Source organism: Streptomyces phaeolivaceus, assembly GCF_009184865.1.
In the GTDB taxonomy this organism is placed as follows: Bacteria; Actinomycetota; Actinomycetes; order Streptomycetales; family Streptomycetaceae; genus Streptomyces; species Streptomyces phaeolivaceus.
The window spans coordinates 3,725,883-3,782,772 of the sequence record NZ_CP045096.1 but is presented as its reverse complement, the minus strand read 5'-3'; the positions used below and the strand labels follow the sequence as shown (position 1 = coordinate 3,782,772).

Genomic DNA, 56,890 nt, shown 5'->3' with positions numbered 1-56,890 from the left:
CCGGCATGTCCCTCCTTCGCGCCCTCTGCCGCCGCCCCGGCTGGGTCGTCCCCCGCTCCGACCTCCTCAAGGCCCTCCCCGGCGCCGGCCGCGACGAACACGCCGTCGAAACGGCGATGGCCCGCCTCCGCACGTCCCTGGGCACCCCGAAACTGATCCAGACCGTCGTAAAACGCGGCTACCGCCTGGCCCTTGACCCGGCGGCGGACGCGAAGTACGACGCGTAAAGGTGACGCGGCGAGTCGTCCGCCCGCGGCCCCGTGGGGGCTGGTCGCGCAGTTCCCCGCGCCCCTTGAGGGCCTACGGCCCTCAAGGGCCATCGCCGCCTTCGAGCCGAAAAGCACGGGGCGCAGCCCCTGCTTTTCCAGGGGCGCGGGGCTGTGACATATGCGGCTCCGCCGCGTGGGCGCGACCAGCCCCCACCGGACGCGCGCATACCCACCCACCCCGCGCGGAGCGCGAAGGGGGTCGAAGGGGCGCAGCCCCTTGAGGACGGGACGGGTAGGGGCGGCGGGGGCGAACAATTCCGGCCGGACCCCACCGAGTTCCACCCCCGGGTGCGGCCAGGCCCCCCAAGGGGTACGTACCCCAGAGACGTACCCCGCCCCGGTCGTCCCCCCAAGGCGGTGACAGGCACATGGCACACCCGCAACCCCCTCGCTTCGACTGCGGCCACCTCTGCCTGGACTTCCTCACCACCACCCACCCCGAGGAACAACTCGACTCCCCGGACGCCCTGCGCCGCTGGATCACCGCCGCCGCCCTGGTCCCCGACGGCACCCCCCTCGACCACATCACCCCGCACTGGCTGACCGGCTTCAGAGAACTCCGCGGTCACATAGCCGAGTTGGTCAGCATCGGCGCCCCCGACCCCCGCCCCTTCGACCTCTCCCTGGCGAGAGTCAACGAACTGGCGCGCGCGGCGACCCCGGCCCCCCGGGCCGTCCGCACGGACGACGGCACCCTCACCCGTGCCCTGGACCACACCCCCGACTGCGCGGCTCTGCTCGCCCTGCTCGCCCGCGACACCGTCGAGTTGCTCACCGACCCGGCCGCCTGCGCGGGCCTGCGCCGCTGCGCCGGCGACAACTGCCCCGTCGTCTACGTCGACACCTCACGGGGCCGACGCCGCCGCTGGTGCTCCAGCGAAATCTGCGGCAACCGCGAACGCGTGGCCCGCCACCGCCGCCGAGCGGCCCTGTCCCGCGTGTAGTTGGGGCGGAATTGCGCACCGGCCTTACCCTGCCCGGCAGTTGGGCAAACCCCCGGTAGCCGTAAAGAAGCAGCAGTGCTGTTTTTCACACCGCTACTCGGAGATCTTCACAACTCCCGTCCATGGGTGCCGGTTTAAGCACGGATATGGACGCACTTGTCCCTCACCTGCCCCCGCTTTCCCAAGTTGAATCGAGAAAGTTGTGGCTCAACTCTGAACACACAACTGATTACCTACGTATCCCGATGTGAGCGACCGACTGGGGGAACCCCCGGACACCGGAGGTAGCCGTGCGCAAGGATTCCGCTGTGGCCGATGAACGCCCGCACAGGGCCCGACATCGTGCGTCACAGCCCTCTGAGCCTGACGAGGAGCTGATGCGCGCGCTGTACCGCGAGCACGCTGGACCCTTGCTCGCGTACGTGCTGCGTCTGGTCGCGGGCGACCGCCAGCGTGCCGAGGACGTTGTGCAGGAAACTCTCATCAGGGCCTGGAAGAACGCCGGTCAGCTCAATCGGGCGACCGGATCGGTACGCCCCTGGCTGGTGACGGTCGCACGCCGCATCGTCATCGACGGCCACCGCAGCCGGCAGGCCCGGCCGCAGGAGGTCGACCCGTCGCCGCTGGAGGTCATCCCCGCGGAGGACGAGATCGACAAGGCGTTGTGGCTGATGACACTGTCGGACGCGCTGGACGACCTGACCCCTGCCCACAGGGAGGTCCTGGTCGAGACCTATTTCAAAGGGCGTACGGTCAATGAGGCGGCCGAGACGCTTGGCATCCCCAGTGGCACCGTCCGCTCCCGGGTGTTCTACGCCCTGCGGTCGATGAAGCTGGCTCTAGAGGAGCGCGGGGTGACGGCATGAGCAACATCTACGGGGGGTATGGACCGGGAATGCCCGGGTCTGTGCAAGGAGCCCAAGGTTCCGGTGACAACATCCATGAAACCGTCGGCGCGTACGCCCTCGGGATACTGGACGACACCGAGGCCACACAGTTCGAGATGCACCTCGCCACGTGCGAGTGGTGCGGCCAGCAGTTGGACGAGCTGGCCGGTATGGAACCGATGCTGGCCGCGCTCGCGGACCTGCCCGCCGCTCAGGGCACACCCGCGATCGGCGAGTCCCTGTCCGCGAAACCGACCACCGGCCTCGCGGACCGCCTGGTCGGCGAGGTCGTCCAGCACCGCGCGAAGAAGACCCGACGCAACTTCTTCATGCTGGCCGCCGGTGTCGCCCTGATCGTCGGCGGCCCGACGGCGGTGTTCGCGACGACGGGCGGCGGGGACGACACCCCCACGGCGAGCAACACCCTGTCCACCAGCCCGGCCAAGGACGCCTTCGACAACATGCCCGCCTCGGACAAGGTCTCGGGCACCGACGCCTCCACCGCGGTCTCCGCCACGGTCGGCATGGAGTCCAAGGCCTGGGGCACGCACGCGGTCCTGGAGCTGAAGAACGTCAAGGGCCCGGAGAAGTGCTCGCTCATCGCCGTCGGCAAGAACGGCGAGCGCGAGACCGTCACCTCCTGGTCCGTCCCGGAGTGGGGCTACGGCATCAAGAACGCCAAGACGGAGCAGGCCAGGAACCCGCTCTACGTCCACGGCGGCGCCGCCTTCACCCCGGACGAGATCGACCACTTCGAGATCCTGACCTTCAGCGGGAAGAAGCTCGTCTCGGTCAAGGCGTGACGCGAGATGTGACGAGATGTGACGAGATGTGACACAAGGTGAGACATTTCGTGCCGCGCGGCGGACGGACCCCGGTCGGGCACATAGCCTGACGGGGTCCTTTTCGCGTACGGTGGACGGCTGCCCAGCACGTCAGAAGGGGGCCCGGGTGGCCGCTCAGGTTCAGCAGGAAACGCTCGACTCCGCTCACGACTCGGTGCGTGAGAAGGAGATCGGCGTAGAACAGGAACATCTGGACCGGGTGTACCGGCGTCTTGAGGAGAAGATCCACGAGGCCGAGTTCCTGATGAACGACGCGGCCAAGCGCGGTCAGGTCGGCACCCCCGGCGCGCTCGCCGAGCGGGACGCCCAGGTCTTCCGGGCGGGCATCCATCTCAACCGGCTGAACAACGAGTTCGAGGACTTCCTCTTCGGCCGGATCGACCTGCTGCTCGGCAAGGACGGCAAGAAGGGCCCGGACGGCGCGTACACCGCCGTCGAACCCGCCGAGGGCGCGGTCCGCCCCGACAACACCGCCGACATCGCCGAGACCCTGCACATCGGCCGGATCGGCGTCCTGGACTCGGAGTACGCCCCGCTGGTCATCGACTGGCGGGCCCCGGCCGCCGCCCCCTTCTACCGCTCGACCCCGGTCGAGCCCGGCCGGGTCGTACGCCGCCGGGTGATCCGCTCCAAGGGCCGCAAGGTGCTCGGTGTCGAGGACGACCTGATGCGCCCCGAGCTGACGGCCCTCCTCGACGGCGACACACTGCCCGTCATCGGCGACGGAGCCCTGATGGCCGCCCTCGGCCAGGCCCGCAGCCACACCATGCGCGACATCGTCGCCTCCATCCAGGCCGAACAGGACCTGGTGATCCGCGCCCCCGCCGCCTCCGTGACGTACGTCGAGGGCGGCCCCGGCACCGGCAAGACCGCCGTCGCCCTGCACCGCGCCGCGTACCTCCTCTACCAGGACCGCCGCCGGTACGCGGGCGGCATCCTGATCGTCTCGCCCACGCCCCTGCTGGTCGCCTACACCGAGGGCGTCCTGCCCTCCCTCGGCGAGGAGGGACAGGTCGCCATCCGCGCGATCGGCTCCCTGGTCGACGGCGCCGAGGCCACGCTGTACGACTCCCCGGCCGTGGCCCGCGCCAAGGGCTCGTACCGCATGCTCAAGGTGCTGCGGAAGGCCGCCCGGGGCGCGCTGGAGTCGACCGAGGCACCCACCCGCCTCCGGGTCGTCGCCTTCGGCCGCCGCCTGGAACTGGAGGCCGCCGACCTGGACCGCGTCCGCCACAACGCGCTCGGCGGCACGGCCCCCGTCAACCTCCTGCGCCCCCGCGCCCGCAAGCTGCTCCTGGACGCCCTGTGGTCCCGGTCCGGCGCGGCCGGCCGTCACACCGACCCCGAGCTGGCCGCCGAACTGCGCTCCTCCTTCGACGAGGACATCAGCACCGAGGACGACTTCATCGCCTTCCTCGACGCCTGGTGGCCCGAACTGACCCCGCGTGGCGTGCTCACCGCGATGGCCGACGAGCGTCGCCTCGGCCGTTGGGCCCGGCGCATCCTCAATCCGGGTGAGATCCGCCGCGTCGCCCGCGCCCTGAAGCGGGACGGCCTCTCGGTCCACGACGTCGCCATGCTGGACGAACTCCAGGCGATCGTCGGCTCCCCGTCCCGCCCCCGGAAGAAACGCGAGTACGACCCCCTGGACCAGCTCACGGGCCTGGAGGAGCTGATGCCCGTACGCGAGGAGACCCAGCGGGAGCGGGCCGAGCGGCTGGCGCAGGAGCGCACCGAGTACGCGCACGTCATCGTCGACGAGGCACAGGATCTGACGCCGATGCAGTGGCGGATGGTGGGCCGCCGGGGCCGCCACGCCACCTGGACGGTCGTGGGCGACCCCGCCCAGTCCTCCTGGTCCGACCCGGACGAGGCCGCCGAGGCCCGTGACGAGGCCCTGGGCAGCCGCCCGCGCCGCCGCTTCACCCTCACCGTCAACTACCGCAACCCGGCCGAGATCGCCGAACTGGCGGCCAAGGTGCTGGCCCTCGCCATGCCCGGCTCGGAATCCCCCTCGGCGGTCCGCTCCACCGGCGTCGAACCGCGCTTCGTCACCGCCGCGCGCGACACGCTCGCCCGCACGGTCCGCGCGGAGGCCGCCCGCCTCCTCGACCTCGTCGACGGCACGGTCGGCGTGGTCGTCGCCATGAACCGCCGCGACGAGGCCAGCCGTTGGCTGGCCGGTTTGGGCGAGCGTGTGGTGGCCCTCGGCAGTCTGGAGGCGAAGGGACTGGAGTACGACGCGACTGTGGTCGTCTCCCCGGCCGAGATCGCGGACGAGTCCCCGGCGGGGCTGAGGGTCCTGTACGTGGCCCTGACGCGTGCGACGCAGCAACTGACCCTGGTGTCGGGGGAGCGGGACGACCCTGACGAGGACGGCGTCCCCGACCTGCTGCGCGACTGAAAGGCAGAGGGGCGCAGCCCCGTGCCTTTCAGGGGCGCGGGGAACTGCGCGAGCAACCACGACCCACCCGCACCCGCCGACGCATCAACAACTCCCCGAACTCCTAGGCGCCTGTTAGCCTGGTGGACGGCACCGGCTCGATCCAAGCCCCCGGGCCCAACCTTCGTCGCTACGAGCGACCACTTGCCGCGAGGCGAGCATGGCGGGTCGGTGCCACTGAACGCGTGAGGAACGAGAAGAGGTCCACGTCACCTGTGACGTGGACCTCTTCTCGTTGAGAACAAAACGTTCATAACCTCCGGCGGCTAACGCCTACCCGGCGGTAGGTGCGACGATCGGACGGCAAAACGCAGCAAACGCAGTAGCAGAAGTACGCGAAAGCAGAGGAAGTCGGCCATGGCAACGGCGCCCAGCGTCTCCTACTCGATGACGGTCCGGCTGGAGGTGCCCGCGAGCGGAACCGCGGTCTCCCAGCTCACCGGAGCCGTCGAGTCCCACGGAGGCTCGGTGACCGGCCTCGACGTGACCGCCTCCGGCCACGAGAAGCTCCGCATCGACGTCACCATCGCCGCCACCTCCACCGCGCACGCCGACGAGATCGTCGAACAGCTGCGCCACATCGAGGGCGTCACGCTCGGCAAGGTCTCCGACCGTACGTTCCTGATGCATCTCGGCGGCAAGATCGAGATGGCGTCGAAGCACCCCATCCGCAACCGTGACGACCTCTCGATGATCTACACCCCGGGCGTGGCCCGTGTCTGCATGGCGATCGCCGAGAACCCCGAGGACGCCCGCCGCCTCACCATCAAGCGCAACACCGTTGCGGTCGTGACGGACGGCTCCGCGGTCCTCGGCCTCGGCAACATCGGCCCGATGGCCGCCATGCCGGTCATGGAGGGCAAGGCGGCCCTCTTCAAGCGCTTCGCCGACATCGACGCCTGGCCGATCTGCCTGGACACCCAGGACACCGACGAGATCGTCACGATCGTCAAGGCGATCGCCCCGGGCTTCGCCGGCATCAACCTGGAGGACATCTCCGCGCCCCGCTGCTTCGAGATCGAGGCCCGGCTGCGCGAGGCGCTCGACATCCCCGTCTTCCACGACGACCAGCACGGCACCGCGATCGTCGTCCTCGCGGCCCTCACGAACGCGCTTCGCGTCGCGAGCAAGGCGATCGGGGACATCCGCGTCGTCATGTCGGGCGCCGGCGCGGCCGGTACCGCCATCCTCAAGCTGCTGATCGCCGCCGGGGTGAAGAACGCCGTCGTCGCCGACATCCACGGTGTCGTGCACTGCGACCGCGCCGACCTGGTGGACGCCGCCGCCGACTCGCCGCTGCGCTGGATCGCCGACAACACCAACCCCGAGGGCCTCACGGGCACCCTCAAGGAGGCCGTGCGCGGCGCCGACGTCTTCATCGGCGTCTCGGCCCCGAACGTGATCGACGGCGACGACGTGGCCGGCATGGCGGACGACGCGATTGTGTTCGCGCTCGCGAACCCCGACCCCGAGGTCGACCCCGCTGTCGCCCGGCAGACGGCGGCCGTGGTGGCCACCGGCCGCTCCGACTTCCCGAACCAGATCAACAATGTGCTGGTCTTCCCGGGTGTCTTCCGCGGTCTCCTCGACGCCCAGTCCCGGACCGTCAACACGGAGATGATGCTCGCCGCGGCGACCGCGCTCGCGAACGTCGTCACCGAGGACGAGCTGAACCCGAACTACATCATCCCGAGCGTCTTCAACGACAAGGTCGCGGGCGCGGTCGCCGGGGCGGTGCGCGAGGCCGCGAAGGCGGCGACGTCCGCCTGAGCCCCGCTGTGACGGTGGCCACGGCCCGCCCCATCGGCGCGTCGCGGGGCCGGAGGGCTTGTGCCGCCGTTTAGTGTGGCGGCCAAGCTCAGGCCTGCCACGACTCCCAGGGGTGTTCATATGACTCCCAGGGGTGTTCGTGTGACTCCCAGGGGTGCTGGATTGGCTTTCGCGCCGCAGGTGAGTGCAGGATGCGTTTCTGGGCGCGAGGGTCTGACGACGGACCCGGGTCCGCCTCAACGGCAAGAAGAACACGGGAGTAACAACATGAACCGCAGTGAGCTGGTGGCCGCGCTGGCCGACCGCGCCGAGGTGACCCGCAAGGACGCCGACGCCGTGCTGGCCGCGTTCGCTGAGACTGTCGGCGACATCGTCTCCAAGGGCGACGAGAAGGTCACCATCCCCGGCTTCCTGACCTTCGAGCGCACCCACCGTGCCGCTCGCACCGCTCGTAACCCGCAGACCGGCGACCCGATCCAGATCCCGGCCGGCTACAGCGTGAAGGTCTCCGCGGGCAGCAAGCTCAAGGAAGCGGCCAAGGGCAAGTAACCTTGCCGGCCGTCTCTCACGGGATGGTGCACGGCGCGTAGAACGCCTGATGGGGGCGGCACCTGGTCTTCCAGGTGCCGCCCCCATCGTCGTGCGGGGCGTGCCGTACCGCTAGCCGAGCGCCTTGCCCGGCAGTTCCACCTTCGCGCCCAGCTCCATGAGCTTCTCCATGAAGTTCTCGTAGCCGCGGTTGATCAGCTCGATGCCGTGCACCCGGGAGGTGCCCTGGGCGGCGAGCGCGGCGATCAGATAGGAGAAGCCGCCGCGGAGGTCGGGGATGACCAGGTCGGCGCCCTGGAGGCGGGTGGGGCCGGAGACGACCGCCGAGTGCAGGAAGTTGCGCTGGCCGAAGCGGCAGTTCGAGCCGCCGAGGCACTCGCGGTAGAGCTGGATGTGCGCGCCCATCTGGTTCAGCGCGGACGTGAAGCCGAGGCGGGACTCGTAGACCGTCTCATGGATGATCGACAGGCCGGTGGCCTGCGTCAGGGCCACGACCAGGGGCTGCTGCCAGTCGGTCTGGAAACCGGGGTGGACGTCCGTCTCCAGCGCGATCGACTTCAGCTGGCCGCCCGGGTGCCAGAAGCGGATGCCCTCGTCGTCGATCTCGAAGGCACCGCCCACCTTCCGGTAGGTGTTCAGGAACGTCATCATCGAGCGCTGCTGGGCGCCCCGGACGTAGATGTCGCCCTCGGTCGCCAGCGCGGCGGACGCCCAGGAGGCGGCCTCCAGACGGTCCGGGAGCGCCTTGTGGTTGTAGCCGCCGAGCGAGTCCACACCGGTGATGCGGATCGTGCGGTCGGTGTCCATCGCGATGATGGCGCCCATTTTCTGCAGGACGCAGATCAGGTCCTCGATCTCCGGCTCGATCGCCGCGTTCGCGAGTTCCGTCACCCCTTCCGCGAGGACGGCGGTGAGCAGCACCTGCTCGGTCGCGCCCACCGACGGGTACGGCAGCTGGATCTTCGTACCGCGCAGCCGCCGGGGCGCCTCCAGGTACTGGCCGTCGTCCCGCTTCTCGATCTTCGCGCCGAACTGCCGCAGCACCTCGAAGTGGAAGTCGATCGGCCGGCCGCCGATGTCGCAGCCGCCGAGACCGGGGATGAAGGCATGGCCGAGCCGGTGCAGCAGCGGGCCGCAGAACAGGATCGGGATGCGCGACGAACCCGCGTGGGCGTCGATGTCGGCGACGTTCGCGCTCTCCACGTTCGTCGGGTCCATCACCAGCTCGCCCGGCTCGTCACCCGGGCGGACCGTTACGCCATGCAGCTGCAGCAGTCCGCGCACCACCCGTACGTCGCGGATGTCCGGCACGTTGCGCAGCCGGCTCGGACCGCTGCCGAGCAGCGCGGCGACCATGGCCTTGGGTACGAGGTTCTTCGCACCGCGGACACGGATCTCGCCACTGAGCGGGGTGCCGCCGTGTACAAGCAGTACGTCGTCAGAGCCGTTGACGGTCATGGATCTCGCGTTCCGTGGAGTTGGGCAGAGGCGTTACGGCGTGGGCGGACGGCCGACGGACCCGTTGTGCGGGGGTCGGCGCGGCGCGAGCCGGAGAGCTAGCGTAATCGCCGCCCACCCCCCTTCCGTAAGCCCAAGTACTTCTCAGCCACGTCATGGGTTTGCCACAACACGAACCGTTCACCACCGGCCACGGGGGGTCACCGCCACGGCCGTGCGCCCCATCCGCTCCCCCTCGCCGTGAGCTGCGCGCACACCGCTCGGGGGATTGGCTCCCCGCGCGCGGGCAGGATGCGGGATCATGTCTGGCATGACCGAGGTGTCCTCGCTCACAGGGCGGCTGCTCGTGGCCACTCCCGCCCTGGCGGACCCGAACTTCGACCGCGCGGTCGTGCTGCTCCTCGACCACGACGAGAAGGGCTCGCTCGGCGTGGTCCTCAACCGGCCGACCCCGGTGGGCGTCGGCGACATCCTGGAGGGCTGGGCGGACCTCGCCGGCGAACCGGGGGTCGTCTTCCAGGGCGGCCCGGTGCAACTGGACTCGGCGCTGGGCGTCGCGGTGATCCCCGGCGGCGGCTCCGTGGACCGGGCCCCGCTCGGCTGGAAGCGCGTCCACGGCGCGATCGGCCTCGTCGACCTGGAGGCCCCGCCGGAGCTGCTGGCCTCCGCGCTCGGCTCGCTGCGCATCTTCGCCGGGTACGCGGGCTGGGGGCCCGGCCAGTTGGAGGACGAACTGGTGGAGGGCGCCTGGTACGTCGTCGAGTCCGAACCCGGCGACGTCTCCTGCCCCTGCCCGGAGCGGCTCTGGCGCGAGGTGCTGCGCCGCCAGCGCGGCGAACTCGCGATGGTGGCCACCTACCCGGACGACCCTTCGCTCAACTGATGCCTGTGAGCTTCAGTACCCTTGGCGTCATGAGCACTCTTGAGCCCGAGCGCGGTACTGGTACGGGGACCCTCGTCGAGCCGACGCCGCAGACGTCGCACGGCGATGGCGACCACGAGCGCTTCGCCCACTACGTCCAGAAGGACAAGATCATGGCGAGCGCCCTCGACGGCACGCCCGTCGTGGCGTTGTGCGGCAAGGTGTGGGTCCCGGGCCGTGACCCGAAGAAGTACCCCGTGTGCCCCATGTGCAAGGAGATCTTCGAATCCCTCGGCGCGGGCGGCGACGAGGGCGACGGCAAGAAGTAACCCGGGGCGCGATCGGCTCGGGGGTACGCGTTTCGTCGGCGGGTGCGGGTGGATCGTGGTTGCTCGCGCGGTTCCCCGCGCCCCTTGGAAGCAAGGGGTCGCGCCCGGTGCTTTTAAGGGGCGCGGGGAACCGCGCGACCAGCCCCCACTCAGTGGCACCCGCCGACGAAACGCGTACCCCCGAGCTCTGTCGCGCCCTCGCCGTTGCACAGAGCGCTTCCCCGGATCACAAGGTGGTTGAGACCTCTTGTGGTCATGTCCATGTACTCCCTAGCCTCCGGTGTGTTGTACAGAGCAGAACGCCCGTTGCAGAGAATGCAACACTCCGCTCCCCCCTCCGGAGGAACAACTTCATGAAGCTCGCCGCCAGACTCCTCGCCCCCGTCGCGGCCCTGACCCTCGCGGGGCTGACCGCCTGCGCCCCGCAGACTTCGGACAACTCCTCCTCCGGGGAGGACGAGAAGACCGGCACCCTCCGGGTCTGGCTCTTCCAGGAAGTGAGCAACGAGCCGAAGCAGAAGGTCGTCGACAAGGTGGTCTCCGCCTTCGAGAAGGCGCACGACGGCGCGAAGGTCAAGATCGAGTACATCCCCGTCGAGACCCGCGCCCAGCGCATCAAGGCCGCCTTCAACGACCCGAAGAGCGCCCCGGACCTCATCGAGTACGGCAACACCGACACGGCCGGGTACGTCAAGGACGGCGGACTCGCCGACGTCACCGCCGATTTCAACGGCTGGTCCGAGTCCAAGGACACCGACCCCACCGCCAAGACCTCCGTGACCGTCGAGGGCAAGATCTACGGGGCGCCCTTCTTCGTCGGCGTACGCGCGCTGTACTACCGCACCGACGTCTTCGAGGAGCTGGGCCTCGAACCCCCGAAGACCCTGGACGAGTTGACCGCCACCGCCAAGCGGATCCGCGCCGCCGAGCCGGACCTGTACGGCCTCGCGGTCGGCGGCGCCTACACCTACGGCGCCATGCCGTTCGTCTGGGCCAACGGCGGCGAGATAGCCGAGGGCAAGGGCGGCTCGTACGCCTCCACCATCGACAGCGCCGCCGCCCAGAAGGGCATCGAGGCCTACACCTCGTTCTTCGGCGACGACAACTGCCCCGCCGCCAAGTGCGCCGGCATGGGCGGCAACGACACGGTCACCGCGTTCGCGGCCGGCAAGGCGGGCATGGCGATCGGCGGCGACTTCAGCCACGCGGCCGTGGAGGCCGGCAAGGTCAAGGGCAAGTACGCGGTCGTACCGCTGCCGGGCGTGAAGTCCGGCTCGGTCGCCCCGGCGTTCGCGGGCGGCAACAACGTCGGCGTCCTGAAGAGCACCACGCACCGCACCCTCGCCGTCGACCTGATGAAGCGGCTGGCGTCCAAGGAGACGCAGGGCGAACTCTTCGACGCGATGGGCTTCCTGCCGACGTACACCGACGTACGGGCCGAGGCGGCCAAGGAGGAGCCGTTCATCGGGCCCTTCGTGAAGACGCTGTCCTCCGGGACGAAGTTCGTGCCCGCCTCGCCGGCCTGGGCGCAGATCGACGCCTCGCTGGTGCTGCCGACGATGTTCCAGGAGGTCGTCAGCGGCAAGAAGGACGTGGCCGAGGCCTCGAAGGACGCGGCGGCGCGGATGAACGACGCGTTCAGCTCCGTCGGCTGAACCGATGGCGGCGCACGGGACTGTCGAGAAGGCCGCCGGGCGGGTCGCGCGCGCCACAGCCGCGACCCGCCCGCCCCGCACGCGCGAATGGACCCCCTGGATCTATCTCGCGCCCGCGCTCGTCGTCCTCGGCGGGCTGCTCCTCTATCCCATCTACCAGCTCGGCCTGATATCGCTGTTCGAATACACCCAGGTGCAGGTCAGCGGTGGCGAACCGGCCACCTTCCAGGGGGTCGGGAACTACTCGGAGCTGTTCGGGGACCGCGAGTTCTGGCGGGTGCTGCTGGCCACGGTCGTCTTCGCGGCGGCCTGTGTGGTGTCCACGCTCGCCGTGGGGTGCGCGCTCGCCGTGCTGCTGACACGGGTACGGGCCCTGCCGCGCCTCGCGCTGATGCTGGCGGCGCTCGGCGCGTGGGCGACCCCGGCGATCACCGGCTCCACGGTGTGGCTGCTGCTGTTCGACCCGGACTTCGGCCCGGTCAACCGCGTCCTGGGACTGGGCGACCACTCGTGGACGTACGGGCGTCACAGCGCCTTCTTCCTCGTCCTGCTCGAAGTGGTCTGGTGCTCCTTCCCGTTCGTGATGGTGACCGTCTACGCGGGCATCCGTTCCATACCCTCCGAGGTCCTGGAGGCCGCGTCCCTGGACGGTGCCTCGCAGTGGCGGATCTGGCGGTCGGTCCTCGCGCCGATGCTCCGGCCGATCCTCGTCGTCGTCACCATTCAGTCGATCATCTGGGACTTCAAGGTCTTCACCCAGATCTATGTGATGACGGGCGGCGGCGGTATCGCGGGCCAGAACCTCGTACTGAACGTGTACGCCTACCAGAAGGCCTTCGCGTCCTCGCAGTACAGCCTCGGTTCGGCGATCGGTGTGGTGATGCTGGTGATTCTGCTGGCGGTCACCCTGGTGTATTTGCGACTGCTGCGCGGGCAAGGGGAGGAGCTGTGAATTCGTGGGGTTTCGTACGGCGGCCCTGGCGGCTCGCGGCGGAGGCATCGGCCCTGGTCATCGCGGTCGTGGTGGCGTTTCCGCTTTACTGGATGGTGCTCAGCGCGTTCAAGCCGGCGGGGGAGATCGAGTCGACCGAGCCCCGGCCCTGGACGCTCGCGCCGACGCTGGATTCCTTCCGCCGGGTCTTCGGGCAGCAGGAATTCGGCCGCTACTTCCTCAACAGCCTTGTCGTCGCCTGCACGGTGGTGGTCGTCTCCGCGCTGATCGCGTTTCTCGCGGCGACGGCGGTCACCCGATTCCGCTTCCGATTCCGGACCACCCTGCTGATCATGTTCCTGGTCGCGCAGATGGTGCCCGTGGAGGCGCTCACCATCCCGCTCTTCTTCCAGATGCGGGACTTCGGCCAACTCAACACCCTGGGCGCGCTGATCCTGCCGCACATCGCCTTCTCGCTGCCGTTCGCGATCTGGATGCTGCGGGGCTTTGTGAAGGCCGTACCGGAGGCGCTGGAGGAGGCGGCCTACCTGGACGGGGCGAGCCGTTCCCGATTCCTCTGGCAGATCCTTTTCCCGCTGGTCTTCCCGGGGTTGGTGGCCACCAGTGTCTTCTCCTTCATCTCGGCCTGGAACGACTTCCTGTTCGCCAAGTCGTTCATCATCAGCGACACCTCCCAGTCGACCCTGCCGATGGCTCTCCTGGTGTTCTACAAGCCGGAGGATCCGGACTGGGGCGGTGTGATGGCGGCGTCCACGGTGATGACCGTTCCGGTGCTCGTCTTCTTCGTACTCGTACAGCGGCGCCTGGTCTCCGGACTGGGCGGCGCGGTGAAGGACTGACCCGATGAATGCGGACCCGATGAATGCGGACCCGATGGATACGGACCCGATGGATACGGACCTGATTCCGGCGCCCGTCTCCGTCGAGGGGCCCGTGCGCTGCGGTGTGTCGCTCGACGAGAACACCACTCTGTGGGGGGCACCGGGCACGGAGGGCACCCAGCGGTGGCTGCGCTCGACCCTCGGCGCGGCCCTCGGGCTGTCGCTGCCGCCCGGCCCCGAGAACGCGCGCGGCGCGGTGCTGCTGCGCCTGGACGAGGGCCTGGAACCGGAGGCGTACAAGCTCCGTGTCGTCGCCGACCAAGGCGTCGAGATCCGGGGCGGCGGCCCCGCGGGCGTGTTCTGGGGCACCCAGACACTGCGTCAGCTCCTCGGCCCCGACGCGTTCCGGCGCGCCCCCGTCCGTCCGGAGATCACCTACGGCGTCGCGCACCAGACCGTCGAGGACGCCCCCCGCTTCGCCTGGCGCGGCCTCATGCTCGATGTCGCCCGGCACTTCCTCCCCAAGGACCAGGTCCTGCGCTACCTGGACCTGATGGCGGCGCACAAACTCAACGTCCTGCACTTCCACTTGACGGACGACCAGGGCTGGCGGATCGAGATCAAGAGGTATCCCCGGCTGACCGAGATCGGTTCATGGCGGGCGCGCACCAAATTCGGCCACCGGGCGTCACCTCTGTGGGAGGAGAAACCGCACGGGGGGTTCTACACGCAGGACGACATCCGCGAGATCGTCGCCTACGCGGCCGAGCGGCATATCGCCGTGGTCCCCGAGATCGACGTACCGGGACACAGCCAGGCCGCCATCGCCGCGTATCCGGAACTCGGCAACACCGATGTCATCGACACGACCTCCCTCACCGTCTGGGACACCTGGGGCATCAACAAGAACGTACTCGCCCCCACTGACAACACCCTGCGCTTCTACGAGGGGGTGTTCGAGGAAGTCCTGGAGTTGTTCCCGCCGGACGCCACCGGGTCCTCGGGGTTCTCGGCCTTCGTGCACATCGGCGGCGACGAGTGCCCCAAGGACCAGTGGCGGGAGTCGGCCGGCGCGCAGGCGCGGATCCGGGAGCTGGGGCTCGCGGACGAGGACGAGTTGCAGTCGTGGTTCGTCCGGCACTTCGACAACTGGCTGACCGCGCGCGGGCGTCGCCTGATCGGATGGGACGAGATCCTTCAGGGCGGCCTCGCGCCGGGGGCGGCCGTGTCGTCCTGGCGGGGCTACGCCGGCGGCATCACGGCGGCCCGCGCGGGCCACGACGTGGTCATGTGCCCCGAGCAGCAGGTGTATCTGGACCACCGTCAGGACGGCGGCCCCGACGAGCCGGTGCCCATCGGCTTCGCGCGCACCCTGGAGGACGTCTTCCGGTTCGAGCCGGTTCCCCCGGAGTTGACGCCCGACGAGGCACGGCATGTGCTGGGCACCCAGGCCAATGTGTGGACCGAGGTGATGGAGGACCCCGCGCGCGTGGACTATCAGACGTTCCCGCGGCTGGCGGCCTTCGCCGAGGTGGCCTGGAGCGGGCTGCCGGCACCCGCCGAGCGGGACTTCGCCGACTTCGCGCGCCGGATGACGGCCCACTATGCGCGACTTGACGCCCTGGGGGTCGGTTATCGGCCGCCTTCGGGGCCGCGTCCGTGGCAGCGGCGACCCGGGGTGCTCGGACGTCCGATCGAGGGGGCGCCCCCGAACGTGTGAGGCGGCGGCGAACCCGTAGGACCGAAAGCGCGTGCCCTGCGACGGTGACCCTCGCAGGAACAAGAGGTGCAAGGGGCAACGCAAGTGGCAATTTGCGCCTATTGGTGATGACGTGCCAAAACGGACCATCTCTCGGGTGAGGTGGGCGAATGCCTCCTAGCGGACCCCCGCGTTCGGGCCTCGCGAGAATGTGCCAGAGTTGCCACGTCCGCCCTGTCAGCACGTACCGTACGGCAACACAGGCGGACCAGGTGGGGCAGCGGGAAGGGGCAGCCGGTTTGACCACGCACGCACCGCAGGCGGCGCAGGCCGTGACCCTGCCCGGCTCGCTGGACGAGGCCGTGGCGGCCCTCGCCGCCATGCCCTGGGCGGTTCCGGTGGCGGGCGGCACGGACCTCATGGCCGCGGTCAACTCCGGGCAGCTCAGGCCCGCCGCGCTGGTCGGGCTCGGCCGGATCAGCGAGATCAGGGGCTGGCAGTACCAGGACGGACACGCCCTCCTGGGGGCCGGACTGACGCACGCCCGGATGGGGCGCCCGGACTTCGCGGCGCTCATTCCGGCGCTCGCCGCGGCGGCGCGCGCCGCCGGACCGCCCCAGATCCGTAACGCCGGCACCCTCGGCGGCAACATCGCGACGGCCGCCCCCACCGGGGACGCGCTGCCGGTGCTGGCCGCCCTGGAGGCCACGCTGATCATCGCGGGTCCGGGCGGGGCCCGCCGCGAGATGCCCGTTTCGCACCTCCTGGCCGGCATGGAAATGTTGCGACCCGGTGAACTCATCGGCTTCGTGCGCGTGCCGCTGCTGCACGCGCCCCAGGTCTTCCTGAAGGCCACCGGACGCACCGGCCCCGGCCGCGCGGTCGCCTCCGTCGCCCTCGTCCTCGACCCCGCCCGGCGCGGGGTGCGGTGCGCCGTCGGGGCCATAGCGCCGATGCCGCTGCGCCCCCTGGACGCCGAGACCTGGGTCGGTCAGCTGATCGACTGGGACGGCGAGCGGACCCTCGTCCCGGAGGCGCTCCAGGCCTTCGGCGAGTACGTCGCCGCCGCCTGCATCCCGGACCCGGCCCCCGAGGTCGACGGCTCCGTACCACCGCTTCCGCCCGCCGTACTGCACCTGCGGCGCACCGTCGCCGCGCTGGCCCGACGAGCACTGGGGAGGGCACTGTCGTGACCGACGACCAGCACGGAGAGGGCACCCCGCAGCAGGGGGGCCAGGGCGGCTGGGAGCGGCTGCCGCAGGGCGACTACGACGACGGCGCCACCACGTTCGTACAGCTCCCCGAGGGGGGCATCGACGCGCTGCTCGCCGCGGACAGTCCGCTGGCCGCGCCCGGCCACGGCTATGTGCCGCCGCAGATAGCTGCGAACACCCCGCACGTCGGCGACACGGCCCACACCGCCGGAACGGATCCGTCCGTCCCCGGTGCCTGGGCGATGCCGGCCGGGGGCACGCACTGGCACGACCCGAACGCCGGGCAGCCGGGGCCTCCGACGCAGGACGGGTTCGCGTACCACCCCGGCTCGACCGGGCAGTGGACGTTCGAGGAGCCGGCCGCACGGGAAGGCGCCGCGCCCGGTCACGATGTGACCGGCGAGTGGTCGATTCCGGTCGCCGGTGGTGATCTTCCGGACGAATCCGGCGAGTTCAGTACTTCGGCTCTCGTCGAGCAGTGGGGCGGCAACCCGCCCGCGACCCTCCCCGGCGGCGCCCCCGCGCCCTGGGCGACCGAGCAGATCGGCACGGCCTGGACGGCGCCGCCGCCCACCCGCCCCGAGGAACACCGCGACGAGACGCACCACGACGAGACGCGTACGGCCGAGGGCCGTACGCCGGAGGGGCGCGCGTCGGGCGTGGCCCCGGATGCCCCTGGGGGGCCCTCCGCGACCCCTGGGGACGCGTACGCCGAGGCTGCCACGGAGGCCCCGGAAGCCGCCCAGGAGCCCGCTGGGCCGGTCGACGGACCCGGCGGGGGGACACCGGGTCCCGAGCGGCCCGAGGAGCCGGAGACGGCCGCCGACGCCCCCGACGCCCCCGGCGCCGCCGAGGCCTCCGGCCCGGACGCCGCCGACGAGCCCGCCCCGGCCCCGCCCCCGCACGACGACCACCCCCTCGCCTCGTACGTCCTGCGCGTCAACGGCACCGAGCGGCCCGTCAGCGACGCCTGGATCGGCGAGTCGCTGCTCTACGTGCTGCGCGAGCGGCTCGGTCTCGCGGGCGCCAAGGACGGCTGCTCGCAGGGCGAGTGCGGCGCCTGCAACGTGCAGGTCGACGGCCGGCTCGTGGCGTCCTGCCTGGTGCCCGCCGTCACCGCCGCCGGCAGCGAGGTGCGCACCGTCGAGGGCCTCGCCGCCGACGGACAGCCCTCGGACGTACAGCGGGCCCTCGCCAAGTGCGGTGCCGTGCAGTGCGGTTTCTGCGTGCCCGGCATGGCGATGACCGTGCACGACCTGCTGGAGGGCAACCCCGCCCCCACCGACCTGGAGACCCGCCAGGCGCTCTGCGGCAACCTCTGCCGCTGCTCCGGCTACCGGGGCGTCCTGGCGGCCGTCCGTGACGTCGTCGCCGAACGCGAGGCGCACACCGCCGCCGAGAACGAGGCCGCCGCGGACGCCGAGGAGGCCCGTATCCCGCACCAGGCGGGCCCCGGCGCGGGCGGCGTCAACACGGCGGCGTACGACTCCCGGAGCGCACCCCCACCGGCACCGCACGACCCCGACCGGTCCTACGGCGGCCAGGGGCTGTCGTTCACCGGCCCGGACGACTCGTACGGCGGTCAGGGCCAGTCGTTCGCCGGTCAGAACGACACCTACGGCGGTCAAGGCCAGTCCTTCGGCAATCAGGGCGACACCTACGGCGGTCAGGGTCAGTCGTTCGCCGGTCAGAACGACACCTACGGCGGCCAGGGCCAGTCCTTCGGCGGCCCGGACGACTCGTACGGCGGTCAGGGCCGGTCGTTCGGCCAGGACGGAGGCCAGGCGTGAGCAACGAAACCGTCATCGCGACGCCCGTGGGCCCCGGCGAGGCCGCGCCCGCCCCCGAGCAACTCCCGCACGGCCTGGGCGCGAACCTGCCGTCCGCCGACTCCCGGGCCAAGTCCGAGGGCACCTTCCCGTACGCGGCCGACCTGTGGGCCGAGGGCCTGCTGTGGGCCGCCGTGCTCCGCTCGCCGCACCCGCACGCGCGCATCGTGTCCATCGACACGTCCCACGCGCGCGAGATGCCCGGCGTACGGGCCGTCGTCACCCACGAGGACGTGCCGGGCGTCGCCCTGCACGGCCGCGGCAAGGCCGACCGGCCGCTGTTCGCCTCCGAGGTCGTCCGCCACCACGGCGAGCCCATCGCGGCCGTCGCCGCCGACCACCCCGACACCGCGCGGATGGCCGCCGCCGCCGTCATCGTCGAGTACGAGGTGCTCGACCCGGTGATCGACCCCGAACAGGCCTTCGAGGCCGAGCCGCTGCACCCCGACGGCAACCTGATCCGGCACATCCCGCTGCGCCACGGCGACCCGAACGCGGCCGGTGAGATCGTCGTCGAGGGCCAGTACCGCATCGGCCGCGCCGACCCGGCCCCCATCGGCGCCGAGGCCGGCCTCGCCGTGCCCCGCCCCGACGGCGGCGTCGAGCTGTACGTGGCCTCCACCGACCCGCACACCGACCGCGACGCCGCCGCCGCCTGCTACGGCCTGGCCCCCGACCGCGTCAAGATCGTCGTCACCGGTGTCCCCGGCGCCACCGCCGACCGCGAGGACCAGGGCTTCCAACTCCCGCTGGGCCTGCTGGCCCTGAAGACGGGCTGCCCGGTCAAGCTGACGGCCACCCGCGAGGAGTCCTTCCTCGGCCACGCCCACCGGCACCCCACCCTGCTGCGCTACCGCCACCACGCGGACGCCGAGGGCAAGTTGATCAAGGTCGAGGCGCAGATCCTGCTCGACGCGGGCGCGTACGCCGACACCTCCTCGGAGGCGCTGGCCGCCGCCGTCTCGTTCGCCTGCGGCCCGTACGTCGTCCCGAACGCCTTCATCGAGGGCTGGGCGGTCCGCACCAACAACCCGCCCTCCGGCCATGTGCGCGGCGAGGGCGCGATGCAGGTCTGCGCCGCGTACGAGGCGCAGATGGACAAGCTCGCGAAGAAGCTGGGCATCGACCCGGCCGAACTGCGCATGCGCAATGTGATGTCCACGGGCGATGTGCTGCCGACCGGCCAGTCCGTGACCTGCCCGGCGCCGGTCGCCGAACTCCTCCAGGCCGTCCAGGAGTTCCCGCTCCCGGCCCTGCCCAAGGACACCCCCGAGGACGAGTGGCTGCTGCCCGGCGGCCCCGAGGGCGCGGGCGAGCCCGGCGCCGTGCGCCGGGGCGTCGGCTACGGCCTGGGCATGGTCCACATGCTCGGCGCCGAGGGCGCGGACGAGGTCTCCACGGCCACCGTGAAGGTCCACGACGGCATCGCGACCGTCCTGTGCGCGGCCGTCGACACCGGCCAGGGCTTCTCCACCCTCGCCCGGCAGATCGTCCAGGAGACCCTGGGCATCGACGAGGTCCACATCGCCCAGGTCGACACCGACCAGCCCCCGGCGGGCCCGAGCTGCCGGGGCCGCCACACCTGGGTCTCGGGCGGCGCGGTGGAACGCGCGGCGAAAATGGTCCGCACGCAACTCCTCCAGCCCCTCGCCCATAAATTCGGCATGTCCACGGAACTGCTGCAGATCACCGACGGCAAGATCACGTCGTACGACGGTGTCCTGTCGACCACGGTCGCGGAGGCGATGGACGGCAAGGAACTCTGGGCCACCGCCCAGTGCCGCCCGCACCCGACCGAACCCCTGGACGAGGCCGGCCAGGGCGACGCGTTCGTGGGCCTGGCGTTCTGCGCGATCCGCGCGGTCGTGGACGTCGACATCGAACTCGGCTCCGTACGGGTCGTGGAGCTGGCCGTCGCCCAGGACGTCGGCCGGATCCTCAACCCCGCCCAGCTCAACTCCCGCATCGAGGCGGGCGTCACCCAGGGCGTGGGCGTGGCCCTCACGGAGAACCTGCGCACCCCCCGGGGTCTGATCCGCCACCCCGACCTCACCGGCTACGCCCTGCCCACCGCCCTCGACGTCCCCGACATCCGGATCGTCAAACTGGTGGAGGAACGGGACGTCGTCGCCCCCTTCGGTGCGAAGGCGGCCAGCGCGGTACCGGTGGTCACCTCCCCGGCGGCCATCGCGGCGGCGGTACGGGCGGCCACGGGACGTCCGGTGAACCGCCTGCCGATCCGCCCGCAGGCGGCGGTGGTGACGGGCGCGTAGACAGCCCCTGAGGTGCGTGTTCGCGCGTACGGCGGGCGTTGTCAGTGGGGCGGCGTATGGTTCTTGGCAGTGGGGACGACGACCGCTCGGCGGTGTGGGATCCCTTCGGGGGAAGCACGCGGAGAACCATGTGCCGGGGGGAGCCATGAGCACAATGACGATGGGGACAATGGGCCTGACGGACCTGAACGACCTGAACGATGTGAACGACCTGAGAGACCTGAGCGACCTGGCGGTGCTGACCGGTGGCCCGGTCACCCGCTCCGGCCTGGCGCTGGACCTGCCCGCCAGGCTGCTGGACGAGGAGTTCGGCAGAAGCACGGTGTGGCGCTTCGAGGACTTCGACTTCCCGGCCACGCTCACCCACGAGCCGACCCGCCGCTTCCTGCGGGACATGGGCCTGCCCGAGGACCACGGCTTCTTCCACCTCGACACGGACATCCCGCTGCCGACCCTCGCCGAGTACTACGCGAACGAGCGCCCGGGTGACGCCGCCCCCGCCCAACTCCCTGCCAACGCCGCCCACTTGATCCGCCTCGGCCACTTCGTCGAGGGCAACAGCCTCGTCGTCGACGGCACCACCGGCGCGATCCTCAACTGGAGCGAGCCCGAGTCCACGCTCTGCCCCCTCGACGCCGACATCTCCACCCTCGCCTTCACCCTCTGGCTCCTCCACCGAGAGAAGCACGAGAAGACGGCGACCGGCTGCTGGGTCGAGGCCCTCCGCAACGAGGCCTGCGCGGAACTCTGAGCCCACGGACGGGCCCCCGAACACGCCGACGGGCCGACCGCAGAAGAAGCGGTCGGCCCGTCGGAGGATGCTGGAGGCCGTGGCGGGAATCGAACCCACGTAACTCGCTTTGCAGGTTTGTCTTTGCTGGTCAGGGCCCGATTCGGGTTCGTTCAAGGTCGTTCAATCCCGTCCGCACGCTGGGGGAGCAGGGGTCCGGTGAACGCCACTGAACGACCGCGTACGGCGGTGAACGAGACGGAAATTGAGACGGGCGCGGCCTCGCAATGAGGCCGCGCCCGTTGTCTGTTCGTGCCGGTCAGGTCACCATTCGCAGAACGCCACCGACGCGTCATCGCCGGACTTGTAGCGCGGCCAACGGCGGCCAGTTGGGTCGGTCGCTTCGACCTTGCGCACGGTCTCGATCAGCTCTCGGGGCCCGCCCGCGCGGAGGGTCGCGAAGACTTCAGACCATGTGGCCATGCCGTACTCGGAGACGAGCCGCGACACTCCGTCGGACATGACGGCGGCGGCGTGGACTTCGCCGAGCGTCGTGGTTCCGGTCAGGGTGTGCTCGGCTGCCTCAGGGCCGGAAGCAGCGACCCAGTACCCGTCTGCCGTGTTCCGCGTCTGTCGCTGCGCGAGGACGAAGCGCTGTAGGGCGTCCTTGTGCTCTGGGGTGTGCGTCTCGTGCCGCTCGACTTCGGCCCGCAATTCGGGAAGCACGTCGTCCACGCGGAGATCCGTGACGACTGAGTAGTCCTGTGCGCCCTCGAAGACGATGGGGGAGTCGGCGAGGACGAGATGGTCAAGCACGCCGTACCGGTGGCGCAGGATCGCGACCGTGGCTGACGGCGTCCCAGGGTTGCCGAGATCACACTCAGGATGCATCGCCGCGACGCGTTCGAGAGCGTCCGCCAATCCGTCTGTGAGCGGCCGGTCCGGTTCCGAGAGGGCGGCAACGAGGTAACCGCCGAGGTGGGCGACGTACCAGGGGACGCCATGACGACACCCTGTGGTCAGGCCAGCGGTGCTGAGTCCGTCCAGCACAACGGCGAGTGTGGGGGTGCCAGCGGCCCAGTCCTCGTTGGGACCGGCACCCCCCGGAAGGGTGTCGATGCAGACGCGCATGATCAGCTCTCGTGTCGGTAGAGCGGAGTGACACGACGACTCTCCAACACTTCGAGCGTGTTGGGGTCGTAGCGGCAGGAAATGAGCGTCGAGAACCGCTTGGTCCGGACTTCCCGGTACAGCTCAGCCAGATTGTTTTCGAGGTAGTGGACGACCCCGTTCGCGCCGATGGCGTGGACACCAGCGATGTAGAGGAACGTTCCCCGGCCGTCCAGCCGGGGGAGTCGCCCGAGGTAACCGAAGTCGCCGGCCGAACCGTCTTCGTCGGACGGGGACCGGTACTCCTGCCCGGTCTTCCGGTCCACCAGATGCCAGGCTCGATCCTTCGCGAAGCTCAGGTTGTCGTCGCCCTCAAGCACCTGAGCGACTATGGGCGACAACCGGGGGCCGCAGATCACGACGTGGTTGTCCCGGTTCAGGTTGACGATGCCCGTCGGCGGGATCACCTCGTACTGCGCCTCAAGCTTCATGCCGCCGAGCAGCTTGCGCAGATGCTCGAAGTTGTCGAGGTCTTCCCTGGTCACCACCTCGCTGGGGTTCTGGTCAGGGCCCTTGCCTGCTTCGTACTTGCCGCCGAGTGACACGGTCACCAGGTCGGTGCCGAAGAACGCGCGCTCGGGGGGCGGACCGGCGGACGCGAGTTGCCCGACCCGGCCACGGCTCACCCCGAGCTGCGCGGCGATTTCGGCCTGAGTCATCCCGGACGCCTGCGCTTCCTCGATGGCCTCGCGCCGGATGCGGGACAGCTCCAACACCCAGCCCTGATAGGTCGCCATCAGGTCGATTGCCGCTTTGGCCCGGTCGACGGGGGCCGAGATCTCAGCGACCCGCTTCATGTCGTCGTGCACTGGTCTCCAATCGTCGCCTAGGGGGGCTATCAGACTCTATCGCGAGAGGGGGTTGCGCGCAGCTCCCGGTTTGCCTACCGTACCTATCAAGCGAGACGGCAAGCCCCCCTAAGCAAGTCGGGGTGAGTCTGTCGCGGCTGTTTGACCTGCCGGTTTGGGATAGCTCGCCTTCGGTTCGGGTGGGTGCCCTCGCTGGTCGTTGGTTGAGAACTCAATAGAGGGCGCACCGCAGCCTGCACATGGGATGAGCGGCCGTCAGATTCATCAGGCAACAGCGACAAGCCGTAGGCCCTGCCGCATTCGAGCGCAGCAAGCACCTTCTCCCCATGCCGTCCTTGCGGGGCGGGTGGAGCCGAGACGTGCGGTGAGACAAGGGCAAAGATCGCGGAGTCCCGCAAGGCAGCCTGACCGGTTCGAGTCCGGTCCGGGGCACTTTGGCCGCTGCTCAGCGGCCGTGCCGTGCGTGGTTCGCGCGGCTTTCCACCACGAACGAGGGAGATGGCGATGAGCGCGCAGGCCGTGCAGGGAACGCACCTCTACATCCTGACGCTGGAGAAGCCGGGGCTGATGTCGGTGACGCGCAACGGCACCCTCACCCCGGAGGAAGGCAGCACGGAGCAGGACGTTCTTTCGCAGGTGTACGGGAGTGTCACCGGGCAGGACCCGCGTCTGGCGGGAGCGTGCATCAACTTCTGGCTGCTCAAGCCCAACCGGCTCTGACCAGCCCAATCGCCCCGATGGTCGCAACGCCGGGTTCAACTCCCGGCGGGGGCACTCCGGCCGCAGTCATCTGCGGCCGTGCCGCACACGTGATTCGTGCGGCTGATCAATCCCCTTCAACGGCGCGCACCCCCGGAGAGGCAACTCCGGGGGTGCTGTCGGGCCGTTCACCCCTGTGGAAGGAACACGACCCAATGAGTTCCATCGTGACTGTTCAGGACGCTGTTACCGCGTTCGCCGACTTCGTCGAGCCGACGAACGCGGAGCTGGATGCGATCGAGGTGGAGATGCCCGTCATCCTGGCGGACGTCGCCCTGCTGGACGCGCAGATCATCACCCTCGACCGCACCCCGACCGAGCTGGACATCCGCCGTATCCGCCGGGCCCGCCGCCGGGCGCTCGCCGCCCGCGTCGCCCTGCTCAACAGCGCGGACGCTGCGAGCCTGCCCGGGGGTGCCGCATGAGTGCTGCGTCCGTCTCCCAGATCCTCAAAGCTCACAAGCTGAGCGAACCGATGCTCCGCGCGCTCTACACCGGCGAGGGCGGCGAAGTGGTCTGGTGCGATGTCCGCACGGAACGCGCCCTGATCGCCCGTGACCTGATCCACCCCGTGCAGAGCGCGCTGACGCAGAAGGGCACAGCCCTGCTGGCGGAACTGCGTGGGCAGGGCGAGGCCACGACGCCGACCACCCCCAACACGCTGACCGCCGCTGACCTCCCCAAGGGCACCCGGGTGTCGAGCCCTGAGGGTCGTCTCGGTACGGCCCTCGGGTACTGGACCGGGCGCGTCACCAACGCCAACCACCCCAACTACGGCCGCGAGTACACCGGGGTCGAGTGGGACGGGGACGCGAAGTGCCCCTGGGGCGAGCAGAGCCGTCCCTTCATCGACGAGCTGACCGTGATCGGCGGTGCGGCATGAGCACTCCTCAGACCCTGGCCGCCGCTCATGCGGAGGTGAAGGCGGAGATCGCGCGGACCGACACCAAGACCGGTCTCCTGTTGGCGTTCGTCGGTGCGGTCCTCGCCGGTTCGTGGACGGTCGCCCGGGACGTCCCCCTGGCCCTCCCCGCATGCATCGCGGGTGGTCTCGGGATGGGGTTGCTGGTCGTGGCGGCGGGTTTGCTGCTGCGGTCAGTGCGGCCGAACGTCAAGGGCCGTCACGGCTTCCCGCTGTGGTCGACGCTCACCGCCGAGGAGATCACCGCCACGCTCGCGCAGGTCGACCTCAGCGCCGACATCGCCGGGTTGTCCCGGCTCGCGGTCGCCAAGTACACCGGCCTGCGCCGTGCCATCGACCTCACCTGCGTCGGCGGCGCCCTGCTCGTCCTCGCGGTCGTGATCGCTGTGGTGGGGGGTGCGCGATGAACCTCAATCGCACGGGAAAGGCGGCGCTGGTCCTGGCGCTGGTCGCGGTGGTGGGTATGGCGTTCCGGGTGTCGTGGAACGCGCTGCGGGACGTGGCGAGCGCGATCGGCGCGGATGCCACGGCCGCGACGCTGTACCCGTTCGTGGTCGACGGTCTGATGGCGCTCGCGCTGGTCGCCGCGCTGGTGCTGGCCGACGACGACCGCAGGTTCGCGCTGCGGGTGCTGGGCACCTACACCCTCGCCTCGCTGGTCCTCAACTACGTGCACGGTCTCGTGCCGGAACTGCACGGCGCGTCGGTCGACTGGGGCCGACTGGCCGACTGGAACCCGGCGAACTACGCGCTCGTGCTGCTCGCGACGTCGCTTCCGGTCGGGTCGATCTACTTCGGTTCCGATCTGGTCGCCAAGGTGCTGCACCACCGCCCCGCCCCGATTCCCACCCCGACCGCGAATGCGGAGGAATCTACCGAGACCACAATGAAACGGTCTACGGCTGACCTGCCGGAATCGACCCCGGAGCCGATCACGGCGACGGTCGTGCGGATGCCCGATCCGGTGGCGGTCGACTTCACGAAGTCGACGCTCCCGCTCAAGCCCGTACCCGTCATCGCCCCGGTCGTCGCCCCGGTGGTCGCCTCGATCGAGAAGCGGGCGGTTGCGGCGGAGTCGACCCCGGCCCGCCGGGCGACCGGTCGGGTTCCCGAGGTCGCTCGATCGGCCCGGCCGCGCCGCACGGCGGCGCAACTCCTGAACGAGGCACGGACGGCGACGGCCGATTGGCCGGACGCCAAGATGACCGCCGAAGGCATCCGCCGCACGCTCCGCACCTCCCCGGTAAACGCCCGCACGCTGCGGGACACGCTCCTCGCCGAGCGCGCCGCCAAGGCCGCCTGATGGTGGCGCGTGCCGCGTTCTTCGACCCGGACGGGGCCGAGTACGGCATACCGACCTACCCGTGGAAGTACGCGCCGGAGGGCTACGCGACCCGGCGCGGTCTGCGGGCGCTGGGTCTGCGTCCGGGTGGTCAGCCGGTGGCCGCGCAGGTGCTGCGCGGACGCCACCGCCGCCCGCCGCTGGTCGCGTACCTCTACCGGATCGACCTCGCCCTCCCCGTGCGGCCGATGACGTCGCGCAAGTGGGGCGCGCTCGCGCTGGCGATGCTCGCCCGCCGCACCTGCCCGAAGTGCCGGATCACCTACAGCTACTGCATCCCCACCTCGCTCGGCACCTGCGTGCCCTGCGCCTACCCCGGCCCGCACGGGCCGGAAGGGAGTCACTGACCATGGGTAACGCCGACATCCGCCGCCTTGACCGCGAGATCGAGCGGACCGTGAAGAAGCTGGAAGCGGTCCGCCGGGGCGAGTGGTGGCCGCTGACCAGCCGTGAACGCCTGTCCATGACGCGCGCGTTGGCCGGCGGTGCGCGCAGCGTCCACAAGGGCCGCAGCACCACCGGTGCTGAGAACCGCATGGACTCCGTCGGCTCCGCCGCCGAGACGCGGCTCAACGCCGAGCTGATGGCCCTGCACGGCGAGCGTCAGCGGCTGATCACGGAGGCCGCGCGCGCCAAGGCGGCCAAGAAGTCGTCCCGCTGGTTCTGACCAGCCACACCGGGGTGGCCGCCCCTGCCACGGACACGGCCACCCCGGCATTCCCTCAACTCCCGCCCCTCGAAGGGGCAGTCAGGAGCACTTTCAGCATGTCTGAGAACGTCGTCAACCTCCACAAGCCCACCGACCCCCCGGCCACCGTCGACGAGACGGCGCCGACCGTGCTCACCGTGATGCCGGACGCCCCGCCCGCCCGGCCGGTGCCGCTGTGGGTGCGCTCCGGCCGCGCCGTGAAGCAGGTGGCCACCGATGAGGGCGCGAAGAACACCGGCCGCGTGGTCGTCCGCCACGGCGCCTATGTCGTCGGTGGGGCCCGGATCGTGGCCCGTCGCACGTGGGACGGGCGTACCGGGTCCCGCTACGAGCGGATGATGCGCGCGGCGGAGGCGACGGGGAACATGGAAGCGGCGGAGGAGTGGGAGGAGCGCCTTCAGCGTTTCCGGACCGCCCGCCACCACCGCCGTATGGACCTGTTGCACTCGCCGGTGGAGGCCGCCAAGGGTATGGCTGTCGGCACCGGCATGGGCATCGGTGTCCTGGTCGGTCTCGGGGTCGTGATGGCCATCAGCAACGGCGACGTCAAGGACGTCATCACCCCGCTCGCGGCCACCATCGAGTTCATCGCCCTGCTGATCCGGATCGTTCAGGTCGTGTGGGGCCCGCTCCTCTCGATCGGACCGTTCCTCGCCCTGCTCGCGCTGTGGACCGTCGGCAGCAAGCAGCAGGCCGCCCCGCAGTGGGCGCTTCCTGCGAACGTCCGCAGCAGCGAGGGCGAGCCGATCACCCCGTCCATCGTCGTCAAGGCCCTGCGCGACCTGGGGGTGCCCGCGCTGCGGGGCGCCATCAAGGAGATGGGCGACGCCGGCGCGTCCATGCTCGGGCCGATCCGGATCGCCGGATGCGGCATCGAGGTCGACGTCACCCTGCCGTCCGGGGTGGCCACGAACGAGGTACAGCAGCGCCGCCGCAAGCTGGCGGAGAACCTGACCCGGCACGAGCACGAAGTGTTCATCACCATCCCCGAGGCCGCCCGCACGGTCCGGCTGTGGGTCGCGGACTCCGGCGCGCTGGACGAGCCGATCGGCCCGTCCCCGCTGGTCACGGACGAGACGATGACCGCCGACTACGCCAAGGGCAAGGCCCCGTGGGGCCAGGATCTGCGCGGGGACGCCGCCGCCCTGAGCCTGTACCAGCGCCACCTTCTGATCACCGGTCTGTCGAACCAGGGCAAGACTGTGGCCCTGCGCTCCCTCGCCCTGTGGGTGGCGCTGGACAAGTCGGTGCAGTTCCTCATGGGCGACCTCAAGGGCGTGGGTGACTGGGCCATGTTCGACGGACTTGCCACCACCCTCATCCAGGGGCCGACCGATGAGCACGTGATCGAGGTGACGGAGATGGTGGAGGGCGCGGTGAAGGAGATGAACGATCGTCTCCAGGCGCCGCCCGGCACGGTGTTCCCGCCGCTGATCGTGGTCGTGGACGAGGCGCAGGTGGCGTTCATGTGCCCGGCCGTGGACGAGGACAAGCGCCCCTACGGCGGGGCCAAGGCCAAGTCCCGGTACTTCACCGCCGCCCGCAAGCTCCACAACCAGGGCCGCGCGGTCAACGTGCTGCTGTGGCAGGGCACCCAGGACCCCACCGACCAGAACCTCCCCAAGCTCGTACGCGAAGGAGCCCACACCCGCGCCTCCCTCGCCCTGGGTACCGAGTCGCAGGCCCGCATGGCGCTCGGGGACAAGGCGGTCGACGGCGGCGCCGCCCCGAACCTGCTGCGTCCGGGCCTGGATCAGGGAACGCTGGTCGTCGCGTCCTCCGGGATCGACATTCCCAAGGGACAGTCGTCGATCACGGTGCGGACGCACTACATCGACGACGACGCGGCCAAGGTCATCACCGCCCGCGCCAAGGCGATGCGCGACGGCGTCACCACCCTGCACACCATCGACAGGGGCGAGGACCGCGACCCGCTCGCGGACATCGCGAGCGTGGTCGGCGACGCGGCGCGAGTGCGGACCAAGGACGTCCTCGCCCGGCTCGCCACGCTGAACGCGGACGCCTACGGCAACTGGTCGTTCACCGACCTCAAGCGCGTCCTCGACGACGCCGGCCCGGAGATCGCCTACAAGTCCGACGGCGTCATGGTCGTCCACCGCGACCGCCTCACCCGCGCCCTCGCCAACCGCGACGACGAGGGTTCCGCTTCCGCCGCCTGACGGCAGGGAGCCGACCCCCGACGGGGCAGGGAGACAGGGAGAACTCCCTCACCCGCTCCCTGACCCCCCTCCCTGCACCTGACCTGCACGAATGATCAGGCAGGGAGGCAGGGAGGACCGCAGGTCAGCACCCCGAAAACCCCCTCCACACGCCCCCGGCAAGGGGGTGCTCCCGCCTCCCTGAACCATCGCCGGAAGGGATTCCGCATGTTCCCCGACAACAGCCACCACACGCCCGCCGTACGGGCCGTGGAAGTCCACCACCCCACCCCCATCACCCCCGCCGCACCGGCGCCGATGGTGCCCGTCCAACCGAGCAGCGTCCCGGCGGTCGCGACCATCGTCCTGCCCGACGGGCGAGTCGTCACCGGCTACACCATCGACCACACCCGCCCGGAGCCGGTGGCCGCCAAGCCCGCCGTCTCCCGCACGGCCGTGAACGTCGCGCTCGGGGGCATCGGGTTCGCCGCCGTCTGCGGCGGACTGCTGATGCTCACCACGTTCATCACCGCGCTCACCGCGTTCATCACCCAGCTCATCACCCTCGCCGCCGTCATCTTCGGCGGCTGGATCGCCGTGCAGGTCTTCGGCCACCGGCCGACCGGCGGCGGAACCACGGTCAACATCCGCAAGGCCGTGATCAAGCGGAACAAGTTCTACGGCTGACAAGGAGATCAACCCCTGTGATGCGACTGCGTATCCAGTGCACCGCGTTGCCCCGCAACGCGCTCATCCTCACCGACACCCCCCGCCCGGACTGCCGCTACTGCGACGGCGTGGGCGGCATCCCGCACGACTACGGCAACCACTACGACGGCGAGTACGAGGGCACCGACTGGGAGCCCTGCCCCTGCTGGACGGAATGGCGCATCGTCCTGATGTCGCTCCCGCGCCGGCCCCGGTGGCTGCGTCGCCGTGACACCGGCCGTGACCCGTGGGGCCCCGGCGGCTACAGCGACGAACCGCCCTTCTAGCTACGCCAAGGGCGGCCCCCGCATCTCGCCAAAGAACCGGGGCCGCCCTTGTCACCCAGCGCGCTTAAACGAACTGGAGGACATCCAGCATGACTCACGACCCCCGGACCGCGCTGCTCCGCGCGGCCCTGGACGCTGCCGAGCGTGGTTGGTACGTGTTCCCGCTCCGCCCCGGCACCAAGCGCCCCGCCCTGCACGGGGAGGCTTCGTGCCCCGGCACCGCCCCGTGTGCGGCCGGACACCGCAAGTGGGAGCAGCGCGCCACCACCGACCCGGAGCTGATCCGGGCGACGTGGTCGCGGGCCCCGTACAACGTCGGCATCGCCACCGGCCCGTCCCGCCTGGTCGTCGTCGACCTCGACATGCCCAAAGACGACAAGGGCAGTGCGGACGCGCCATGCGGCGCGACGACCTTCGCGGCGCTCTGCGAGCGCGCCGGGCACCCTGTCCCCGCCACCTACCGGACGCGGACCGCGAGCGGCGGAGAGCACCTGTACTTCACCGCCCCGACCGGGGTACGGCTGACCAACACGGCAGGCACCATCGGCGCGTTGGTCGACACCCGCGCATGGGGCGGCTACGTCGTCGCGGCAGGCAGCATCACCCCCGCCGGAGCGTACGAACTCCTGTGCGGCCCCGTGTCGGCCTCTCTGCCCCTCTGGCTGCTGAGCATCATGCGCCCGGCCCCCAAGCCCGTACAGGCCCACTCAGGGCCCGTAGCGGTGCAATCTCGTCGATATGCGGATGTAGCACTCGACAGCGAGACGCGGAACGTCGCCCGGGCCCAAGTCGGCGAGCGGGAAGCGAAGTTGTTCCGCGCAGGGCGCGCCCTGGGCCGCTTCGTCGCGTGGGGCGACCTCCCCCGGCACGGGGTCGAGCAGGCTCTTCAGGAGGCAGGCGAGCGGGCCGGACTCACCGCCGCCGAGTGCCGCTCCACCATCCGCAGCGCCCTCAACTGGTCCATCGCCCACAACCAGCGCGGACGGAACGCCGCATGACCGCCCGCCCCCGCCCCCCTCTGAAGAGCATCACCCCCACCCCGGCCGGTGCCCGCGCCGCCGAACCGGCGGGACCGCAGACGGCCGTGGGCGAGCCGGAAGGCGCCGCCCGCAAGGGGGTCCCCTCTGCTGTTCGTTCTGACCCGCAGACCGGTGACGGCCGCTTCCCCGTGGCGTGGCTGAACATCGTGGCGCCGCGCGGCGCGACCCCTACCGCCACCTCGAAGTGCCTGTGTGGGCGGGACCGCAGCGCCGTCGGTCACCGCCGTGTCCTCGCCCTGATCACCGACCACACCGCCCACCGCGACACCTGCCCGCTCCGCACCCCCCAGGAAGGGAGGACCGCAGCATGACGGACATCATCGACGGCGCGGCCCTGCTCAACGAGGTCGAAGCCTTCCACCGCCGCTTCAACGTCTTCCCCACCGAAGCTGCCTACGTCGCCGTCACGCTGTGGGACGCCCACGCCCACCTGCTCGACTGCTTCGACTCCACTCCCCGCATCGCGTTCCTTTCCCCGGAACCCGGATCGGGCAAGTCACGGGCGCTGGACGTGATCGAAACCCTGGTCCCGCGCGCCATGGCGGCTGTGGACGCGTCGGCCGCCGCCCTGTTCCGCTCCGTGTCCGGCATGGACAGCGGACGGCCCACGATCCTGTTCGACGAGATCGACACGGTCTTCGGCCCCAAGGCGGGGGAGAACGAACAGCTCCGGGGGTTCATCAACGCTGGCCACACACGAGGCAGGGAGACGTACCGGTGTGTCGGAGACGGCGCCAACCAGCAGGTACAGGGGTTCCCCTCGTACTGCGCACTCGCCGTCGCCGGACTCGGTAACCTCCCCGACACGATCATGACCCGGTCCGTCATCATCCGGATGCGCCGCCGGGCTCGCAACGAGAAGGTCGAGGCCTTCCGCATCCGCATCCACGTGCCCGAGGGCAACGCGATTCGCGACCGGCTCGCGAAGTGGGCGGAAACCACTCAGGAGCGGATCGCGGGTGCTTTTCCCGAGATGCCCGACGGTGTCACCGACCGCCCGGCGGATGTCTGGGAACCCCTCATCGCGGTCGCCGACGCCGTGGGCGGCGACTGGCCCCGCCGCGCACGGGAAGCCTGTGTGGCACTCGTGACCGCGTCCAAGGCCAACGACAAGGGAAGCATCGGCATCCGGCTGCTCACCGACCTCCGCGACCACGTGATGAGCGGCATCGACCGCCTTCCCACCGTCGCCGTCCTCGACCGTCTCAACGCCCTCGACGACGCCCCATGGGCCGACCTCAACGGTAAGCCGCTCGACAACCGGCGCCTCTCCCGGATGCTCTCTGAGTACGTCACCGCCGACGGCGACCCCATCGCGCCCCGGAACATCAAGACCGGCGGAAGCGTCCTCAAGGGCTACTACGCCGCCGATCTCCACGACGCGTGGCAGCGCTACTGCCCCCCGGTTCCGGAGAATCCGCTACCTCCGCTACCCGGCACCGAAAACACGGTCTGACCAGCAGTGTTGGGGTAGCGGCAAGCATCCGCGCGAGCCGCTACCCCAACGCTACCCATCCGCTACCGCTACCCCTATCCGCTACCTCAAACAGGCCCCTGACCTGCGAGGTAGCGGAGGTAGCGGAAGTAGCGGCCCTCAGGGAAGGGGGCCAGAGGCCCCGCCGTCATGCGACGAAGGAGAGTCACCGCATGGACACGGCCCACCTCGCCGACTCCATCGATCACACCCTCGCCCTGCTCACCGTCGAAGAGGCCGCCCGGCGACTCCGCATCGGCCGGACCACGTGCTTCGCGCTTGTCCGCTCCGGCGAACTGGAGTCCATCACCGTCGGCCACCTCCGGAGGGTCCCCGCCGACGCCATCCCCGAGTTCGTCACCCGCCTTCGCAAGAAGCAGAACCGCACCGCCACCGTCACCATCGTCCAGGCCGCCTAGGAGTACGCATGGCAGAAGAGAAGAAGCGCACCCGGCAGCCCAACGGCCGTTCGTCCATCTACCTGGGCAAGGACGGGAAATGGCACGGTCGGGTCACCGTCGGGACCTGCGACGACGGGAAGCCCGACCGCCGTCACGTCGAGCGCAAGACTCGCGCCGAAGTCACCGCAGCAGTGAGGGAGTTGGAGAAGCAGCGCGACGCCAAGACTGTGCGCAAGCCGGGCAAGCCGTGGACCGTCACGGCGTGGCTGACGCACTGGATCGAGAACGTGGCGCCCCTCGCGGTCAACGACAACACGATGGTCGGGTACCGCGTCGCCGTACGGAAGCACCTCATCCCCGGCCTGGGTGCACACCGGCTCGACAAGCTCAAGCCGGAGCACATCGAGGTCTTCTACGCGAAGATGCAGGCCAACGGCAGCAAGCCCGCGACCGCTCACCAGGTGCACCGCACCTTCCGGGTCGCGCTCAATGAGGCTGTTCGGCGCGGCCATCTCGGCAAGAACCCCGTCCAGTTGGCCAAGGCGCCCAAGGTGGGTGACTACGAGGTGGAGCCCTACACCGTGGCGGAGGTACAGCGGCTGTTGAAGGCCGCCGGCCAGAGTCGCAACTCCGCACGCTGGGCCGTCGCACTCGCGCTCGGACTCAGGCAGGGGGAGGTACTGGGTCTCAAGTGGGAGGACGTGGACCTTGACGCCGGGTTCCTGATGGTCCGCCGCAGTCGCCACCGGCCGCAGTACGCCCACGGATGCGCGGAGCCCTGCGGACGGAAAGCCGGGTACTGCCCGCAGAAGCGGCGCAGCAACCCCGAGACGTCCACCACGAAGTCACGTGCCGGGCGCCGCGCGGTCGGTCTCCCCGAGCAACTCGTTGACCTACTGCGCGCCCACCGCACAGCGCAGGAAGCTGAGTGCGAAGCGGCCGGCGCGAAGTGGGTGGACGGCGGGTTGGTGTTCCCGGATGAGCACGGGCGTAGTCCCTCCCACCGGACGGACTGGGCAGAGTGGAAGGCTCTGCTGGCAGAGGCGAAGATCCGAGACGGCCGACTGCACGACGCGCGCCACACCGCCGCCACGGTCCTGCTCATCCTCGGAGTGCCCGAGCGCGCAGTGATGGGCCTCATGGGATGGTCGACCACCGCCATGGCCGCTCGGTATCAGCACATGGTCGACGCGGTGCGGTCCGACGTGGCGCGACAGGTCGATGGGTTGATCTGGAAGGCCGAGGAGAAAGACCGGCCGAACGGCGACGACGACGGCGCCGCCGGGGCCGTCGTACCCGCCAACTGAGACGGCAACTGAGACGGACGACGAAAAAGGGCGACATCCCATCTGGGGTGCCGCCCTGTCGTTTTGCCTGGTCAGACAAAGAAGAGGCCGTGGCGGGAATCGAACCCACGTAACTCGCTTTGCAGGCGAGTCCCTAAACCACTCGGGCACACGGCCGGGTCGGGGGTGCCAGGGGTGGTGTCTGGCGCTCCGAACTCGATGAGTAGACCGTAGGCGGGGGGCGGGTGGGGGCTCAAGGGGTGCGAGGGGGCTGCAACGGGACTGCCATACGCCGTTCATGAACGGCGAGGGGCGCCTCCTGGGTGTACGACGAAGGTCCCAGGTGGTGGGGGACTTCGGACAGGGGCGAATGTCGGTGGTGCCCCTTACGCTGGCGGGCATGGCCGACCTCGAACCGCGTGACACGGACGTCACACAGACCCCCGCTCCCTCCGTCGTGGCTCTCGGTGAGGAAGGCGTGCTGAGCCGCTCCTACCGGGGGCTCAGCATCGGGATCGTCTCGGTCGTGCTGCTGATCGCGTTCGAGGCGATGGCGGTGGGGACCGCCATGCCGGTCGCGGCGCGGGAACTGGACGGGATCTCCGTGTACGGGTTCGCGTTCTCGGCGTACTTCACGACGAGTCTGTTCGGGATGGTGCTGGCCGGGCAGTGGGCCGACCGGCGCGGGCCGTTGGGGGCGCTGGCCGCGGGGATCGGCGGGTTCGCCGCCGGTCTGGTGCTGTCGGGGACCGCCGGGGCGATGTGGCTCTTCGTCCTCGGGCGGGCCGTGCAGGGGCTCGGCGGCGGGCTGGTGATCGTCGCGCTGTACGTGGTGGTCGGGCGCGCGTACCCGGAGCGGCTGCGGCCCGCGATCATGGCGGCCTTCGCGGCGAGCTGGGTCGTCCCGTCCATCGTCGGCCCGCTCGCCTCCGGCGCGGTGACGGAACAGCTGGGCTGGCGCTGGGTGTTCCTGGGGATCCCGGCGCTCGTCGTGCTGCCGCTGGCGCTGGCGCTCCCGCAGATACGGCGGCGGGCTTCCGGCCCGGTGACCTCCACCTCCACCTCCACCTCCACCTCTGCCGAGGCCTCGCCCCCGGCCTCGGCCTCGGTCGACCGTCGGCGTATCCGGCTCGCCTTCGGGATCTCGCTCGGGGCCGGGCTGTTGCAGTACGCGGCTCAGGATCTGCGGTGGTTCTCGCTCGTGCCGGCCGCCGCGGGGGTCGGGCTGCTGGTGCCCGCCGTGCTGGGGCTGCTGCCCCGGGGGACCTATCGGGCGGTGCGGGGGCTGCCGTCGGTGGTGCTGCTGCGCGGGGTGGCGGCGGGGGCGTTCGTGTCGGCCGAGTCGTTCGTGCCGTTGATGCTGGTCACCCAGCGCGGGCTGTCGCCGACGCTCGCCGGGTTCTCGCTCGCGGCGGGCGGGGGGACCTGGGCGCTGGGGTCGTGGGTGCAGGCGCGGGCGGCGGTGGAGCCGTACCGGGAGCGGCTGATGACGGTGGGGATGCTGCTGGTCGCGGCGGCGATCACCACGCTGCCGTTCGCGCTGATCGAGTCCGTGCCGGTGGGGATCGTGGCCGTCGCCTGGGCCTTCGGGTGCTTCGGGATGGGGCTCGTCATCTCCTCCACCAGCGTCCTGCTGCTCCATCTCTCCGCCCCCGAGGAGGCCGGCACCAACTCCGCCGCGCTCCAGATGTCCGACGGCCTCTCCAACGCGCTCCTCCTCGCGGCGGGCGGCGCCGCGTTCGCCGCGCTGGGCGGCGGCACGGTCGCCCACACGACCACCACGGCCACCGGCGCCGCCTCCCACCCGGCCGCCTTCGTCGCGGTGTTCCTGCCGATGGCGGGGGTGGCGTTGGTGGGGGCCTGGGTGACCACGCGGTTGCGGGAGCGGTGAGAGGGCGGGGGAGGGGGGGAACAGGGGGCTGTGGGCGGGGGATTCGTAAAGCGGTGGAATCGGGTGATCGCTGACCCTAGCCTCGCCCCATGACCGAGATCACTCTCCACCTGGACCTCGACCCCGACCGGCATCGAGCCCTCACCGACCTCGCCGACGCCGAGGGGCGACGGCCCGAGGACGTGGTGGAGGCGGCCGTCGAGGCGTATCTCCGGGCGGAGAGCGGGCTCGTGCGGGAGCGGGCCGAGCGGCTCGCGGAGGAGCACGCCGAGTTGCTGCGGAGGCTGGGGGAGTGAGCCGTCATCTGACCGTGGCCGAGGTGGTCGCCATCGCCGGGATCGCCTTCGGCGGGAAGGCTCCCGAGACCCGGGAGGCAGGGCTGCTGGAGTCGGCTGTGCACCGGCCGCGCGCCCGCATGTTCGGGACGGCCGCCTGCACCGACCTCTACGAGCAGGCCGCCGCCCTGCTCCACGCGCTCGCCACCAACCACCCCCTCGTGGACGGGAACAAGCGGACGGCCTGGCTCGCGGCCGCGACGTTCCTCGCGGTCAACGGGGTGGACCTGGCCGCGGTGGACCAGGAGCGGGCGTACGACCTGGTCATCGCCGTCGCGTCCGGTGAGGAGGCCGAGGTCGGGGTGATCGCCGAGCGGTTGCGGGGGTTGTGAGGTGGGTCCCATCGCCGGGGGAGGGGGTGTCGTACGCGCGTTGACACGGTCCGGGCGCCGGTAGGGTGGCCCGGTTGTCATACGTAGCCGTGGTGTGCGGGTTGCCGCGTGAGTCGCACCGGGGCTGCCCGCCCGAGCCGCTCGACCACCAGACCGGAGACCGTGACTACCACCGCCACCTCCTCCTCGAACCACCACCTCTCGCCCGCCTTCCCCGGCCGTGCCCCCTGGGGTACCGCCGGCAAGCTGCGTGCCTGGCAGCAGGGGGCGATGGAGAGGTATGTCCAGGAGCAACCGCGGGACTTTCTCGCGGTCGCCACCCCGGGCGCCGGGAAGACGACCTTCGCGCTGACGCTCGCGTCCTGGCTGCTGCACCACCATGTCGTGCAGCAGGTGACGGTCGTGGCACCCACCGAGCATCTGAAGAAGCAGTGGGCCGAGGCCGCGGCACGGATAGGGATCAAGCTGGACCCGGAGTACAGCGCGGGCCCGCTCAGCAAGGAGTACGACGGGGTCGCGGTCACCTACGCCGGTGTCGGCGTACGGCCCATGCTGCACCGCAACCGCAGCGAGCAGCGCAAGACGCTGGTCATCCTCGACGAGATCCACCACGCCGGTGACAGCAAGTCCTGGGGCGAGGCCTGTCTTGAGGCGTTCGAGCCCGCCACCCGCCGGCTCGCGCTCACCGGTACGCCCTTCCGGTCCGACACCAACCCCATCCCCTTCGTGACGTACGAGGAGGGGACGGACGGCATCCGGCGTTCGTCCGCCGACTACACCTACGGCTACGGCAACGCGCTCGCCGACAACGTCGTCCGGCCCGTCATCTTCCTCTCCTACAGCGGCAACATGCGCTGGCGCACCAAGGCGGGCGACGAGATCGCCGCGCGCCTCGGCGAGCCCATGACCAAGGACGCGATCAGCCAGGCCTGGCGTACGGCCCTCGATCCGCGCGGTGAGTGGATGCCGAGCGTGCTGCGCGCCGCCGACCAGCGGCTCACCGAGGTCAGGAAGGGCATCCCGGACGCCGGTGCGCTCGTCATCGCCACCGACCAGGACTCCGCCCGCGCCTACGCCAAGCTGATCCGGGAGATCACCGGGACGAGCGCGACGGTCGTCCTGTCCGACGACTCCGGCGCCTCGGACCGTATCGACGAGTTCAGCGCCAACACCGACCGGTGGATGGTCGCCGTGCGGATGGTGTCGGAAGGGGTGGACGTCCCCCGGCTGGCGGTGGGGGTGTACGCCACGACGATTTCGACGCCGCTGTTCTTCGCCCAGGCCGTCGGGCGGTTCGTGCGGTCCCGGCGGCGCGGCGAGACCGCGTCCGTGTTCCTGCCGACCGTGCCCGATCTGCTCACCTTCGCCAACGAGATGGAGGTGGAGCGGGACCACGCCCTCGACAAGCCGAAGAAGCAGGGCGAGGAGGACCCGTACGCCGAGGAGGACAAGCTTCTCGCGGAGGCCGAGCGGGAGCAGGACGAGGACACCGGTGACCAGGACATGCTGCCGTTCGAGGCGCTGGAGTCCGACGCCGTGTTCGACCGGGTCATGTACAACGGCGCCGAGTTCGGTATGCAGGCCCACCCCGGGAGCGAGGAGGAGCAGGACTACCTCGGGATCCCCGGGCTGCTGGAGCCCGACCAGGTGCAGCTGCTGCTCCAGAAGCGGCAGGCACGGCAGATCGCGCACAGCCGCAAGAAGCCGGACGCCGAGGCCGACCTCGTGGAGCTGCCGGCCGACCGGCGGCCCGTCGTCACCCACAAGGAACTGCTGGAGCTTCGTAAGCAGCTCAACGGGATGGTCGGCGCGTACTCCCATCAGTGCGGCAAGCCGCACGGTGTCATCCACACCGAGGTACGGCGGGTGTGCGGCGGCCCGCCCAGCGCCGAGGCCACGGCGGGGCAGCTGCGGCAGCGGATCGCCAAGGTGCAGGAGTGGGCGACCCGGATGAAGTGACCCTCATCCGGGTCCGGGTGAGGTGACGTTCGTCCCGGTCCGGGTGAGGTGACGTTCGTCCCGGTCCGGGTGAGGCGACCTTCGATGTCTTGGGGGAGCGCGCCCCGGGGGTGCGGTCTGCGTGGTGCGCCCCTACATTTCGCGACAAATCGAAGTAGTCCGTACCGGTCACTGACCGGATTCTGGACGGAGTCTTCCGCTCAGCGAACCGGCTCGTCTACTGTCCCGCTACGCATACGCCCCGTGGCAGCGCCGCCGCGGAGCGCAGCCGTGAAGCGACTCCGCCCGGATCATCCGGGTTCAGCCGATCGGCGGCCTCTGTAGCGCGTCGCCGACGGGACCGGTGACGCATCAGCCGTGACAGGGGTCGCCGCCCTCACCCAAGAAGGAGTGGGCGTCGTGACCGCGGAGACCTCTCAGACGCTTGATCGGGGACTGCGTGTCCTCAAGCTGCTGGCCGACACCGACCACGGGCTGACCGTCACCGAGCTGTCCAACAAGCTCGGCGTCAACCGGACCGTGGTGTACCGCCTGCTCGCCACCCTGGAACAGCATGCCCTCGTACGACGTGACCTGGGCGGACGTGCCCGGGTGGGACTGGGGGTGCTGCGGCTCGGGCGGCAGGTGCATCCGCTGGTACGGGAGGCCGCGCTGCCCGCGTTGCGCTCGTTGGCGGAGGACATAGGGGCCACCGCCCATCTCACGCTCGTCGACGGGACCGAGGCGTTGGCGGTCGCGGTGGTCGAGCCGACGTGGACGGACTATCACGTGGCGTACCGGGCCGGGTTCCGGCACTCGCTGGACCGGGGGGCGGCGGGGCGGGCGATTCTGTCGGGGCGGCAGCAGCCGGGGGACTGGCCGGGGTACGCGCTCACGCACGGGGAGCTGGAGGCGGGGGCGAGTGGGGCGGCGGCGCCGTTGATCGGGGTGAGCGGGGTCGAGGGCAGTGTGGGAGTCGTGATGTTGGCCGATGCGGTGCCGGAGCGGGTGGGGCCGCGGGTGATGGACGCGGCACGGGAGGTCGCCGACGCGCTGCGGTGACGGTGCGTCCGGTGGGGGCGCCCTCCGCCGGGGCTGAGCTGGAGCGGGGTTTCGCTCACCGGCGCTCGCGGGGTGCCGCCTGCGCCCACCCGTGCCGCCCCAGCGGCACGACTGCCCGCAGCTGAGAGCGCTAGGGCAGCCGGTTCAGCCAGTTCAGCAAGTGTTCGGTGAACGTGTCCGGGCGTTCCATGTTGGCGTAGTGCGCCGTGGCCTCGATCGAGACGGTGTGGGAGTCGGCGGCGACCGTGGCTGCCAGGCGTTCGGCCATGGCGATGAGGTCGGGGGCGTCGAGGGCGCCGTTGAGGGCGAGGGTGGGGGCCGTGATCGTGGCGGCGCGGGCCCAGGTGTTCGTGACCGGGACGTGCCAGTCCGTCTCGCCGACGGTGTGCTTCTCGGCCGTGGCGCGGCTCATCTCCCGTACGCGCCGGACGATGTCGGGGCCCACCTCGTCGACCTTGCGGTACGGACCGGCGACCGCCTCGCCGACCACTTCCAGCCAGCCCTCGATGTCGCCGGACATCAGCGTGCCGTAGTAGCGGGCGACGCTGTCCTTGGTCCAGGGGTCCGTGTGCTCGGGCTCGCTGGTGCCGACACCGCTGACGACGAGGGCGCGTACGAGGTCGGGGTGTTCCAGGGCCGTGTCGACGGCCGTGCCGCCGCCCATCGACATACCGATCAGGATCGCCGGGCCGGTGTCCAGGTGGCGCAGCAGCGCGGCGAGGTCGTCGGTGAGCCGGAACGGCTTGCTCGCGTTGGCGGAGGCGCCGTGCCCGCGGGCGTCCGGGGCGATCACGCGATGGCCGGCCGCCACCAGGCCGGGGACCAGGTCGCGCCACATGCGGTGATCCGTGAAGCCGCCGTGCAGCAGCACGAGCGGGGCACCGGACCCCGTGTCCTGGCCGACGTCCAGATAGGCGAGGGGGCCGTCATCGGACGGGAAGACGCGCGTGAGTACCTGAGAGGCATCAGTCATGACAACCAGGGTGTCATGTTGGGGGGATGGTGACAACCCAGTTGTCAGTCTGTCGGGTGGAAGACAATGGCCCCGTGACAGAGACCAATGAGCCGCTGCCGCCCGAGGTGCTCGCCGGGCGGCTGTCCGAGGTGTTCGCCGTCCTCGGCCCCCTCTACCGGCGGACGACCCGCGCGCTGGAGCTGAAGGAACGGAAGGAGGGGTTCCCTGTCGGTGTCCGGGCGGTCCTGGAGCTGCTGCGGATGGGCGGGCGGCCGATGACCGTGCCGCAGATGGGCCGGACACTGGCGCTGAGCAGGCAGTTCGTGCAGCGGATGGTCAACGAGGCGGCGGCACGGGACCTCGTCGAGGCCATCCCGAATCCCGCGCACCAGCGGTCCTCCCTGATCCGGCTGACCGACACCGGCCGGGCGACCATCGACGCGCTGGTCGCCCGGGAGAGCCTGCTGCTGAAGCGGGCGAGCGGTGATCTGACGGGCGCCGACGTCGACGCGTGCGTACGGGTGCTGACGCGGCTCCTCGCCCTCTTCGAGGACGTGGACGTCAACTGAGCCCCGGCCACCCCAGCCACCCCAGCCACGCCAGCCACCCCACGGCCTCCCGGCCCCCAAGCCGCCCCCGGACACCCACGGCCCCCACCGGCCCTTGGCCAAAATCGCTCCTCACGTAGATTGACCCCGTGCTCTCTCGCCTCTCCAGCCTTTCGCGTCCCGTGGCCGTAGCCGTCTGTGCCCTGCCCGTGGTGGGGCTGCTCGCCACGGCGGTGTTCGCGCCGTTGCCGTTCTCCGTGGCGCAGCCGGGGATGACGGCGAACGTGCTGGGCGACAACAAGGGCGAGCCGGTGATCACGATCAGCGGCGCGGAGGCCCGGAAGACCACCGGGCAGCTGCGGATGACGACGATCGAGGCGACCGGACCGGACGCCCGCGTCGGGCTCGGCGAGGTGATCGACGGCTGGTTCCGCACGGACCAGGCGGTCATGCCCCGCGAGGCGGTCTACCCGAGCGGGGACACCACCGAGGAGATCCAGGAGTACAACCGGGCCGAGATGAAGGAGTCCCAGGACACGGCCACCGAGGCGGCGCTCGCCTACCTCGGCGAGGACTCCGGCGACATCGAGGTCACCCTGCGGCTCGCCGACGTCGGCGGCCCCAGCGCGGGCCTGCTCTTCTCCCTCGGCATCGTCGACAAGCTCGACGGCGACGGCAGCGGTGGCGACCTCACGGGCGGCCGGGTCATCGCCGGTACGGGGACGATCGACACCTCGGGCAAGGTCGGTGCCGTCGGCGGGGTCGCGCTCAAGACCCAGGCGGCCCGCCGCGACGGCGCCACCGTGTTCCTCGTCCCCAAGGCCGAGTGCTCCGACGCCCGGACCGAACTGCCCGAGGGGCTGCGGCTCGTCCCGGTGACGACCCTGAAGGGCGCGGTCTCCTCGCTCGTGGCCCTGGAGACGGGCAAGGGGACCGTGCCCGGCTGCTGAGCCGAGCGACGAGCGAGGCTCCCGTGGGTGCGGCTCGTGGCTCCCGCCGTGACTCACCCCTCCCGCACGAACCCCTCCGCCACCATCCAGTCCAACGCCACCTGGTGCGGATCCTCCCCGTCGACGTCCACCCGGGCGTTCAGCTCGCGCGCCACGTCGTTGTTCAGCTTCCTCGTGAGGGGGGCGAGGACGTCGGCGATCTCCGGCCACTCCTTCAGGGTCGCGGAGTTGATCTCGGGGGCGGCGTTGTAGTTGGGGAAGAAGCGGCGGTCGTCGGCCATCACCGCGAGCTTCATCGACTCGATCCGCCCGTCGGTCGTGTAGACCTCCCCGAACAGACAACTCCCCTTCGCCGCCTGGGTGTAGATGATCCCGCTGTCCATCTGGGTGATGTTCCCGGTGGGCAGGCTCATCCCGTACGCCTTCTGCATGCCCGGCAGCCCGTCCGCGCGGTTGGCGAACTCGCTCTCCACGCACAGCGTGACCGCCCCCGGCCTCTTCGCCGCCAGCAGGGCCACGTCGGAGAGGGTCTTCGTGCCGTACTCGGCGGAGTTGGCGCGGTTGAGGGCGAGGGCGTAGGTGTTGTTGAGCGCGGAGGGCGGCAGCCAGGTCAGGCCGTTCCTGAGGTCGGCGTCGCGGACCTCCTCCCACTGCCGCTTCGGGTCGGGGATCGGGGTGCTGTTGCCCTGGTAGGTGATCCAGGCGGTGCCCGTGTACTCGTACATGGCGTCCGCGTCCCCGCTGCGCACCGCCTCCCGGGCGCCGAACGAGCCCTGGATGCCGGTGCGGTCCAGCACCTCCGCGCCGGCCGCCTGGAAGGCGATGCCCATGACGGCTCCGAGGATCAGGTTCTCGGTGAAGTCCTTGGCGGTGACGGTCAGTTGGGCGCCCTTGAGCGGCTGCCCCTGTCCGACCGAGCCCGGCAGTACGTCGTCGGTCATGGGGGAGCCGCTGGTCAGTCCGCAGCCGGTCAGCAGCAGACAGACGAGCGGGAGAGGCGTGCGGCGGCTCATGCGTCCGGCTCCAACCCCCGTGGCCGGAGCAGCACTTCGGCGAGGGAGGCGAGCCAGTCGACCAGCAGGGCGAGGGCGACCGTGAGGATCGAGCCGAGCACGAGGACGGGCATCCGCTGGTTGGTGATGCCGGTGGTGATCAGTACGCCGAGGCCGCCGCCCCCGCCGAAGGTGGCGAGGGTCGCCGTGCCCACGTTCAGGACGAGGGCGGTGCGGACGCCCGCGAGGATCAGCGGTACGGCCAGGGGGAGTTCGACGCGGGTCAGCACCTCTCTCGGGGACATGCCGATGCCCCGGGCGGCTTCGAGGAGCGTCGGGTCGTTCGCCTTCAGCCCGGCGATCGTGTTGGAGAGGACGGGCAGGAGGGCGTAGACGATGATGCCGATCAGTGCCGCTCTCGTGCCGATGCCCAGCCAGATCACCAGCAGCGCGAGCAGGCCGATGGCGGGGGTGGCCTGGCCCGTGTTGGCGACGGTCATGGCCACCGGGGTGGCCCTCCGGAACGACTCCCGGGTCAGCAGGATGCCCAGCGGGATCGCGATGATCAGTACGAAGAAGGTGGAGACCACGGTCAGCTGGATGTGCTGCCACAGGGCCAGCCACACCGCCCCGTTCGACAGCGCGTTCGCGGAGATCGCGTCCAGCTCGGCCTGCCGGAACCAGATCCAGGTACCGAACAGGACGACCACGAGGACGGACGGCAGGAGCGTCAGCTTCTGCCGACTCACCCGGAGGGAGGCGGGCCGCGCGGGCGCCGGGGCCGCCCCGGCGGAGGCCGCCGCCCTCGTCGCGGGGCCAGCACCGGCCGTGGCACCCGCACCGGCCGTGGCACCCGCACCTGCCGTGGCACCCGCACCGGCCGTGGCACCCGCACCGGCCGTGGCACCCGCACCGGCCGTGGCACCCGCACCTGCCGTGGCACCCGCCCCTGCCGTGGCACCCGTCTCGGCCGCCGTCACCCCTCCCTCGCCCCCGTCCCGCCGTCGCCCTCCGCGCCTCCGTCACCGTCGCCCGCCCGCCCTGTCCGGATCCGTCCGTCGCCGGCCTCCTCCCGTTCCCGCGCTTCCTCCCGCGCGTGCCGGTGTTCCAGCGCGGCCAGCCGGTCCGCCTCCAGGAGCGCGCGGGCGGAGCCGATCAGGGTCTCCATGTCCACCACACCGGTGTACTCGCCGTCCGCCCCGGTCACCGCGACCCGCCCCGAACTGTCGGTCAGCACGGCCTCCAGGGCGTCCCGCAGCGTCGCGTCCCCGGTGACGGTCCTGCGGATCGAGGTCCCGCTCCGTGCCCCGGGCGCCCCCTCCAGATCGTCGCGCCGCAGCCACTTGAAGGGCCGTCCGCTCCGGTCGAGCAGCAGCACCTCGTCGGTGTCGCCCGCCCGCAGCCGTTCGAGGATCCGTCGCGGCGGGTCACCCACCCCCGCGGTCGGCCAGTCCGTCACCTCGACATCCCGTACGCGGGTCAGGCCGAGCCGGCGCAGTGCGGCGCCCCCGCCCACGAAACCGGAGACGAAGTCGTCGGCCGGTCCCGCGAGGATCGCCGCCGGGGTGTCGAACTGCGCGATGTGCGAACGCTCTCGCAGGATCGCGATCCGGTCGCCCAGCTTGATCGCCTCGTCGAAGTCATGGGTGACGAACACGATCGTCTTGCGCAACTCGCGCTGGAGCCGCAGCAGTTCGTCCTGGAGGTGGTCGCGGGTGATCGGGTCCACCGCCCCGAACGGCTCGTCCATCAGCAGCACGGGCGGATCGGCGGCCAACGCCCGTGCCACGCCCACCCGTTGCTGCTGGCCCCCGGAGAGCTGACGCGGATACCGGTCGTGGAACTCGCCCGGGTCGAGCCCCACCAGCTCCAGCATCTCCGCCACCCGCGCCCGCACCCGGGACGCGGACCAGCCGACCATCCTCGGGACGAGCGCGATGTTCTGGGCGACGGTCATGTGCGGGAAGAGCCCGGACGACTGGATGGCATAGCCCACCTTGCGCCGCAGCCCGACCGGATCGATACCGGTGACGTCCTCGCCGCCGATCCGGATGGAACCGCCGGACGGCTCGATCAATCTGTTGATCAGCTTGAGCGTTGTCGACTTGCCGCAGCCGGACGGCCCGACCAGCACGACGGTCTCGCCGGCGTCGATCCGCATGGTGACGCCCTCGACGGAGGGCCGACGGCTGCCCGGATATGTCTTGCTGAGGTCGACCAGCTCGATGGTGGCCCCTGCCACACCGTTCTCAGCCACGGATCCCCCTCGGAATCGTCAGCCGCCCGATCAGTACGTACGCGGCGTCGAACAGCAGGGCGAGGGCGACGATCCCGAGCGTGCCCGCGAGCACCTGGTTGAGGGCGTTCGCGCTGCCCAGGGAGGCGATACCCCGGAAGATCTCGTTGCCGAGACCCGGCCCGGAGGCGTACGCGGCGATCGCGGCGATGCCCATCAGCATCTGGGTGGAGATCCGGATCCCGGTGAGGATCGGCGGCCAGGCCAGCGGCAGTTCGACCCGTAGCAGCCGCAGCGACCGGGACATCCCGATGCCCTTCGCGGCGTCCACCAGCGCCGGATCGACCCCGCGCAGGCCCACGATCGCGTTCCGTACGACCGGCAGCAGACCGTACAGCGTCAGCGCGATCACGGTCGGGGCCACACCGAGGCCCACCAGCGGGATCAGCAGCCCGATCATGGCGAGGGAGGGGATGGTCAGGAGGGTGGCCGTGCCGGTCGTGGCGAGGCCGGTGGCCCACTCCCGCCGATAGGAGACGACACCGATCAGGACCCCGGCGACCGTGGCCACGACCATGCACTGGAACACCGCGCTGGCGTGCTGATACGCGTCGAACAGCAGCTTCTCGTGGTAGCTGCCGACGTACTCCCAGAAGCTCACCGGCGCGCACCCCCAGGGTCGGCTACAGCGTCCCGTCCGGATCCTGTGCCGCCTGCTCCACCAGCGGGATGATCCGCAGCGGAACGGGGTTCTCCATGACGATCGCCGTGGCGGCCCGGACGATGCCATCAAAACCGACGACCCGGTCGATCACCCGCTGGAGATCGGCGTTCGACCGGGCCACGAGCCGGCACAGCATGTCCCCGCTGCCGGTCGTCGTGTGCAGCTCCAGCACCTCCGGCACGGTCGCCAAGTGGGCCCGTACGTCCGGCCCTTGCCCCTGCCGGATCTGGAGCGTCGCGAACGCCGTGACCGGGTAGCCGAGCGCGGCCGGGTCCACCTGCGGGCCGAACCCGCGGATGACTCCATTCGACTGAAGCCGGTCGAGCCGGGCCTGCACGGTGCCCCGCGCGACCCCCAGCCGCCGCGACATCTCCAGCACCCCGATCCGCGGCTCGCGCGCGAGCAGGACGATCAGCCGGCCGTCCAGATGATCGATCGCCATGAGGCCTCCCGAGGTGGTCATCCTGTACAGAACAAGCCCGAGCATGGGCATCCCACTGTGCGGATTGTCCAGCCGATACGCGAACTGTTGCGCACCTTGCGGGCGCGGAGGAGTCTGCGGCCATGACGCAGACCACGCACCACGCCCCCCACACCGCACGGCAGGCAGACCCCTTCCCGGTCAAGGGAATGGACGCGGTCGTCTTCGCCGTGGGCAACGCCAAGCAGGCCGCCCACTACTACTCCACCGCGTTCGGCATGCGCCTCGTCGCCTACGCCGGCCCCGAGACCGGCAGCCGCGAGACGGCGAGCTACGTCCTGGAGAACGGCTCGGCCCGGTTCGTCCTCACCTCGGTCGTCAAACCCACCACCCCCTGGGGCCACTTCCTCGCCGAGCACGTCGCCGAGCACGGAGACGGCGTCGTCGACCTCGCCATCGAGGTCCCGGACGCCCGTCGCGCGTACGCCTACGCCGTCGAACACGGCGCGCGTTCCGTCACCGAGCCGTACGAGATGAAGGACGAGCACGGCACGGTCGTCCTCGCCGCGATCGCCACCTACGGCAAGACCCGGCACACCCTCGTCGAGCGCACCGGCTACGACGGCCCGTACCTCCCCGGCCACGTCGCCGCGAGCCCCCTCGTCGAGCCGCCCGCCCACCGCACGTTCCAGGCCGTCGACCACTGCGTCGGCAACGTCGAACTCGGGCGTATGAACGAGTGGGTGGAGTTCTACAACCGGGTCATGGGCTTCACCAACATGAAGGAGTTCGTGGGCGACGACATCGCCACCGAGTACAGCGCGCTGATGTCGAAGGTCGTCGCGGACGGCACGCTCAAGGTCAAGTTCCCGATCAACGAGCCCGCCATCGCCAAGAAGAAGTCCCAGATCGACGAGTATCTGGAGTTCTACGGCGGCGCGGGTGTGCAACACATCGCGCTCAACACGAACGACATCGTGCGGACGGTACGGACGATGCGGGCGGCCGGGGTCGAGTTCCTCGCCACGCCCGACTCGTACTACGACACGCTGGGGGAGTGGGTCGGGGACACCCGCGTCCCCGTGGACACCCTGCGTGAGCTGAAGATCCTCGCGGACCGGGACGAGGACGGGTATCTGCTGCAGATCTTCACCAAGCCGGTCCAGGACCGGCCGACGGTCTTCTTCGAGATCATCGAGCGACACGGGTCGATGGGCTTCGGGAAGGGCAACTTCAGGGCGCTGTTCGAGGCGATCGAGAGGGAGCAGGAGAAGCGGGGCAACTTGTAAGGGCGCCCAGTGGGGTGGGGGTGCGTTGCGTTGTCGGGTGCGGGTCCGGTGGGGGCCGGTCGCGCAGTTCCCCGCGCCCCTGAAAAAGCAGGGGCCGCGCCCCGTGCTTTTTCAACGGCCCGCAGGGGCCGTTGCTCTTGGGGGCGCGGGGAACTGCGCGAGAAGCCCCACCGGACCCGCACCCGACAACGCAACGCAACGCAACGCACCCCCCGAGCTGTCACGCGACATACGGATTCAACCGCCGCGCCTCCTCCAGATGCCGCCGCGCCGGAGCAGCCAACCCCAAGGCCCGCTCGATCACCCCCCGGTGATACGCGTACACCGCACTCCGCACCTCCCCACCCCGCGCCCGATCCGTCGCCCGCCGCGCGAACCCGAGCGCCTCCCCGTCCTCCCCGGCCCGATGCAACGCCCACCCCAGCGCGTCGGCCACCCGCAGCCCCGGCTGGCGTTCCCACTCCGCCCGCAGCACCCGCACCGCCACCACCGGATCCCCGTGGTCCGCCTCCAGCGCCCCGAGGACGAGCGACTCGTTCACCCCGGCCGCGGCGGACCGTGCCACCAGCGCCCGCACCACCCCGTACCGCTCCCGAGCATCCCGCCCCCGCCCCAGCGACTCGTACAGCTCGCCCAACCGCAGCGCGACCGCTGCGGAGGGCCGCCGGGCGAGGGAGTCCCGGTACGCCCGCACCCCTTCCCCCGTCCGCCCCAGCGCGGCCAGCGCACGCCCCCGGCACGCGTCGCCCTCCGGCTCACCCCGCGCGGCCGAGCAGTACCGCAGCGACTCCGCCGCCTCCCCTCGCTCCCAGGCCAGCTCCCCGGCCCGTACCCACCACGTGGCGCCCGCGGCCGACGGTCCCGCCATCGTGGTCTGCGAGGCCGCCGCGTCCGAGAGCGCCGCCGCCGCGTCCTCACGCGCCCCCTGGTCCCAGTGGACCTGCGCGGCCTTCACCCGTGCCGCGGGACCGGAGTCCAGGGTCAGCAGGGTGGCCAGGGCCGCGCGGGACTTCTTGTAGCGGCCGAGCCCGTCGTACGCGTCGACGAGCCGCGCGTACGAGGTCCAGCGCCGCGGCGCCACCCGTACGGCCTCCTCGCCCCAGCCTTTCGCCGCCCGGAAGTCACGGCGGGCGACGGCGAGGGCGGCCAGGCCTTCGAGGGCGTCCGCGTTGCCGCCGGGCCACAGGCGCAGCGAGGTGCGCAGGGCGCGTTCGGCCCGGGGGTAGTCGGCGACGGCGCCGGTCCGCAGCGCCCGTTCGGTGTACGCCGTACCGAGCACCGCCCAGGAGACATGGTCACGCGGCCGGGCCCGTACCCGGGCCTCGTGCTCCCGGACGGTGGCCGCCACCCGGGACAGCGCGACGGGCATCCCGGCCGCCACCCGCCGCCCCTCGGCTCCGGCCGCACCCCGCACACCCGCCGCCGCCCGCCCGGAGTCACCGCCGGCCCCGTCCGGCGGCACCGCCATCAGCACACCCCCGAGCACGAAGCACCCGGCGACCGCCCAGGCCACACCCCGCCCGTGCCACACCGCCGCGCCCACCCCGCGCCCCAGCCGCCGTACCGTCCGTACCGCCCGCGCCGCCCGCTCCTGGTTCTCCACAGACATGCCGCTCACTGTGCGTCAGTACGACGACCACATCCCGCACCCGAACGCTCGCGCCGACGGGTTCACACCGATGGCCGCGAGTGTGAAGCTTGGATCATGAGCCGTGTCCAAGCCCCGAGTGACGAGACGACCGGCAACCTCGTCGACCGTCTGCTGAGCGGCCTGCCGGCGGAGGCGGTCCTCGTCGATCCGGACGTGACGACCTCGTACGCCAACGACATGGCGAGCTTCTGCGAGGCGGGTGTCCCGGCGGTCGTCGTCCTGCCCCGGACCGTCGACCAGGTGCGGCACGTCATGCGTGTCGCCACGGAACTGCGCGTCCCGGTGGTCCCGCAGGGCGCCCGCACGGGTCTGTCCGGGGGCGCCAACGCCTCCGAGGGCTGCGTCGTGCTGTCCCTGACGAAGATGGACCGGATCCTGGAGATCAACCCCGTCGACCGGATCGCCGTCGTCGAACCGGGCGTCGTCAACGCGACGCTCTCCCGCGCGGTGAACGAACACGGCCTGTACTACCCTCCCGACCCCTCCAGCTGGGAGATGTGCACCATCGGCGGCAACATCGGCACGGCCTCCGGCGGGCTGTGCTGTGTGAAGTACGGGGTGACCGCCGAGTACGTCCTCGGGCTCGACGTCGTGCTCGCCGACGGGCGGCTGATGTCCACCGGCAGGCGCACCGCGAAGGGTGTCGCGGGCTACGACCTCACCCGGCTCTTCGTCGGCTCGGAGGGCTCGCTCGGCATCGTCGTCGGGGCGACCCTCGCCCTCAAGCCGCAGCCGCCCCAGCAGCTGGTGCTGGCGGCGGAGTTCGCGTCGGCCGCCGCCGCGTGCGACGCGGTGTGCCGGATCATGGCCGGCGGGCACGTCCCCTCACTGCTCGAACTCATGGACCGTACGACCGTGAAGGCCGTCAACGACCTGGCGCACATGGGCCTGCCGGAGACGACCGAGGCGCTGCTGCTCGCCGCCTTCGACACCCCGGACCCGGCCGCCGACCTCGCCGCGGTGGGGGAACTGTGCGAGGCCGCGGGCGCCACCCAGGTCGTCCCGGCGGACGACGCGGCCGAGTCCGAACTGCTGCTCCAGGCCCGGCGGATGTCGCTCACGGCGCTGGAGGCGGTCAAGGGCACCACGATGATCGACGACGTGTGCGTGCCGCGCTCGAAGCTCGGCGAGCTGATCGAGGGCGTGGAGCGCGTCGCCGAGAAGTACGACCTGACCATCGGGGTCTGCGCCCACGCAGGCGACGGCAACACCCACCCCACCGTCTGCTTCGACGCGGCCGACCCCGACGAGTCCCGGCGCGCCCGCGAGTCCTTCGACGAGATCATGGCGCTCGGCCTGGAACTCGGCGGCACGATCACCGGCGAGCACGGTGTGGGCATCCTCAAGAAGGAGTGGCTGGCGCGGGAACTGGGCCCGGTGGGGCTGGAGATGCAGCGGGCGGTGAAGTCCGTCTTCGACCCGCTGGGCATCCTCAACCCGGGCAAGCTCTTCTGACTCCCCGGGCCCGGTCCGCGTACCGGCCTCACTGGGCGAGGAGTTCGGCCAGGCCGTCGTCGATGCGCAGCATGTCGAACTCCGCACCCGGCGGCACCACCCGCAGGGTCCGCTCCAGCCAGGCCGACACGGCGGCGGCCGGCGCCTCCAGCAGGGCGTCCCCGTCCGGTGAGCTGAGCGCCATCAGCACCACGCTGCGGCCCGACACCTTCGTCGGCCACACCCGCACGTCCCCGTGCCCGCACGGCCGGAACACCCCCTCCACCAGCAGTTCCCGCGCGAACGTCCAGTGCACCGGACGGTCGGAGTTGATGTGGAAGGTGATGTGCACGGCGTACGGGTCGTCGCTGCGGAAGCCGAGCTTGGCCGGTACGGCGATGCTGCGCTCGGGCGACAGGACGAGCCTGAGCTCCAGTTCGCGCTCCACGACGGTGTGCCGCATGGTGATCGTTCCTCTCTCGTGGCGGGGTCCCTGTGGGCGGGCCCGTACGAGTGAGAGAGGCCGGGGCCCCGAACCATTACGCGGGTTCGCGAAACTTTTTTCCGAAGAGTCCACCGACCCGCCTTCCACCGACCACCGACCGCCTTCCACCGACCGTCTTCCGGTGCCCTCGCGGCCCGCTCGCCCGTAGCAGATTCGTGCGTGAATGGGGCGGGTCCGGAGGCAGCGGTCATGGACCGTGCCGGCGTCTGGTAGATCTGGATGCCTCCACCAAACCCACGAGCAGATACGGGACGACGGACATGAGCGCCCCAACCCCGGCCCCCGGCGACGACAGGCCCCGCGAAGGGTATTACCCGGACCCGTCCATTCCTGGATATGTCCGGTACTGGAACGGCGCGGCCTGGGTGCCGGGTACGAGCCGTCCGGCTCCCTCGGACGGAGAGCCGCTCGCCCCGCCGCCCGGCTCCGGCCCGTCCGGTGCCGTGGAGGAGACGGGCCCGCACTTCTTCGACGAGGACCCCGCGACCGACGGAGAGCCGGGCCGCCCGGCCGCCGACAAGCCCCTGCACGGCATCCGCCCCGAGCCCGCCTCCGCCTGGGGCGCCGACCGCTCCCGGCAGACCGGGTTCGGCGGCGACAAGGACCGCCGGGTCTCCTGGGGATCGTCCGGCGGCGTGGACCCCCGCCTCTCCCTCTCGGGCGGCGCCGACACCGGCCCGCCCGCCGACTCCGCCGCTTCCGCCGACTCCGGGCCCACGGCGAGCACGGACGGTACGGCGACGATCCCGCCGGCGGACGCCGACGACGAGGCCGGGTCCCCGCCGGGCACGGTGGTCTTCCGGCGCCCCGACACCTCCGGGGGCCCCGCCGAGAGCGGGGAGTCCGCGCGGTCGGAGGGCACCCTGACCTTCGGCCCGCCCTCCTCGCGCGCGGGCCGGCAGGACGGGGGCGCGCCCGCGTCCCCCGCCCCCTTCGGCTCGCCGCTGACCCCCGCCCAGGTGGCCGCCCAACAGGCCCTGGGCCTCGCCCCGCACTCCGCCGCGCCCACGACGCCACCGTCCGGACCCCAGCAGGGGCCGGGGACCGCCCAGGGCGCGCCGGCTCCGCAGCAGGGCCCGCAGTCGGGCAGCCCCGCCCCGGCGGCCCCGGCGGCGATCGCCCCGGCCGCGCCCGTGGCCCCGGCGCCGCGCCAACCCGAGTCGCAGCAGCCCCAGTTCGGCGGCGCCTTCCCGCAGCAGGCCCCGCAGACCCCACCGGTCGCGCCCGCCCCGCAGCTTCCGCGGCCCGCGCCTGGTGTGCCCCCGCAGGCCGCCGCCCGGCAGTCGGCCGAGCCCCCCATGGCCGTCGGCTCCGGCGGCGGGCAGCCCTCCTGGGCGCAGCAGGTGCACCGGCTGGCCGGGGGCGAGGGGGAGCAGCCGCCCGTCGCGCCGTGGAAGCCGGTGGTGGAGGACCCCTTCCAGGCGGCGGCGCGACGGCAGTCGGAGGCCAGACCCGCCGGGCTCGGCAGACGGCTGGCCGCCCGGCTCGTGGACAGCCTGCTCGTCGGCGCCGTCACGGCCGTGGCCGCCGTGCCGTTCGGCACCAAGGCGATGGACCACATCGACCAGAAGATCGACACGGCCAGGCTCTCCGGCGAGAAGGTCACCGTCTGGCTGATCGACGGCACGACCTCCGTCTACTTCGGCATCATCCTGGGCGTCCTGTTCCTGGTGAGCGCCCTCTACGAGGTGCTGCCCACCGCCAAGTGGGGCCGCACCCTGGGCAAGCGGCTGCTGGGCATCGAGGTCCGGGACATCGAGGGCCTCGAACCCCCGTCGTTCGGGGGCTCCCTGCGCCGCTGGCTGGTCCACACCGTCTCCGGGCTGCTCGGCATCGGGGTGATCGGCGTCCTGTGGTGCGTGTGGGACAGGCCGTGGCGCCAGTGCTGGCACGACAAGGCGGCCCGCACGTTCGTGGCCGGCGATTAGCGGTACGGGCGCGGGCACGGGGGCGTACCCCGTACGGCCCCGTGCCGGATGCGGATCCGGGGGGTTCGGGGTCGACTCGGGCCATGAGTACCGAACCGCCGCCCTTCGGCTCCGGTCAGTCCCCGGACGACGACCAGTTCAGGAAGCAGCCGCCCCCACCGCCCCAGGGCGGCGGCTCCCCGTACGACCCGCCGCCCCAGCAGCCGCCGCCGCACGGGGGCGGCTCGCAGCCGCCGTACGGCAGCCAGCCGCCTCCCTACGGCGGGGGGCCCTACGGCGGTGACCCCTACGGCGGTGGGCAGTACCCCAACGACCCGCTCTCGGGCATGCCGCCGCTCGCCGACAGCGGGAAGCGGGTGCTCGCGCGGATCCTCGACATGATCCTGGTGGGGATCGTGGTGGGGCTGCTGGCGTGGGCGTTCCGGATCAGCCAGTACTCGGTGGACTCGGACGACTTCGCGTTCGGCAAGTCCCTGGCGCAGGAGACGCTCGCGGCGGTCCTCTACATCGCCTACGACACGTACTTCACCGTCAAGAACGGACAGACCCTCGGCAAGCGGCTGTTCAAGCTGCGGGTGGCGAACCTCAACGACGGCTCCACGCCCTCCGTGCAGACCGCGCTGATCCGCGCGGCCGTGCTGTGGATCCCCTTCGCCTTCTGCTGCGCCTGCATCTGGACGGCGATCGCGGGCGGCTGGAGCTTCTTCGACAAGCCGTACAAGCAGGGTCTGCACGACAAGGCGGCCAAGACGGTGGTGGTCAGCGCCGGTTGAGCGGCTGCGCCCGCACGACGACGGCGGGTCCGGGATCGATGGTCCACGGGCCCGCCGAAGCGTTTCAGCAAGCTGTCACCGAGTGCCGGTTCAGGAACCCGTCGGCTCGTGCACGGGCTGTCGTACCGCCTCGGACTCCACGGTCGCCGGGGCCGGAGCCGGGGCGGCGGCGGACGCACGGGCGCGGCGCGCGGCGGCGCCGGGCGCGGGCTTGGGCAGCGGCACGGTCAGGGCGACGAGCAGGCCAAGTGCCAGGGCGGCCAGCGCGATCACAGCGATGCCCGCGCCGGAACTCGTCTGTGACAGCAGCAGCATGGCGAGGGTCGACAAGATCACGGTGCAGGAGCCGTAGGCGAGCTGTGCGGTCGTCGGACGAGGCATGGCAATCGTGTCCTCGGGTGGGAATCAAAGGTGAAGCACTGCAGTCGGCTTGGCTTCTGCCGACCTCCGGCGTTCCGCCAATCGACTCTATTCGCCAGGGTGCCCGAGTGGAACGACGGGTAAGCGTGACCTGACACACGGTGCCGGGTGCACAGGGGGCGCACGGAGTCATGGGGGGCCGCGCATAACGTCCGGGTAACGAACAAGCGCTTCCTCTGGACGCCGGTCGGCCGCCGATAACGGACTTGACCTGCCCATGTCAAGATCTGTTTTTTATTTCGAAACTCCGGTCGAATGGCGTCACTTGACTACACGCGTATACCGCGCGCGGAACCCTCCACATCCCGGGGCCATCCCCTTCCGCGCGAACGGACGCGGGGGAGGACCTCAAGTGACCAGTAGACCCTGGACGTTCAGAGCGGCGGCAATCGGCGTCGCGGTCGCCACGGCGGCGGCGACCATGTCGGCCCTCACGGTGGCGCAGGCGGCGGACACCGCGCCGGCGGCCGTGGACCGGCAGGACCCGGCGGACCACCAGCACGCCGACGACCACGACCTCGAAGGGCCCCTGAGCAAAACTCAGGAGGCCCAGCGCGAGGAGGCCCTGCAGCAGGTCATATCCGGCGACGCCACGGTCAAGGACCGTGACGGCTCGCAGGTCGTGCGGCTGGAGAGCAAGAAGGGCAAGAGCAAGTACGTCGAGCTGGGCCGCGAGAAGACCGACAAGATCTTCACGGTCCTCGTCGAGTTCGGCGACCAGATCGACAGCCGCTACGGCGGCACCGTCGGCCCGGCGCACAACGAGATAGCCGAGCCGGACCGCGCCCAGGACAACTCCACGGCGTGGCAGGCGGACTACGACCAGGCGCACTTCCAGGACCTCTACTTCGGCACGGGCAAGAACACCGAGTCGATGAAGAAGTACTACGAGAAGCAGTCCTCGGGCCGCTACTCGATCGAGGGCGAGGTCTCCGACTGGGTCAAGGTCCCCTACAACGAGGCCCGCTACGGCAACAACGCCTGTGGCCAGTCCACCTGCTCCAGCGTGTGGAACGTGGTCAGCGACGGTCTGACGTCCTGGGTCGCCCAGCAGAAGGCAGCGGGGCGCACCGACGCGGAGATCAAGGCGGACGTCGCCGAGTTCGACCAGTGGGACCGCTACGACTTCGACGGCGACGGCGACTTCAACGAGTCCGACGGCTACATCGACCACTTCCAGATCGTGCACGCCGGTGAGGACGAGTCCGCGGGCGGCGGAGCGCAGGGCGAGGACGCCATCTGGGCGCACCGCTGGTACGCGTTCGGCACCAACGCGGGCGTGACCGGCCCCGACGGCAACAAGCTCGGCGGCGCCAAGATCGGTGACACCGGCATCTGGGTCGGCGACTACACCATCCAGCCGGAGAACGGCGGACTCGGTGTCTTCGCCCACGAGTACGGCCACGACCTCGGTCTGCCGGACCACTACGACACCCAGGGCGGCGACAACTCCACCGGCTTCTGGACCCTGATGTCCTCCGGTTCCTGGCTCGGCACCGGCAAGGAGGCCATCGGCGACCTGCCCGGCGACATGACCGCCTGGGACAAGCTGCAGCTGGGCTGGCTCGACTACGACACGGCGAGGGCCGCGACCAAGTCGCGGCACAAGCTGGGTGTCGCGGAGTACAACACCAAGGACAAGCAGGCCCTGGTGGTGGAGCTTCCGAAGAAGGAGGTCACCACCGAGATCGTCGAGCCGGCGCAGGGGGCGACCCAGTGGTGGAGCGGCAGCGGTGACAACCTCTCCAACACGCTGACCCGTTCCGTGGACCTCACGGGCAGGTCCTCGGCGGCGCTGACCCTCGACGGCTGGTACGACATCGAGGCCGAGTACGACTACCTCTACACCGAGGTGTCGACCGACGGCGGCGCCAACTGGACCACGATCGACGGCACGGTGGACGGCGCGGC

At 71.0% G+C, this 56,890-nt stretch carries 56 protein-coding genes and 1 tRNA gene (2 of these 57 only partly in view); 44 read left to right on the top strand and 13 right to left on the bottom strand.

The features are described 5' to 3' along the window. The 7 genes from F9278_RS17780 to F9278_RS17750 form a co-directional block, all read left to right on the top strand. Positions 1-227, top strand: the end of a protein-coding gene (locus F9278_RS17780; protein ID WP_152169251.1) for a uroporphyrinogen-III synthase. 928 nt of this gene lie to the left of the window's left edge; 227 of the gene's 1,155 nt are visible here — the last part of the coding sequence; the start codon falls outside the window, past its left edge; the stop codon is at positions 225-227. A gap of 410 nt (positions 228-637) precedes the next feature. Next, a complete protein-coding gene (locus F9278_RS17775; RefSeq protein WP_152169250.1) occupies positions 638-1,213 on the top strand; it encodes a CGNR zinc finger domain-containing protein in 576 nt (191 codons plus the stop codon). Between the two features lie 290 nt (positions 1,214-1,503). Beyond that, a complete protein-coding gene (locus tag F9278_RS17770) occupies positions 1,504-2,079 on the top strand; it encodes a sigma-70 family RNA polymerase sigma factor (RefSeq protein ID WP_013003188.1) in 576 nt (191 codons plus the stop codon). 29 nt (positions 2,080-2,108) lie between these two features. After that, positions 2,109-2,903 carry an anti-sigma factor family protein gene (locus F9278_RS17765; RefSeq protein WP_193241536.1) on the top strand — a complete coding sequence of 265 codons (795 nt, stop codon included), beginning with the start codon at positions 2,109-2,111 and terminating at the stop codon, positions 2,901-2,903. Between the two features lie 148 nt (positions 2,904-3,051). Next, positions 3,052-5,349 (top strand): HelD family protein, encoded by a 2,298-nt coding sequence (locus tag F9278_RS17760; protein ID WP_152169249.1) that lies wholly within the window; start codon positions 3,052-3,054, stop codon positions 5,347-5,349. Positions 5,350-5,745: 396 nt separating this feature from the next. Beyond that, positions 5,746-7,158 (top strand): NAD-dependent malic enzyme, encoded by a 1,413-nt coding sequence (locus tag F9278_RS17755; protein ID WP_152169248.1) that lies wholly within the window; start codon positions 5,746-5,748, stop codon positions 7,156-7,158. 267 nt (positions 7,159-7,425) lie between these two features. Beyond that, entirely contained in the window at positions 7,426-7,707 is a 282-nt protein-coding gene (locus F9278_RS17750; protein WP_152169247.1) for an HU family DNA-binding protein, read from the top strand. 111 nt (positions 7,708-7,818) lie between these two features. Here F9278_RS17750 and murA read toward each other — a convergent pair whose 3' ends face one another. Beyond that, positions 7,819-9,165, bottom strand: a complete 1,347-nt coding sequence (gene murA / locus F9278_RS17745) for a UDP-N-acetylglucosamine 1-carboxyvinyltransferase (RefSeq protein ID WP_152169246.1) — start codon at positions 9,163-9,165, stop codon at positions 7,819-7,821. 310 nt (positions 9,166-9,475) lie between these two features. On the opposite strand from murA, the gene F9278_RS17740 reads away from it, so the two are divergent. From F9278_RS17740 to F9278_RS17695, 10 genes are all read left to right on the top strand, one after another. Then, positions 9,476-10,048, top strand: coding sequence for a YqgE/AlgH family protein (locus tag F9278_RS17740; RefSeq protein ID WP_152169245.1), 573 nt, complete (start codon positions 9,476-9,478; stop codon positions 10,046-10,048). 29 nt (positions 10,049-10,077) lie between these two features. Then, positions 10,078-10,356: a DUF3039 domain-containing protein gene (locus F9278_RS17735; RefSeq protein ID WP_152169244.1), complete on the top strand. Its 279-nt coding sequence runs from the start codon at positions 10,078-10,080 to the stop codon at positions 10,354-10,356. Between the two features lie 353 nt (positions 10,357-10,709). Continuing rightward, positions 10,710-12,011 carry an extracellular solute-binding protein gene (locus tag F9278_RS17730; protein ID WP_152169243.1) on the top strand — a complete coding sequence of 434 codons (1,302 nt, stop codon included), beginning with the start codon at positions 10,710-10,712 and terminating at the stop codon, positions 12,009-12,011. A 4-nt stretch (positions 12,012-12,015) separates the two neighbouring features. Further along, entirely contained in the window at positions 12,016-12,963 is a 948-nt protein-coding gene (locus F9278_RS17725; RefSeq protein WP_152169242.1) for a carbohydrate ABC transporter permease, read from the top strand. Further along, the gene (locus F9278_RS17720; RefSeq protein WP_152169241.1) at positions 12,960-13,802 is read left to right on the top strand and encodes a carbohydrate ABC transporter permease; all 843 of its coding nucleotides are present in this window, start codon (positions 12,960-12,962) and stop codon (positions 13,800-13,802) included. The genes F9278_RS17725 and F9278_RS17720 overlap by 4 nt, the downstream gene beginning before the upstream one ends. A gap of 49 nt (positions 13,803-13,851) precedes the next feature. Further along, complete coding sequence (locus F9278_RS17715) at positions 13,852-15,504, top strand: beta-N-acetylhexosaminidase (protein WP_152169240.1); 1,653 nt, start codon at positions 13,852-13,854, stop codon at positions 15,502-15,504. A 278-nt stretch (positions 15,505-15,782) separates the two neighbouring features. After that, positions 15,783-16,676, top strand: a complete 894-nt coding sequence (locus tag F9278_RS17710) for an FAD binding domain-containing protein (RefSeq protein WP_152169239.1) — start codon at positions 15,783-15,785, stop codon at positions 16,674-16,676. Further along, positions 16,673-18,487: a 2Fe-2S iron-sulfur cluster-binding protein gene (locus tag F9278_RS17705; protein ID WP_152169238.1), complete on the top strand. Its 1,815-nt coding sequence runs from the start codon at positions 16,673-16,675 to the stop codon at positions 18,485-18,487. The genes F9278_RS17710 and F9278_RS17705 overlap by 4 nt, the downstream gene beginning before the upstream one ends. Continuing rightward, positions 18,484-20,799 carry a xanthine dehydrogenase family protein molybdopterin-binding subunit gene (locus tag F9278_RS17700; RefSeq protein WP_152169237.1) on the top strand — a complete coding sequence of 772 codons (2,316 nt, stop codon included), beginning with the start codon at positions 18,484-18,486 and terminating at the stop codon, positions 20,797-20,799. The genes F9278_RS17705 and F9278_RS17700 overlap by 4 nt, the downstream gene beginning before the upstream one ends. 145 nt (positions 20,800-20,944) lie before the next feature. Continuing rightward, a complete protein-coding gene (locus tag F9278_RS17695) occupies positions 20,945-21,550 on the top strand; it encodes an SUKH-4 family immunity protein (RefSeq protein ID WP_226966786.1) in 606 nt (201 codons plus the stop codon). Positions 21,551-21,853: 303 nt separating this feature from the next. On the opposite strand, the gene F9278_RS17690 is transcribed toward F9278_RS17695, so the two are convergent. Next, positions 21,854-22,579, bottom strand: coding sequence for a hypothetical protein (locus tag F9278_RS17690; RefSeq protein WP_404818906.1), 726 nt, complete (start codon positions 22,577-22,579; stop codon positions 21,854-21,856). 83 nt (positions 22,580-22,662) lie between these two features. After that, positions 22,663-23,508, bottom strand: coding sequence for a sigma factor-like helix-turn-helix DNA-binding protein (locus F9278_RS17685; protein WP_152169235.1), 846 nt, complete (start codon positions 23,506-23,508; stop codon positions 22,663-22,665). A gap of 504 nt (positions 23,509-24,012) precedes the next feature. Between F9278_RS17685 and F9278_RS17680 the strand changes: the two genes are divergently transcribed. The 15 genes from F9278_RS17680 (at position 24,013) to F9278_RS17610 (ending at position 34,616) form a co-directional block, all read left to right on the top strand. Beyond that, positions 24,013-24,228: a hypothetical protein gene (locus F9278_RS17680; protein ID WP_152169234.1), complete on the top strand. Its 216-nt coding sequence runs from the start codon at positions 24,013-24,015 to the stop codon at positions 24,226-24,228. Between the two features lie 194 nt (positions 24,229-24,422). Beyond that, complete coding sequence (locus F9278_RS17675; RefSeq protein ID WP_152169233.1) at positions 24,423-24,692, top strand: DUF6284 family protein; 270 nt, start codon at positions 24,423-24,425, stop codon at positions 24,690-24,692. Continuing rightward, a complete protein-coding gene (locus tag F9278_RS17670; protein WP_152169232.1) occupies positions 24,689-25,150 on the top strand; it encodes a hypothetical protein in 462 nt (153 codons plus the stop codon). Before F9278_RS17675 ends, F9278_RS17670 begins: the two co-directional genes overlap by 4 nt. Then, on the top strand, positions 25,147-25,596 hold the full coding sequence (locus F9278_RS17665) for a Pycsar system effector family protein (protein ID WP_152169231.1): 450 nt from the start codon (positions 25,147-25,149) through the stop codon (positions 25,594-25,596). Before F9278_RS17670 ends, F9278_RS17665 begins: the two co-directional genes overlap by 4 nt. Further along, a complete protein-coding gene (locus F9278_RS17660; RefSeq protein WP_152169230.1) occupies positions 25,593-26,492 on the top strand; it encodes a DUF2637 domain-containing protein in 900 nt (299 codons plus the stop codon). Before F9278_RS17665 ends, F9278_RS17660 begins: the two co-directional genes overlap by 4 nt. Next, a complete protein-coding gene (locus F9278_RS17655; RefSeq protein ID WP_152169229.1) occupies positions 26,492-26,878 on the top strand; it encodes an RRQRL motif-containing zinc-binding protein in 387 nt (128 codons plus the stop codon). Before F9278_RS17660 ends, F9278_RS17655 begins: the two co-directional genes overlap by 1 nt. 2 nt (positions 26,879-26,880) lie before the next feature. Beyond that, positions 26,881-27,198: a hypothetical protein gene (locus tag F9278_RS17650; RefSeq protein WP_152169228.1), complete on the top strand. Its 318-nt coding sequence runs from the start codon at positions 26,881-26,883 to the stop codon at positions 27,196-27,198. Between the two features lie 98 nt (positions 27,199-27,296). Next, a complete protein-coding gene (locus F9278_RS17645) occupies positions 27,297-29,420 on the top strand; it encodes an FtsK/SpoIIIE domain-containing protein (protein WP_152169227.1) in 2,124 nt (707 codons plus the stop codon). 207 nt (positions 29,421-29,627) lie between these two features. After that, on the top strand, positions 29,628-30,086 hold the full coding sequence (locus F9278_RS17640; RefSeq protein WP_152169226.1) for a hypothetical protein: 459 nt from the start codon (positions 29,628-29,630) through the stop codon (positions 30,084-30,086). Between the two features lie 20 nt (positions 30,087-30,106). Further along, positions 30,107-30,394: a hypothetical protein gene (locus F9278_RS17635; protein WP_404818905.1), complete on the top strand. Its 288-nt coding sequence runs from the start codon at positions 30,107-30,109 to the stop codon at positions 30,392-30,394. An 89-nt stretch (positions 30,395-30,483) separates the two neighbouring features. Then, on the top strand, positions 30,484-31,392 hold the full coding sequence (locus tag F9278_RS17630; RefSeq protein ID WP_152169224.1) for a bifunctional DNA primase/polymerase: 909 nt from the start codon (positions 30,484-30,486) through the stop codon (positions 31,390-31,392). Beyond that, positions 31,389-31,745 carry a hypothetical protein gene (locus F9278_RS47145; protein ID WP_226966785.1) on the top strand — a complete coding sequence of 119 codons (357 nt, stop codon included), beginning with the start codon at positions 31,389-31,391 and terminating at the stop codon, positions 31,743-31,745. The genes F9278_RS17630 and F9278_RS47145 overlap by 4 nt, the downstream gene beginning before the upstream one ends. Beyond that, positions 31,742-32,890: a DUF3631 domain-containing protein gene (locus F9278_RS17620; RefSeq protein ID WP_152169223.1), complete on the top strand. Its 1,149-nt coding sequence runs from the start codon at positions 31,742-31,744 to the stop codon at positions 32,888-32,890. Before F9278_RS47145 ends, F9278_RS17620 begins: the two co-directional genes overlap by 4 nt. Before the next feature lie 191 nt (positions 32,891-33,081). After that, positions 33,082-33,327, top strand: a complete 246-nt coding sequence (locus tag F9278_RS17615) for an excisionase family DNA-binding protein (protein WP_152169222.1) — start codon at positions 33,082-33,084, stop codon at positions 33,325-33,327. Between the two features lie 8 nt (positions 33,328-33,335). After that, positions 33,336-34,616: a tyrosine-type recombinase/integrase gene (locus F9278_RS17610; protein ID WP_152169221.1), complete on the top strand. Its 1,281-nt coding sequence runs from the start codon at positions 33,336-33,338 to the stop codon at positions 34,614-34,616. 84 nt (positions 34,617-34,700) lie between these two features. Here the strand turns inward: F9278_RS17610 and F9278_RS17605 are convergent. Beyond that, positions 34,701-34,772, bottom strand: a tRNA-Cys gene (locus tag F9278_RS17605). A gap of 223 nt (positions 34,773-34,995) precedes the next feature. On the opposite strand from F9278_RS17605, the gene F9278_RS17600 reads away from it, so the two are divergent. The 5 genes from F9278_RS17600 (at position 34,996) to F9278_RS17580 (ending at position 40,153) form a co-directional block, all read left to right on the top strand. Beyond that, positions 34,996-36,486 carry an MFS transporter gene (locus F9278_RS17600; RefSeq protein WP_152169220.1) on the top strand — a complete coding sequence of 497 codons (1,491 nt, stop codon included), beginning with the start codon at positions 34,996-34,998 and terminating at the stop codon, positions 36,484-36,486. Positions 36,487-36,575: 89 nt separating this feature from the next. Next, on the top strand, positions 36,576-36,782 hold the full coding sequence (locus F9278_RS17595) for a hypothetical protein (protein ID WP_152169219.1): 207 nt from the start codon (positions 36,576-36,578) through the stop codon (positions 36,780-36,782). Next, positions 36,779-37,153, top strand: coding sequence for a type II toxin-antitoxin system death-on-curing family toxin (locus F9278_RS17590; protein WP_152169218.1), 375 nt, complete (start codon positions 36,779-36,781; stop codon positions 37,151-37,153). The genes F9278_RS17595 and F9278_RS17590 overlap by 4 nt, the downstream gene beginning before the upstream one ends. Before the next feature lie 162 nt (positions 37,154-37,315). Further along, entirely contained in the window at positions 37,316-39,112 is a 1,797-nt protein-coding gene (locus tag F9278_RS17585) for a DEAD/DEAH box helicase (protein ID WP_152169217.1), read from the top strand. A gap of 399 nt (positions 39,113-39,511) precedes the next feature. Then, positions 39,512-40,153, top strand: a complete 642-nt coding sequence (locus F9278_RS17580; RefSeq protein WP_152169216.1) for an IclR family transcriptional regulator — start codon at positions 39,512-39,514, stop codon at positions 40,151-40,153. A 130-nt stretch (positions 40,154-40,283) separates the two neighbouring features. On the opposite strand, the gene F9278_RS17575 is transcribed toward F9278_RS17580, so the two are convergent. Beyond that, positions 40,284-41,126: an alpha/beta fold hydrolase gene (locus F9278_RS17575; RefSeq protein WP_152169215.1), complete on the bottom strand. Its 843-nt coding sequence runs from the start codon at positions 41,124-41,126 to the stop codon at positions 40,284-40,286. Between the two features lie 74 nt (positions 41,127-41,200). Between F9278_RS17575 and F9278_RS17570 the strand changes: the two genes are divergently transcribed. Both F9278_RS17570 and F9278_RS17565 read left to right on the top strand, forming a co-directional pair. Further along, positions 41,201-41,677: a MarR family winged helix-turn-helix transcriptional regulator gene (locus tag F9278_RS17570; RefSeq protein WP_193241535.1), complete on the top strand. Its 477-nt coding sequence runs from the start codon at positions 41,201-41,203 to the stop codon at positions 41,675-41,677. A gap of 128 nt (positions 41,678-41,805) precedes the next feature. Continuing rightward, positions 41,806-42,606 (top strand): S16 family serine protease, encoded by an 801-nt coding sequence (locus F9278_RS17565; RefSeq protein ID WP_226966783.1) that lies wholly within the window; start codon positions 41,806-41,808, stop codon positions 42,604-42,606. 53 nt (positions 42,607-42,659) lie between these two features. Here the strand turns inward: F9278_RS17565 and F9278_RS17560 are convergent, their stop codons facing one another. The 5 genes from F9278_RS17560 to F9278_RS17540 are packed head-to-tail and all read right to left on the bottom strand — an operon-like array spanning position 42,660 to position 47,000. Further along, entirely contained in the window at positions 42,660-43,619 is a 960-nt protein-coding gene (locus F9278_RS17560) for a glycine betaine ABC transporter substrate-binding protein (RefSeq protein WP_152169213.1), read from the bottom strand. After that, entirely contained in the window at positions 43,616-44,578 is a 963-nt protein-coding gene (locus F9278_RS17555; RefSeq protein ID WP_226966782.1) for an ABC transporter permease, read from the bottom strand. The genes F9278_RS17560 and F9278_RS17555 overlap by 4 nt, the downstream gene beginning before the upstream one ends. Beyond that, positions 44,575-45,855 carry an ABC transporter ATP-binding protein gene (locus tag F9278_RS17550; RefSeq protein WP_226966781.1) on the bottom strand — a complete coding sequence of 427 codons (1,281 nt, stop codon included), beginning with the start codon at positions 45,853-45,855 and terminating at the stop codon, positions 44,575-44,577. Before F9278_RS17550 ends, F9278_RS17555 begins: the two co-directional genes overlap by 4 nt. Continuing rightward, a complete protein-coding gene (locus F9278_RS17545; protein WP_152169212.1) occupies positions 45,848-46,495 on the bottom strand; it encodes an ABC transporter permease in 648 nt (215 codons plus the stop codon). The genes F9278_RS17550 and F9278_RS17545 overlap by 8 nt, the downstream gene beginning before the upstream one ends. A 22-nt stretch (positions 46,496-46,517) precedes the next feature. Beyond that, entirely contained in the window at positions 46,518-47,000 is a 483-nt protein-coding gene (locus F9278_RS17540) for an Lrp/AsnC family transcriptional regulator (protein WP_193241534.1), read from the bottom strand. Between the two features lie 122 nt (positions 47,001-47,122). Between F9278_RS17540 and hppD the strand changes: the two genes are divergently transcribed. Then, positions 47,123-48,268 (top strand): 4-hydroxyphenylpyruvate dioxygenase, encoded by a 1,146-nt coding sequence (gene hppD, locus F9278_RS17535; RefSeq protein ID WP_152169211.1) that lies wholly within the window; start codon positions 47,123-47,125, stop codon positions 48,266-48,268. 220 nt (positions 48,269-48,488) lie between these two features. Here hppD and F9278_RS17530 read toward each other — a convergent pair whose 3' ends face one another. Further along, entirely contained in the window at positions 48,489-49,877 is a 1,389-nt protein-coding gene (locus F9278_RS17530; RefSeq protein ID WP_226966780.1) for a tetratricopeptide repeat protein, read from the bottom strand. A gap of 96 nt (positions 49,878-49,973) precedes the next feature. Between F9278_RS17530 and F9278_RS17525 the strand changes: the two genes are divergently transcribed. Further along, entirely contained in the window at positions 49,974-51,374 is a 1,401-nt protein-coding gene (locus F9278_RS17525) for an FAD-binding oxidoreductase (protein WP_152169209.1), read from the top strand. Between the two features lie 28 nt (positions 51,375-51,402). Here F9278_RS17525 and F9278_RS17520 read toward each other — a convergent pair whose 3' ends face one another. Beyond that, on the bottom strand, positions 51,403-51,816 hold the full coding sequence (locus F9278_RS17520; RefSeq protein WP_152169208.1) for an SsgA family sporulation/cell division regulator: 414 nt from the start codon (positions 51,814-51,816) through the stop codon (positions 51,403-51,405). A 302-nt stretch (positions 51,817-52,118) separates the two neighbouring features. On the opposite strand from F9278_RS17520, the gene F9278_RS17515 reads away from it, so the two are divergent. Both F9278_RS17515 and F9278_RS17510 read left to right on the top strand, forming a co-directional pair. Then, positions 52,119-53,786, top strand: a complete 1,668-nt coding sequence (locus F9278_RS17515) for an RDD family protein (RefSeq protein WP_152169206.1) — start codon at positions 52,119-52,121, stop codon at positions 53,784-53,786. 83 nt (positions 53,787-53,869) lie between these two features. After that, positions 53,870-54,559, top strand: coding sequence for an RDD family protein (locus F9278_RS17510; protein WP_152169205.1), 690 nt, complete (start codon positions 53,870-53,872; stop codon positions 54,557-54,559). A 90-nt stretch (positions 54,560-54,649) separates the two neighbouring features. Here the strand turns inward: F9278_RS17510 and F9278_RS17505 are convergent, their stop codons facing one another. After that, positions 54,650-54,940 (bottom strand): hypothetical protein, encoded by a 291-nt coding sequence (locus F9278_RS17505; RefSeq protein ID WP_152169204.1) that lies wholly within the window; start codon positions 54,938-54,940, stop codon positions 54,650-54,652. Between the two features lie 391 nt (positions 54,941-55,331). Here F9278_RS17505 and F9278_RS17500 point away from each other — a divergent pair, with 391 nt between their 5' ends. Continuing rightward, positions 55,332-56,890 carry the 5' portion of an immune inhibitor A domain-containing protein gene (locus F9278_RS17500; protein ID WP_193241533.1) on the top strand. 793 nt of this gene lie beyond the right edge of the window, so only the first 1,559 of its 2,352 coding nucleotides appear in the window; the start codon lies at positions 55,332-55,334; its stop codon lies beyond the right edge, outside the window.

Coding starts and splice junctions, on each gene's coding strand:
- F9278_RS17620 (WP_152169223.1), top strand. CDS start 31,742: ATGACGGACATCATCGACGGCGCGGCCCTGCTCAACGAGGTCGAAGCC.
- F9278_RS17670 (WP_152169232.1), top strand. CDS start 24,689: ATGAGTGCTGCGTCCGTCTCCCAGATCCTCAAAGCTCACAAGCTGAGC.
- F9278_RS17510 (WP_152169205.1), top strand. CDS start 53,870: ATGAGTACCGAACCGCCGCCCTTCGGCTCCGGTCAGTCCCCGGACGAC.
- F9278_RS17695 (WP_226966786.1), top strand. CDS start 20,945: ATGAGCACAATGACGATGGGGACAATGGGCCTGACGGACCTGAACGAC.
- F9278_RS17750 (WP_152169247.1), top strand. CDS start 7,426: ATGAACCGCAGTGAGCTGGTGGCCGCGCTGGCCGACCGCGCCGAGGTG.
- F9278_RS17530 (WP_226966780.1), bottom strand. CDS start 49,877: ATGTCTGTGGAGAACCAGGAGCGGGCGGCGCGGGCGGTACGGACGGTA.
- F9278_RS17680 (WP_152169234.1), top strand. CDS start 24,013: ATGAGCGCGCAGGCCGTGCAGGGAACGCACCTCTACATCCTGACGCTG.
- F9278_RS17755 (WP_152169248.1), top strand. CDS start 5,746: ATGGCAACGGCGCCCAGCGTCTCCTACTCGATGACGGTCCGGCTGGAG.
- murA (WP_152169246.1), bottom strand. CDS start 9,165: ATGACCGTCAACGGCTCTGACGACGTACTGCTTGTACACGGCGGCACC.
- F9278_RS17630 (WP_152169224.1), top strand. CDS start 30,484: ATGACTCACGACCCCCGGACCGCGCTGCTCCGCGCGGCCCTGGACGCT.
- F9278_RS17640 (WP_152169226.1), top strand. CDS start 29,628: ATGTTCCCCGACAACAGCCACCACACGCCCGCCGTACGGGCCGTGGAA.
- F9278_RS17520 (WP_152169208.1), bottom strand. CDS start 51,816: ATGCGGCACACCGTCGTGGAGCGCGAACTGGAGCTCAGGCTCGTCCTG.
- F9278_RS17635 (WP_404818905.1), top strand. CDS start 30,107: ATGCGACTGCGTATCCAGTGCACCGCGTTGCCCCGCAACGCGCTCATC.
- F9278_RS17600 (WP_152169220.1), top strand. CDS start 34,996: ATGGCCGACCTCGAACCGCGTGACACGGACGTCACACAGACCCCCGCT.
- F9278_RS17560 (WP_152169213.1), bottom strand. CDS start 43,619: ATGAGCCGCCGCACGCCTCTCCCGCTCGTCTGTCTGCTGCTGACCGGC.
- hppD (WP_152169211.1), top strand. CDS start 47,123: ATGACGCAGACCACGCACCACGCCCCCCACACCGCACGGCAGGCAGAC.
- F9278_RS17730 (WP_152169243.1), top strand. CDS start 10,710: ATGAAGCTCGCCGCCAGACTCCTCGCCCCCGTCGCGGCCCTGACCCTC.
- F9278_RS17645 (WP_152169227.1), top strand. CDS start 27,297: ATGTCTGAGAACGTCGTCAACCTCCACAAGCCCACCGACCCCCCGGCC.
- F9278_RS17650 (WP_152169228.1), top strand. CDS start 26,881: ATGGGTAACGCCGACATCCGCCGCCTTGACCGCGAGATCGAGCGGACC.
- F9278_RS17525 (WP_152169209.1), top strand. CDS start 49,974: ATGAGCCGTGTCCAAGCCCCGAGTGACGAGACGACCGGCAACCTCGTC.
- F9278_RS17575 (WP_152169215.1), bottom strand. CDS start 41,126: ATGACTGATGCCTCTCAGGTACTCACGCGCGTCTTCCCGTCCGATGAC.
- F9278_RS17715 (WP_152169240.1), top strand. CDS start 13,852: ATGGATACGGACCTGATTCCGGCGCCCGTCTCCGTCGAGGGGCCCGTG.
- F9278_RS17735 (WP_152169244.1), top strand. CDS start 10,078: ATGAGCACTCTTGAGCCCGAGCGCGGTACTGGTACGGGGACCCTCGTC.
- F9278_RS17515 (WP_152169206.1), top strand. CDS start 52,119: ATGAGCGCCCCAACCCCGGCCCCCGGCGACGACAGGCCCCGCGAAGGG.
- F9278_RS17740 (WP_152169245.1), top strand. CDS start 9,476: ATGACCGAGGTGTCCTCGCTCACAGGGCGGCTGCTCGTGGCCACTCCC.
- F9278_RS17775 (WP_152169250.1), top strand. CDS start 638: ATGGCACACCCGCAACCCCCTCGCTTCGACTGCGGCCACCTCTGCCTG.
- F9278_RS17725 (WP_152169242.1), top strand. CDS start 12,016: ATGGCGGCGCACGGGACTGTCGAGAAGGCCGCCGGGCGGGTCGCGCGC.
- F9278_RS17505 (WP_152169204.1), bottom strand. CDS start 54,940: ATGCCTCGTCCGACGACCGCACAGCTCGCCTACGGCTCCTGCACCGTG.
- F9278_RS17665 (WP_152169231.1), top strand. CDS start 25,147: ATGAGCACTCCTCAGACCCTGGCCGCCGCTCATGCGGAGGTGAAGGCG.
- F9278_RS47145 (WP_226966785.1), top strand. CDS start 31,389: ATGACCGCCCGCCCCCGCCCCCCTCTGAAGAGCATCACCCCCACCCCG.
- F9278_RS17610 (WP_152169221.1), top strand. CDS start 33,336: ATGGCAGAAGAGAAGAAGCGCACCCGGCAGCCCAACGGCCGTTCGTCC.
- F9278_RS17675 (WP_152169233.1), top strand. CDS start 24,423: ATGAGTTCCATCGTGACTGTTCAGGACGCTGTTACCGCGTTCGCCGAC.
- F9278_RS17660 (WP_152169230.1), top strand. CDS start 25,593: ATGAACCTCAATCGCACGGGAAAGGCGGCGCTGGTCCTGGCGCTGGTC.
- F9278_RS17540 (WP_193241534.1), bottom strand. CDS start 47,000: ATGGCGATCGATCATCTGGACGGCCGGCTGATCGTCCTGCTCGCGCGC.
- F9278_RS17615 (WP_152169222.1), top strand. CDS start 33,082: ATGGACACGGCCCACCTCGCCGACTCCATCGATCACACCCTCGCCCTG.
- F9278_RS17595 (WP_152169219.1), top strand. CDS start 36,576: ATGACCGAGATCACTCTCCACCTGGACCTCGACCCCGACCGGCATCGA.
- F9278_RS17655 (WP_152169229.1), top strand. CDS start 26,492: ATGGTGGCGCGTGCCGCGTTCTTCGACCCGGACGGGGCCGAGTACGGC.
- F9278_RS17765 (WP_193241536.1), top strand. CDS start 2,109: ATGCCCGGGTCTGTGCAAGGAGCCCAAGGTTCCGGTGACAACATCCAT.